The organism is Nocardioides lentus (assembly GCF_039529515.1).
Lineage (GTDB): Bacteria > Actinomycetota > Actinomycetes > Propionibacteriales > Nocardioidaceae > Nocardioides > Nocardioides lentus.
In genome coordinates this window covers 93568-151238 of sequence record NZ_BAAAMY010000001.1, presented here as the reverse complement: position 1 = coordinate 151238, position 57671 = coordinate 93568, and the positions used below count along the sequence as shown (strand labels likewise).

Sequence of the window (57671 nt, the reverse complement as noted above, 5' to 3'; positions counted from 1 at the left end):
GGCGCCTGGCTGGTGGTCGCCCCCCTGGCCGGGCCCGCCCAGGCCGCGGCTCGCGTCGTCCCGCTCGGCACCGCCGCGGACTTCTCGGTGCTGGCCGGCTCGACCGTCACCAACACCGGCACCTCCCGCGTCGACCGCGGCGTCGGGGTCCACCCCGGCACGGCCATCACCGGCGCCGGGACGCTGTCGGTCGGCGGCGAGACCCACGCCGGCGACGCCGTGGCCCGCACCGCCAAGACCGACCTGACGGCGGCCTACAACGACGCCGCGGGGCAGACCCCGCCCATCGCGACCGACGACGAGCTCGGCGGGGAGACGCTGCCGGGCGGTGTCTACAACCGCGGCGCGGCCATGCAGCTCACCGGGCGGCTCACCCTCGACGGGCAGAACGACCCCGACTCGGTCTGGGTCTTCCAGACCGGCTCCACCCTGACCACCGGCTCGGGCAGCTCGGTGGTGCTGATCAACGGCGCGAACCCCTGCAACGTCTTCTGGCAGGTCGGCAGCTCCGCCACCCTCGGCACCGGCACCACCTTCGTCGGCACCGTCATGGCCGACCAGAGCATCGCCCTGCAGACCGGCGCCCGCCTCGCGGGCCGGGCCCTCGCCCGCGTCGGCGCCGTCACCCTCGACACCAACGTGATCACCTCCCCGCGCTGCGTCGGCGCCCCTGGTGGTGACGACGGCGACGGCGGTGACGACGGCGATGGCGGTGACGACGGCGACGGCGGCACCGGGAACGGCGACGGCGGCAGCGGGGACGGCGGCGACGGTCCCGGGACCCCCGGCGGGCCCGACGGCCCCGGCACGCCCGGCACGCCCGGCACGCCCGACGCCCCCGGCACGCCCGACGGCCCCGGCACGCCCGGGACGCCCGGCACGCCCGGCAGCCCCGGCAGCCCCGGCAGCCCCGGCAGCCCCGGGGACGGCGGTGGCGCCCAGGTCCCCGCTCCGCCGGTCGGCGGGGTCGACACCGGCGTCGTCGCGCCGGCCGTGGGCCGACGATGAGCGACGTCGCCGTCTGGACCCCGGAGGACCCGCGGCCGCCCGTCCGGTGGCGCCGCGCGTCCGTCCTGGCCGCGCTGTCCGCCGTCCTGGTCGGCTGCGCGGTCGTCGGGTCCGACACCTCGACGGGCCCCGAGCCGGGTGAGGGCACCACGGCGAGCCCCTCGGGCAGCCCCCGGGCCGGCCCCGCGGGCACCGACGCGACCGATCCCCTCGACGCGTCCGACCCCGCGCGCCTGACGGTGCCCGCGATCGGTGTGGACGTCGAGGTGATGGACCTCGGCCTCCAGCCCGACGGCACCCTCGAGGTGCCGCCGGGCGCCTTCCCCGCCGGCTGGTACGACGGGTCGCCGACGCCGGGCGAGCTGGGCCCGGCGGTCCTGGCGGGCCACGTCGGCTACAACGGCACCCCCGGCGTCTTCGCCGACCTCGAGGACGTCGTCGTCGGTGACGCGGTCCGGGTGCGGCGCGACGACGACAGCGTCGCGAGGTTCACCGTCACCTCCACCGAGGAGTACGCCAAGGACGCGTTCCCGACCGACGAGGTCTACGGCGACGTCGACCACGCCGGGCTGCGCCTGATCACCTGCGCCGGGCTCGACCGCGCGAGCGGCGCCTACGGCACCAACGTCGTCGTCTACGCCGAGCTCACCGACAGCCGCCCGGCCCGCTGAGCCGGCCCCGGCCCACCCGGACCGGGGGAGGCGTGCCCGCGGCGCCCGGGGGGCACCTGGACAGGTCGGGCGCCTGTCCGTCACGGGGGAAGAGGCTCGATGATCAGCGTGCGCCGCGTGACCCGGATCCTCGTCGAGGTGGCCGCCCTGCGCGGCGGCGCCTTCGACCTGGTGCCGTTCCTGGCGGTCGTGGCCGGCCACGCGGCCGACGCCTCCGGCGCGGCGGTGGTCGGCCTGGCGCTGACCGACCGCGACGGGACCCTGCGCCCGCTCGCCGCCTCGGGCGGCACGGCCGCGCCCGGCCGCGTCGACGGTGTCCTGGCCCTGCTCGCCGAGCGCGGCCCCCACTCCGACTGCGCCGAGGGCGGGCGACCGGTCGTCCGCGGCGACCTCGGCGGCCCCGGTGGTCACTGGGCGGCGTTCGCGGCGGGCGCGCGCGGCCTCGGCCTGACCCGGGTGCACGCCCTGCCGCTGCGGGTCGGCGAGGAGACCATCGGCGCGCTGGTGCTGCTCGCCGGGCCCGGCGCGCCGTACGCCGTGGCCGAGGTCGACACCGTCCGCGCCCTCGCGGAGCTGACGACGGTGACCGTGCTGCGCGAGCGGCGCCTGGCGCTCGCCGAGGAGACGGCCCGCCAGCTGCGGGAGGCGCTCGAGAGCCGGGTCGTCGTGGAGCAGGCCAAGGGCGTGCTCGCCGAGCGCGAGCGGATCACGGTCGACGTGGCCTTCGCGCGCCTGCGGGGCACGGCCCGCTCGTCCAACCGGCGTCTCGTCGACGTCGCCCGCGACGTGATCGCCGGGGTCGCCGGGTCCTGACCGGAGGGCGAACTCCCGGTGACGACTCGGCAGGGGGTGAGTGCGAGGGGGTCCGGGGGGTACCCGGCCGGGACCACTCCCCGATCCCCACTCCCGATCTCCGCGAGGACCCACGATGACCTCCCTGCTCTTCGGCTCCATCAGCTCGCTCGCCGACACCTCCGAGCTCCAGCGCTGGGCCTTCAACAAGGCCTTCGCCGACCACGGCCTCGACTGGTCCTGGGACCGCGAGGACTACCGCGCGATGCTCGAGGGCAACGGCGGCGCCGACCGCGTCCGCGCCTACGCCGAGCAGCGCGGCGAGCAGGTCGACGCCGAGGCCGTGCACGCCGCCAAGTCCGTCGCCTTCCGCGAGTCCCTGCGCACCGACGGTGTCGAGCCGCGCCCGGGGGTGCTGGAGACCATCACCGCCGCCAAGTCGCTGGGCATGCGCGTCGGCCTGGTCACCACGACGTCGCCCGACAACGTCGCCGCCCTGCTCGAGGCGCTCTCGCCCGCGCTGGGCCGCGACGACTTCGACGTCGTCCTCGACACCACCTCCGTCGAGACCACCAAGCCCGACCCGGCCGTCTACGCGAAGGCCCTCGCCGAGCTCGGCGAGGAGGCCGGCGCGTGCGTCGCCGTCGAGGACAACGTCGGCGGCGTCGCGGCCGCCAAGGGCGCCGGCATCGCCTGCATCGCGTTCCCCAACGCCAACACCGCCGCGCACGACTTCGCCGAGGCCGACACCCGGGTCGACACGCTCGACCCGGCCGCGGTGACCGCACTCCTCGAGGCCTGAGGCCCGAGCCCGAACCTGAGCCCGAGACCCCACAGGAGAACCCATGGCCATCGTCGAGAGCACCCTGACCGCGGACGTCACCACGTTCCGCGTCGAGGCCTACGAGAAGATCGACTACACGCTGCAGTACGTCGACGGCGTGTTCGACCCCGCCAACACCCAGCTCGCCGACGTCTACCGGCCCTGGGGCCGGTGCCTGATGGTCATCGACGACGTCGTCGACGACCTGTACGGCGAGCGCGCCCGCGCCTACTTCGCGGCCCACGACATCGAGCTGACGGTCTACCGGCTCGTCGTCGACGAGACCACCAAGGCGTGGACGACCGTCGAGGGCATCATCGACGCCTTCACCGAGTTCGGGCTGGTCCGCAAGGAGCAGCCGCTGATCGTCGGCGGCGGCCTCGCCACCGACGTCGCGGGCTTCGCGTGCGCGTCGTTCCGCCGCGCCACGCCGTACGTGCGGATCCCGACGACCCTGATCGGGCTCATCGACGCGTCGGTGTCGATCAAGGTCGGCGTCAACCACCGCAAGTACAAGAACCGCCTCGGCGCCTACCACGCCTCCTCGACGGTGCTGCTCGACTTCGGCTTCCTGGCCACGCTGCCCGTCGACCAGGTCCGCAACGGCATGGCCGAGATCATCAAGATCACCACCGTCGGCGACCGCCACACCTTCGACCTCATGGACGCCCACGGCGAGGCGCTGCTGGAGACCCACTTCGGCCACGTCGACGGCGAGCAGCACGCCGCGAGCGCGGAGCTGCGGGCCGCCGCCCACGAGATCACCTACCGCTCGATCCAGCGGATGCTCGAGCTCGAGGTGCCCAACCTCCACGAGCTCGACCTCGACCGGGTGATCGCGTTCGGCCACACCTGGAGCCCGACGCTGGAGCTGGCGCCCGAGGTGCCGTTCTTCCACGGCCACGCCATCAACATCGACATGGCGCTGTCGACGACGCTCGCCGAGCAGCGGGGCCACATCGACGCCACCGAGCGCGACCGCGTGCTGTCGCTGATGAGCCGGCTGGGCCTGTCGCTGGACAGCCCGCACCTCACGCCGGAGCTGCTGGAGCGCGCCACCGCCGCGATCCTGCAGACCCGCGACGGCCGGCTGCGCGCCGCCGTGCCGGCGCCGATCGGCACCTGCGTGTTCCTCGACGACGTGTCCACCGACGAGCTCGTCAGCGCCCTCGACAAGCACCGCACGCTGGTCGCGGAGCTGCCGCGCGGCGGCGCGGGCGTGCAGGCGTTCGTCGACGAGGGCCTGCCCGCGTGAGTGCCCCCGCCTCCGGCGCCGACGTGCTGGGCCCCGTCGACGGGCCCGAGACGACGCTGCGGCCGGTGACGCCGGCCGGGATCCTCGCCGAGCGTCTCGGCGACCTCGTCGGGCGCGCGGAGGCGGGGGAGGACGCGGCGTCGCTGCTGGCCGACCTGACCCGCGCCCACGAGCTCGCCGCCGGCCTCGAGCCGTACGTCGCGGCGTCGACCAGCCCGGAGTCCGACGCGCTGGCGGCCCTCGCGGCCCGCACGCGCGAGGCCCGCTGGGCGGACGACTCCCCGCTCGAGGCCGAGATGCTCTCGGGCCACGTCGAGGGTCGGCTGCTGCGCGCGCTGGTGCGCGCGACCGGCGCCACCCGGGTGCTGGAGGTCGGCATGTTCACCGGCTACTCCGCGCTCGCGATGGCCGAGGCCCTCGACGAGGGCGGCACGGTCGTGGCCTGCGAGCTCGACCCCGGCGTCGCGTCCTTCGCGCAGGAGTGCTTCGACGCCTCGCCCGCCGGGGCCCGCATCGACGTCCGCGTGGGCCCGGCCGCGGAGACCCTGGCGGGGCTCGCGGCGGAGGGCGCGTCGTACGACCTGGTCTTCGTGGACGCCGACAAGACCGGGTACGCCGACTACGTGCGGCTGGTGCTCGACACGCCGCTGCTCGCGCCCGGCGGGCTGCTCGCGCTCGACAACACGCTGCTCCAGGGCGAGCCGTACGGCGTGGGCCCGCTGTCCGACAACGGCCGCGCGATCGCGGACGTCAACCGGTCGCTCGCCGACGACGACCGCGTCGAGCAGGTGCTGCTGCCACTGCGCGACGGCGTCACCCTGGTGCAGTGGGCCCGCCCCGGGGCCGCCGGCACGGGCAGCGTCGACACGACCGACAGCACCGACGGCCGGGAGGGCTGATGGACACGCAGGTGATGGAGCCGCTCGGCGTCCGGGTGACCGGGCTGTCGCTGACGACCCCGCCCGACGAGGGGACCGTCGAGACGCTCGTGGGGCTGCTCGCCGACCACGGCGTCGTCGTCGTGCCCGGCCAGGACGACGTCGACGACACGGCGTTCGCGGCGTTCCTGCGCTGCTTCGGCGACCCCGTCTTCACCGTCGGGGAGACCCCGGTGCCCGGCTTCGACGACCTCAACGTCATCAGCAACGTCGGGCGCACGACGCCGCCGCGGTCGACCTTCCACGTCGACACCAGCTATGTGTCGTCCCCGCCGGCCTACACCGCGCTGCGGGCGGTGACGATCCCCGAGCAGGGCGGGCAGACGCAGTTCTCCAACCAGTACCGCGCGCTGGACACGCTGCCGGCCGACCTCCGCGAGCGCATCGAGGGCCGTCGGCTGCGCCACGTCGTCACCGGCGTCGACCCCGGCGAGGACCAGGAGAAGGAGGCGTGGCACCCGCTGGTGCGCGCCCACCCCGTCTCCGGGCGCGACACGCTCTACCTGACCACGCCCGCCCGCTGCGCCGAGGTCAGCGGTCTCGACGGGGACGAGACGGCCGCGCTCGTCGCCGCGCTGCACGCGCACTCGACCGCACCGGACAACCTGCTGCGCCACGCCTGGGCGCCCGGCGACGTGGTGATGTGGGACAACGGGACCGTGCTGCACGCCGCCGACCACTCCGGCGTCGTCGGCGACCGCGTGATGCACCGGGGGATGGCCACGGGGTACGCGAGCGCGTGACCCCCCGGCCCACCACCCCCCGGCTCAGGACGCCCCGGCTCAAGACGCTCGGCGCGCTCGTCCTGCTCGGCACGGCGTTCCCGGCGAACCTCGCGGTGACGACGGGCGCGGCCGTGGTGGGCGCGCTGTCACCGGCGCCGGCCCGGCCGACCCCGGTGGGCGGTCGGCGCACGGTGATGCTGTCGGGCGGCAAGATGACCAAGGCGCTCCAGCTCGCGCGGTCCTTCCACGAGGCCGGGCACCGCGTCGTCCTCGTCGAGTCCGGCCGCTACCGCTTCTCCGGCCACCGCTTCTCGCGGGCCGTCGACGCCTTCCACGTCGTGCCGCCCTCCGGCGACCCGTCGTACGCCGAGGCGCTGGTCGAGGTGGTCCGCCGCGAGGGCGTCGACGTCTACGTGCCGGTCTGCAGCCCGGCCTCCAGCCGTCACGACGCGCTGGCGAAGGCACGGCTGGAGGAGCACTGCGAGGTCGTGCACCTCGACCCGGACGACCTCGAGGCCCTCGACGACAAGGCGGCGTTCGCGGAGCTCGCCACTGGCCACGGGCTGCCGGTGCCGCTGACCCACCGCCTGACCGACCCCGCGCAGGTCGCGGACTTCGACTTCGCGGCCCACCCGGGCGTGCGGTGGGTGCTCAAGTCGATCGCCTACGACCCGGTCAACCGGCTCGACCTCACCCCGCTGCCCCTCGCGACCCCCGAGGCCACCGCCGACTTCGCGGCGTCCAAGCCCATCTCGGCCGCCAACCCGTGGCTGCTGCAGGAGCTGGTGGAGGGCCGCGAGTACTGCACCCACGGCACCGCCCGCGACGGCGAGCTGCGGGTGTGGGCCTGCTGCGAGTCCTCGGCGTTCCAGGTCAACTACACGATGGTCGACCACCCCGCGATCGAGGAGTGGGTGACGCGGCTGGTGAAGGCGATGGGGCTGACCGGTCAGGCGTCGTTCGACTTCCTCGAGCGCGCCGACGGCAGCATCGTCGCGATCGAGTGCAACCCGCGCACGCACTCCGCGATCACGATGTTCCACCGCCACCCCGGCCTCGCCGCGGCGTACCTGACCGACGCGCCCGTCGCCGACGGAACCGGCGCCGGCCGGGTCGTGCCGCTGCCGGGCTACCGGCCGACGTACTGGGCCTACCACGAGGCGTGGCGCCTGCTCACGGCTCCGGGGTCGTGGCGGGAGCGCTGGGCGACCGTCCGCGGCGGTCGGGACGCCATCCTCGACCCCCGCGACCCGCTGCCGTTCCTGCTGGTGCACCACCTGCAGGTGCCGTCGCTGCTGCTGCGGGCGCTGGTGAGCGGGCGGGACTGGATCAAGATCGACTTCAACATCGGCAAGCTCGTGGAGGTCGGCGGTGACTGAGCGCACCCCGTCCCCGTCCTCCTCCTCCGCGCCCCCGCGCGACCCGGGCCGGCGGCTGACGGTGCTGCACCTCGCCGGCTCCGCGGTCGACGACTTCCACGCCGACCTGTCGCGGCTGTACGCCGCGGGCGCCCTCGACGCGGCCGCCGGCGGCCCCCACGACCACGTCGTCGCGTGGGTCGAGCCGGGGGGCGGCTGGCGCTTCCCGGCGGACCTGACGCGCGAGGCGATCGCCGCCGCGCCGGTGGTCTCCCGCGCCAAGGGTCTCGCCGTCCTCGCCTCGCTCGAGGTGGACGTCGCGTTGCCGCAGATGTTCTGCCGGCCCGGGATGACGGCGTACCGGTCGCTGCTGGAGGTCCTCGGCATCCCGATGGTCGGCAACACCGGCGAGGTGATGGCCCTCGGCGCCCACAAGGGCCGGGCCCGCGCGGTGGTCGCGGCCGCCGGCGTGCGCGTGCCCGCCGGGGAGGTGCTGCGCCGCGGCGAGCGGCCGACCCTGCCGCTGCCGGTCGTGGTCAAGCCCGCCGACGCCGACAACTCCCACGGGATCTCGCTGGTCCGGTCCGCGGACGAGGTGGACGCGGCCCTCACCGGGGCCTTCGACCACGCCGACGAGGTGGTCGTGGAGGCCTACGTGCCGCTGGGGCGCGAGGTCCGCTGCGGCGTGCTCGAGCGCGACGGCGGGCTGGTCTGCCTGCCGCTGGAGGAGTACGCCGTCGACGAGGCCACCAAGCCCGTCCGCGACGCCGCCGACAAGATCACCCGATCCGGCGCCGAGGACGGCGGGGACCTGCGGCTGATGGCCAAGGACGCGCAGCACGCCTGGATGGTCCCGCTCGACGACCCCGTCACCGCCGCCGTCCACGACCTGGCCCGCGCCGCCCACCGCGCCCTCGGCTGCCGCCACCACAGCCTCGTCGACGTGCGCGTCGACCCCGACGGCACGCCGTACTTCCTGGAGGCGAGCCTCTACTGCTCCTTCGCCCCCACCAGCGTCGTCGTCATGATGGCCGCCGCCGCCGGCACGCCCCTCGACCACCTCCTCGCGGAGCAGCTCGCCGAGGCCCTCCGCGCCTGATCCGGCGGTGCTCGACCTGCGGTGCTCGGGCACGACGAACCACCCCGGGGTGGTGCGCGTCCTGTTCTGATGACAGCGCACTGACCTGAGGGGAGACCAGCCATGGAGGTGCCGTCGAGGTGGGGGCGACGCCGGGACAGCGCGGCGTTCGCCGCCTACGTGCACGAGCGATCGCGTGCGCTGCACCGCACGGCGTACCTGCTGGTGGGGCGGCGCGGGCTCGCCGAGGACCTGGTGCAGGAGACCCTGGTCAAGACGTACGTCGCGTGGCCGCGGCTGCGCGAGCCCGCCGCGCTCGATGCCTACGTGAGGCGGACGATGACGACCACCGCGATCTCGTGGTCGCGACGCCGGTCGTGGTCCGAGACCCCGACCGACGACCTGCCCGACCGTGGGGAGGACGGCCACGCCGAGCTGCTCGGCGAGCGTGACCTGGTGTGGGCCGCGGTCCTCGACCTGCCCGCACGGCAGCGGGCCACGCTGGTCCTCCGCTTCTACGAGGAGCTGAGCGTCGCGCGCACCGCCGAGGTCCTGGGCTGCGCGCCCGGGACCGTCAAGAGCCAGCTGTCCGCCGCTCTCGCGGCGCTGCGCGAGCGGCTCACCGCCCACTACCCCGAGCTCGTCGAGCAGCTGGTCGACGAGCTCACGCACGGCGCCGGCACCGGCGCGGAGACGACCGGAGGCACCCGATGAACGCCCTGCTCAAGCAGACCCTGGAGGACCGCGCGGCCGACGGGCCGGCGCCGTTCGTCGACGTCGCGGCCCTGGAGGCCGCCGGCCGTGCGCGCGTCCGCCGCCGGCGACTCGCCCGCGGCGTGGGGGCGCTGGCCGTCCTCGCGGCGCTGGGGGCCGCGGCGCCGTACGCGCTCGACGCGGCGGACGGCCGGGACCGCGACCCCGGGCAGGTCGCGGTCGACCCGGGCGCGCCGGCAGCGGTGTCCTGGGCCGCCGGTGACGTCGTGCGGATCGGCGATATCGACGTCACGCTCCCCGAGGCCCCGTCGGCGTACGTCGTGGTGGGCGACGCGGTCGTCTGGGCCGGGTCGCAGAACGGCGTCTACCTGACCCGCGCCGACGGCAGCACCGGCCGGATCGGCGCCACGGCGCAGCCCTACGGCCGTGTGCTGGTGGCCGAGGGGTCGCTCGCCGGCTGGTACGACACCCGCGCCGAGGAGTTCGTGGTCTACGACGTCGACGCCGACGAGGTGGCCCTCCGGGTGCCGACGAGGCGGACCGGAGGGGCCACCGACGAGTTCGGGATCCCCGCGGTGCGGGCGCTCGACGAGGGCGTGCTGTGGGTCTTCTCCCGCGGGGAGATCGGGCCGTCGGGGATCCCCTTGGACGAGGGCGGCGTCGCGGCCGTCGAGGTCTCGTCGGGAGACGTCGTCCAGTGGGAGAGCTCGGGCGGCAACGACGACCTCGGCGACGTGCAGGACGGGCGCCTGGCCCTTGCGCTGCGCAGCCTGGAGGAGGTCAGCCAGGGCCTGTCCGGCGACGAGGTCCTCGTGAGGACCGCCGGCGGCGGCGAGGTGGGCAGGGTGCCGGGCGACAACCGCGCCCTGCTGTCGCCCGACGCGACGTACGTGGTCACCGACCCGAACGACTCCGAGCAGGTCTGGGACGTCGCCACCGGCGCGGACGTGACACCGGACCTCGGGCCGTACGGCTTCATGGCGGTCGCCCAGTGGCTCGACGCCGACCGCTTCCAGGCGACCGCGTTCACCCGGGACGAGCTGCGCAGCGGCGACGACGCCGACCTGGCCGCCGACGTGCTCGTCTGCTCGGTCGACGCCGGCAGCTGCGAGACGGTGGCCACCGACGTCGCGGCACCCGGCGACCTCCAGCTCCCGGTCGGCGAGAACCTGGGGGAGTGAGGCGGCCGCGATCGGTGCCTACGGCTGAGACCGCTCCAGCAGCGCCCGCAGCACCGTGACCACGCCGTGGTCGCGGTGCGACGGCGCGCGGTGGGCGGCGCGGGCGGCGACGTCGTCGTGGGCGCCCTCCATCGCGAAGGACAGGGTGGCGGCGTCGAGCATCTCGACGTCGTTGAAGTTGTCGCCGAAGGCGACGGTCTGCGCGGCGCTCACGCCGAGCGTCTCCTGCAGGCGCCGCACGGCGACGCCCTTGTCGGTCGTGGTGGGCTGCACGTCGACCCAGTGGCCACCAGAGACGACGACCTTCAGCGGCCCGCCGTGCTGCTCGGCGTACGGCGCGAGCACGGGGGCGGTCGTGGCGTGCGGGTCGCCGGGGGTGAAGACGGCCAGCTTGACCGGCGCGACGTCGAGGCCGAGGAGGTCGTCGACCTCGGCCAGCGAGGCGTAGTAGGGGTCGACGTGGTCGAGGAACGCCCGGTCGGTGCGCTCGACGTAGGCCTTCTCGGGGCCGCACCACACCACTCCGAGGTCGAGGTCGTCGCGCTCGGTGACCGCGTCGCGCACGTGCTGGACGACCTCGCGGGCGAGGTCCACCGACAGCGGCGTCGAGCTGATCTCCTCGCCGTCGCGCACGACGTACCCGCCGTTCTCGGCGATGAAGACCATCCCGGCGAGGTCGCCGTCGGGGTGGTCGCCGAGGTGGGCGAAGGTGCGGCGCAGGGTGGCGTACTGCCGTCCGCTCGCCGGGGAGAAGACGATCCCGCGCTCGCGCAGCACCGGCAGCAGCTCCCAGAACGCGTCGGGCACCTCGCCGTCGGCGTCGAGCAGCGTGCCGTCCATGTCCGACACGACCAGTCGCACGTCCACGTCGGCGGGCAGGTCGAGCGCGTCCAGGACGTCGTCGGCGGACGGGGTGGCGGAGGAGGTCGTCACGCCCCCAGGGTCCCAGCACCGCCGTACCGGGGAGGAATCGCCGAGTCGGCCCGGGTGCGCATCGAAACGGCCCCGAGTCGGCCCGGGTGCGCGGCGCTGCGGTGCGGTGCGGTGCGGTGCGGTTTCACCAGGTATGTCGTCACGCTGTCACTTCTCGCGCATGGCACGGTGCGAGGAGTGACAGTCGCGTGACATACCTGGTGAAACCGCAGGTCGCCACCGCACGTCGCCACCGCAGCTCGAGGCCCGCCGACGCTCCGCCGCCAGGACCGCGGCCCGGCGAGGCGCACAAGATTCGCGCAATCACCGCGCCCGCCCGTACGCCGCGGCGCGGGCCGTCACGGGATCCGTGAGAGCGCCCCGGCATCTTCACGCGTCGCGCCAGTGCCGGGCCCGCGCCGCCGGGACTGTACTGGCGCTCACACGTGGCACCCGTCACACAGGCGAAAGAGGTGGGCATGAGCCGGGACGCACTCCGAGGAGCAGCACGACGCACGGCGACGAGCAGGGTCGACGGTGCGCGGACGCGACGCGTCGGCGCCGCGCTGGCGATCACGGTCCTGGTCGGCACGACGGCCGCGTGCGGCAGCGACGCCGGCGCCGACACCGCCGACGGGGAGGTCGAGGGCAAGACCGTCGCGCTCGTCGCGTGCGGCGACGTCAACCCCTGGTGCGCCGTCTACAACAAGACGATCGTCGAGGGCCTCGAGGCCGAGGGCGTCACCGTCGAGTACCTGCAGGACCCCTTCGACGTGGCCCTGCAGATCCAGAACCTCAACTCCGCGATCGCGTCCCGCCCGGACCTGATCCTCAACTTCCCCACCGACGACCAGTCGGTCGTGCCCTCGCTGCAGCAGGCGAAGTCGCAGGGCGTGCCGGTCATCATCGCCGGCTCGACCCCCGCTCCGGAGGCCGAGGACCTCGTCGCCTCGACGATCAACGCCGACCAGGCCGCGCTGGGGACCTACGCCGCCCAGAACATCGTCGAGGGCCTGCAGGCGCGTGGCCTCGATGAGGGCAAGGTCATCGCCATCGCGGGGTCCGACACCACCGCCACCAGCGGTGAGCGCATGGAGGCCTTCGAGGAGGAGCTCGCCAAGACCCCGGAGTACGAGCTCGTCGAGGTCCGCAACGGCAACTGGGACCCGGCCCTGACCGGCCGCATCGCCTCCCAGCTCTTCGCGCAGTACGAGAGCCAGGGCGGCATCCAGGCCGCCTACGGCATGGCCGACTACCAGGCCAACGCCATCATCCAGAGCGCCCAGCAGGCCGGGCTGCCGCTCGGCGTCGAGGACGACGGCCTGATCGTGACCGGCAGCAACTGCTTCAAGGTCGGCGTCGACAACATCCGCTCCGGCGCGCAGTACGGGACCGCGACGCAGACCCCCACCGCCGAGGGCGAGTACGTCGTGGAGCACACGCTGGCGTTCCTGCGCGGCGAGGAGATCGACGAGGTCAACCTCAACTCCGAGGACCGCGTGACCGCCGACAACCTCGACGAGTTCGCCGACGTCTGCAGCGAGGCCTGACCCGCACCCGACCGCCGGGGCGGGGGCTCCCCGTCGCCCCGCCCCGGCGCCCGCGCACGCACCGCACGACAGGAGAGCCATGTCCACCACGCCCCGCCTCGAGGTCCGCGGCGTCAGCAAGACCTACGGCGCCGTCACCGCCCTCGACCGGGTCGCCCTCGACGTGCGACCCGGCGAGGTGCACGCCCTGCTGGGCCACAACGGCGCCGGCAAGTCGACGATGGTCAAGGTGCTGGCGGGGGTGGTGCGGCCCGACGCGGGCACGGTCCTCGTCGACGGCGAGGAGGTCGCCCCCCGCAACCCACGGCAGGCCCGCGCGGCCGGGATCGCCCTGGTCGACCAGGAGCTCAGCCTCGTCGGGTCGCTGACGGTCGAGGAGAACCTCGCCCTCGGCGCCCCGCGGGGCTCCGTGCCCGACGCCGCCCGGCTGCGGGACGTCCTGGACCGGCTCGGCCTGGCCCACGTCGGCCTGCGGGCCCCGGTGGCGCGGCTGACGCTCGGCGAGCAGCAGCTGGTCGAGATCGCCCGCGCCCTGAGCCGCGACGCCCGCGTGCTGATCCTCGACGAGCCGACCGCGACGCTCAGCGACGCCGAGATCGCCATGGTCTTCACCGCCGTGCGGGGCATGGCCGCGGAGGGCCGCTCGGTGATCTACGTGTCCCACCGGCTCGGCGAGGTGCTCGAGCTGTGCCAGCGGGCGACCGTCTTCCGCGACGGCCGTGCGGTCGGGACCCGCGACGTCGCCGAGCTCGACCGCGACTCGATCGTCGAGATGATGCTCGGCCACGTGCCCGCCGGGACCGAACGGCCGGCCCGGGCCGACGACGGCGCCGCGCCGGCGCTGCGGGTCACCGGACTCTCCGTCCCGCCGCGGCTGGCCGGGCTCGACCTCGAGGTGCGGCCCGGGGAGATCGTCGGCCTCGCCGGGCAGATCGGCTGCGGCGCCAGCGAGGTGCTGCGCGCCCTCGCCGGCCTCGAGCCCGAGGCCGAGGGCCGGGTCGAGGTCGCCGGCCGCACCCTGCGACCCGGGCGTCCGCTGCGCTCGGCCGCGGGCGGCGTGCGCTACACGACCGCCGACCGGAAGTCCGACGGGCTGTTCCTGGGCCACTCGATCGCCCGCAACATCGTGGCGACCCGCCTGCCCGGCTGCGGCACGGCCGGCGTGCTGCGGCCCGCCGCGGAGCGCCGTCAGCTCGCCGCCCTGCTCGAGCTGACCGGCATCCCCGCCGCCCGCCGACGCCTGCCGGTGGGCTCGCTCAGCGGCGGCAACCAGCAGAAGGTCCTCGTCGCGCGCTCGCTGCAGCTCGAGCCGTGCCACCTGCTGCTGCTCGACGAGCCCACCCGCGGGGTCGACGTCGGCGGTCGCGCCGACATCCACGCCCTCGTACGACGGGCGGCCGACGCGGGCGCGGCCGTCGTGTTCGCCTCCACCGAGCTCGACGAGGTGCTCGAGCTCAGCGACACCGTCGTGACCATGTTCGGCGGTCGCGTCGTGGCCCGCCACCCGCGCGCCGGGCTCTCCGCGGCCCGGGTCCTGGCCGACACCACCCACGGCGCCCCCGGCGCCGCCCCGACCCCGCGAGAGGCGGTGACGGTCGCGTGAGCGTCCAGACCCCCGCGCCGGCGACCGCCGGCACCCGTCCCGAGTCCGACCCCGAGGGCCGCGGGGCGTCGCGCCGCCGTCGGCCGGGCCCGGCCCAGGTCGCGACCGCGCTGTTCCTGCTGCTGCTCCTCGCCGGGTCGCTGACCACGGAGGGCTTCTACTCGCTGTCCAACATGACCGCCATCGCCAACGCGGCCGCGGTGGTCGGCATCATCGCGGTGGGTGCGACCGCGATCGTCCTCGGCGGCCACCTCTTCTCGCTGTCGATCGGCACGACCGTCGCCGTCTGCGCGATGTTCTTCCTGCACGTCCTGCGGTTCGGGATGGTGCCCGCGCTCGCCCTGACGCTGCTGTTCGGGGCCGCGCTGCTCGGCGTCCAGGGCTGGCTCGTGGGTCGCTTCGGGGCCAACCCGATCATCGTGACCATCGGCGCGGGCGCGCTGCAGGAGGGGGCCGCCACCTGGATCTCGGGCGGCACCTCGGTCTACCCGCCGCCCGACGCGCCGGACTTCTCGTGGCTGGCGAGCCCCCTGCTCGGGGTCCCCTTCCCGGTCTACGTCTTCGTGGTCGTCACCGTGGTCGGCGAGGTCGTGCTGCGGCGCACGGTGTTCGGGCGCCAGCTGATCCTCATGGGCGAGAGCCCGCAGGCCGCGCGCTCCGCCGCCCTGCCGACCTCGCGGCTCACCGTCACCGCCTTCGTCTGCGCCGGCCTCACCGCCGCCGTCGCCGGCGTGCTCCTCGGGGCGTTCAACCAGAGCGGGACCCTCACCACCACCGGCACGCTGACCTACGACTCCATCGCTGCGATCCTCGTCGGCGGCGCCGCCGTCACGGGCGGTCGCGGGTCGGTGCTGCGCACCGCCGTCGGTGCCCTGGTGCTGGCCGCCCTCGCCGACATGCTCCTGCTGCGCGGCTACTCCACGCCCGTCCAGCTGCTCGCCCTCGGCGTGATCGTCGTCGCCGTGATCCTGCTCAACCACCTCACCTCCCACGACAAGGAGACGCGATGAGCGTCGAGGCGCCCACCCGCCCGTCCCCGGCCCGGCGCACCGCCCGTCGTACGCACACCTCGCGGTGGTCCGGCCTCGCCGCGCTCGCGCCGTTCGGCTTCGCGGCGCTGATGCTGGTGGCGCTGTTCGTGGTGCCGGCGATCGCGGGCCGCGAGCCCACCGTCTTCAGCGTCTACAACGCGCTGCAGAGCTTCTCGGGGATGGCCCTCGTGGCCCTCGCCCTGGGACTGACGATGATCATCGGCGAGTTCGACCTCTCGGTCGTCGGCACCTACGCGCTCGGCGGGATGCTCGCCGTCGAGCTCGGCGTCGAGCAGCCGGTCCTCGGGGTGGTGGCGGCGGTCGTCGCGTGCGCCGTCCTCGGCGCCGCGCAGGGCTGGGTCGTGGCCCGCTGGGGCGTGAACTCCATGGCCATCACCCTCGGCGGCTACCTGGTGGCGCTGGGCCTGACCGGCACCATCGGCGACAACCGCAGCCAGGCCTACGAGAACTACGACGTCAGCGGTGCCCTCAACACCCCGATCGCCCAGGTGCTCTCGCTGCGCAGCCTCGTGGCCCTCGCGGTCGTGGCCCTCGTCGTCGCCGTGGTCATGCTGACCTGGGTGGGCCGGGACCTGCGCGCGACCGGCGGCGGCAGGCGCGCCAGCCGGGTCACCGGGGTCCGCGTCGACGCCCTCGTGATCGGCACCTTCACCGTCTCGGCGGTGCTCGCCGCCCTGGGCGGCGCGCTCCAGTCGTACGGCGTGGCCACCGCGACCTCCAACCCCGGGCTCTCGCCCCTGATCTTCGCCGTGACGGCCAGCCTGCTCGGCGGGGTCGCGCTGAGCGGCGGTCGCGGCACCCCGCTCGGCATCGCGGCCGGCGCGCTGGGCCTGTGCTTCTTCGCCGAGCTGTTCACGACCCTCGTGACCCCGCAGTACGTCGTCAGCCTGCTCACCGGCGGCCTCCTCGTCGCGGTCACGCTCCTCACCACCCCGACCGCCAGCCGCGGCTGGGCCGCGCTGCGCCGCCGCACGGGTGCGAGGAGCCGGGGCGGGGCCGAGGCGTGACGACCACGACCACCCCGGGGCTCCTCGCCGGCCTGCGCGTGCTCGTGGTCGGCGCCGTGCCGGGCGCCGTGTCACGCCGCCTCGAGCTCGAGGGCGCGGTCCTCCCCGAGGTCGGCGACGAGCCCACCCCGGACGCCGTCCTGGTGGGTCGCGGGGTCGCGGCGGAGGCCGAGGCCGGGCTCGTCGCGCACCTGGCGGGCCTCCCCGGCACCGCGGGCCGGCGGGTCGTCCTGACCGCCACGGCGGACCCGGCCCTGCACGCGCGTCTCGACCGTCGCCTCGACGGCACCGGGGTGGCGCTGCTGCGGGCGGGCACGCCGGGCGTCGGCAGCGGCGGGACCGGTTTCGGCTCCATCGAGAACGCCTGGGAGACGGTGCTGTTGCTCGCCCTCCCCGTGCGCCATGATCGGGTCTCGTCCAGCTCGGCTGCTCGGGGGCTGCCGGGACCAACCATGTCCGCCGTCGGGCCCCCGACCGACGGCGACGCCCCGGCGTCGCCGTCCGCTCGTCGTCCCCACGGACGGGGATCGAGCGTGTCGAGGTGATGACGGTGGCAGGACCGACGGACGAGCTGCTGGAGCCGGCGGGGTTCTCGTTCGACGAGGAGTACCCCCTGGTGCTCCCCGACTGGGCGGCCCACGCGGTCGCCGAGCACGACTGGCGTCCCCTCGCGGCCCGGGTGGTGCGTCGCTGCGCCCACGAGGTGTTCCGCGAGAACGCGCGGGAGGAGATGTTCGTCGAGGCGCTGACCGCCAGCGTCGAGGAGAACGTCGCCGCCCTGCGCGACGTGGTCTCGGGCCTGCTGCGCATCGAGGAGGTGCCGCTGGTGCGCCGCCTCGACTTCGCGGCGCTGGAGGCTGAGCTGCGGGTCTCCCACGCCGCCCTCCAGCGGTCCTACCGGATCAGCTTCTTCCTGCAGTGGCAGGAGTGGGCGGGCGTGATCGCGACCGCGGCGACCGACGCCGACGTCTCCCGCGCGGAGGCGCTGCGCACCCAGGGCTCGCTCACCGCCCTGGTCAACGCCTACACGGACGCCGTCGTGTCCCGGGTCGCCGCGAGCTTCTCCCGCTCCCAGGACGCCTTCAACCGGTCCCGGGCCCACGTGAGGCAGCGGCTCGTCCGCGAGGTGCTCGACGGCCGGGAGGAGGGGCTCTCGCCCGCGGACCTGCTGACCCTGGAGTACCCGCTCGAGGCCCACCACCTCGGGATCCTGCTGCCCCGCACCTCCCAGGGCGCCGCGACCCAGCTGATGGTCGGGCTGCGGCAGGCCGTGCGCCCCAGCCACCACCTCGTCCACCCCACCGGCCTCGGCAGCTGCGTGGTCTGGCTCGCCCAGACCCGGCCGTGGGGCGAGGAGCGCGTCGCCCGCGCGGTCGCCGTGCTCGAGACGACCGGCGTGCAGGCCTGCGTCAGCGAGGCCACCATCGGCCTCAGCGGCTTCCGGCTCGCCTACGAGCAGGCCCTGGCGGTCGAGCGGATCCTCGCCGGCGGCCTGCACGTCGACTCCTCCGCCGTGATCCGGCACTCGGCGCTGCGGCTCGAGATCCTGCTGCTCCAGGACCCCGTGCTGGCGCAGTCGTTCCTGCGCCAGGAGCTCGGTCCCCTCGCGGAGGAGACCGCGGAGGCCGCCAAGCTGCGGGCGACCCTCGAGGCGTCGTTCCGCCTCGGCAGCCACGTCGCGACCGCCGAGCACCTGGCGCTGCACGAGCACACGGTGCGCAACCGGCTGCAGAAGGCGACCGAGCTGCTCGGCCCGCTCCACGAGCGCCGCACCGAGCTGCAGGTCGCCCTGCGGCTGTGGCGCATCCTCGCCGGACCCCAGGGCTGACGTGGACCCCGGACGCGCCGGCCCCGCGGGCCCCCACGCCGGTCGGCCCGAGGGGCCCGCGGCCCGGCTCGGTGCGGACGACGTGGTGACCCGGCTCGGGCCCGGGTGCCGGCTCGACCTCGTCCTCGAGCCCGACCGGGCCGCGCGCTGGCCCGACCTGGCGGTGGTGCCGCTGCGAGGGGACCCGCCGCTCGTGCTCGTGGCGGCCCGCGCCGAGGAGGGTCCGGGCGCGTTCCTGCGGACCCGCGGCACCTTCCGGCTCGAGGGCACCGACGCCGCCGGTCGGGCCGTGGCGGCCCGGTGCGAGGCCGCCGGCTCCACCGTCACGGGCGGCGCGGCCGTCGTCGTGGCCCGGGTCCTCGAGGGCACCGGCCCCCCGGAGCCCGCGGACGCCCGGTCCGGCGTGGGCGTCCCGGCGTGGATCACCACGGGCGAGGAGGCCCACCGCCGCGCCCGCGAGCTCGTGCTCCTGCGTCACTACCTGCCCGACACCACCGTCGAGCCCGACGAGCTGGCCCACGACCTGCGCTCCGACCCCGGCACCACGGCGTACGCGATGACGCGGCTGAGCGCCGACGGCCTCGTGCGCCGCGACCCGCTGCGGGGCTACGTCGTGGTCCCGCTCGACGTCCGCGAGTCCGACGCGACCTTCGACGCGCGCTGCGCCATCGAGGTCGGCGTCCTGGAGACGTCGCTGCACCGCGTCGCCGACCACCACCTGACCGCCCTGCGCGGCTCGTACGACGGGATGGCCCGCGAGCTCGTCGGCGACCGGTTCGTCGACTTCGAGCGCTACCTCGAGGCCAACGTCGCCTTCCACCGCGAGGTCGTGGGCCTCGGCGGCAGCGCCCCGCTCGTGGACGCCTTCGGCCACCTCGGCATCAAGGAGGTGATGACCCGCAGCTTCGGGTGGACCACCCGCAGCTCGCAGTCGTTCCTCGAGGTCCAGGGCCGGATGCTCGCCGGCATCGAGCGCCGCGACCTGCCCGCGGCCCGCGAGGCCACCGTCGCCTACCGCGACCTCGCCAAGCAGCGGGTCCGCACGATCCTCGGCCTCACCGGCGGCCGCCTGTGAGCGCGCCGCGCGGACTCACGGGTCCCGACACCCGCCCCGCGCGCAACTCACGCCCGGGGCCACTGCGGCGACCCCGCGCCCTCGCTTGACTTCGTGTCACACGTCACACCGCACCAGGAGGACCCATGACCGCCCAGCGGACGCTCTTCACCAACGCCACCCTGATCACCGTCGACCCGACCCTCGGGCAGATCGAGGGCGGCGACGTCCTGGTCGAGGGCCGCACGATCCTCGAGGTCGGCGTCGGCATCGAGGCGGACGACTGCGAGGTGATCGACGCGACCGGGTGCGTGGTCATGCCCGGCTTCGTCGACTCCCACCGCCACCTGTGGCAGGCCGTGATCCGTCACATCGGCTCCGACTGGACCCACGGCCAGTACCTCACCGGCGTCCACCTCGGCCTCTCCGGCGACTTCCGGCCCGAGGACACCTACGCCGGCAACCTGCTCGGCGCCGTCGAGGCGCTCGACAGCGGCATCACCACCCTGCTCGACTGGTCCCACAACATCGACACCCCCGACCACGCCGACGCGGCGGTCGAGGGCCTGATGGCCTCCGGCATGCGGGCGGTCTTCGCGCACGGCGGCGGGGCGACGATGTGGAACCTGCCCAGCGTCGTGCCCCACACCCGCGACGCCCTGCGCATCCGCGACCAGTACTTCTCCTCCGACGACGCCCTGGTCACGATGGCCTTCGCGCTGCGCGGCCCGCAGTTCTCCGTGCCCGAGGTCGCCCTCGAGGACTGGAAGCTCGTCGAGGAGCTCGGCACCCGCGTGACCGTGCACAACGGCGACGGCGAGTGGGGCAAGAGCCGCCCCGTCGCGTGGATGCGCGACCACGGCATGCTCGACGAGCGCGTGACCCACGTGCACTGCAGCTCGCTGGCCGCCGACGAGCTGAAGATGATGGCCGACGCCGGCTGCACCGCGTCGGTCTCCGCCGACGTCGAGGCCCAGATGGGCCTCGGCTGGCCGGCCACGGGCAAGCTGCTCGACGCCGGCATCCGCCCCAGCCTCAGCGTCGACGTCTGCGTCTCCAACGGCGGCGACATGTTCAACGCGATGAAGAGCACGATCGCCATCCAGCGGGCGCTCGACAACGCCGCCGAGGCCACCCCGGGCGAGCAGGACGGCCTGCGCCTGTCGTGCCAGGACGTCATCGAGTTCGCGACCATCGAGGGCGCCCGCGCGCTCGGACTGGACCACCTGATCGGCAGCCTCACCCCCGGCAAGGAGGCGGACATCGTCATGATCCGCGCCGACACGCTCGGCATGGCACCGCTGAACAACCCCACCGGCGCCCTGGTGTACTCCGGCCACCCGGGCCTCGTCGACACCGTCATGGTCCGCGGCGAGGTGGTCAAGCGCGCCGGCCGGCTGGTGCGGGGCGACGTGGCCGACATCCAGCGGCGCGCCGTGGAGTCCCGCGACTACCTGTTCAAGGCCGCGCTGGCGCGGCCGACGACCGCCGACGCGGTGACCGGCGGCAGCTGGATCCCGGGCATCCTCAAGGTCAAGCGGTGAGCCGGGCCGACCCCGGTCCGCTCGCGCCGGTCGGGTTCGTCGGCCTCGGCGCGATGGGCACGCCGATGTCCGGCCACCTGCTCGCCGCCGGGCGCCGGGTGCTCGGGCACGACCCCTCGGAGCCCGCCGTACGACGGCTCGCGGAGCGGGGCGGCACGCCGGCCCCGCTCGCCGAGATCGCGACGGCGAGCGACGTCGTGATCACCTCGCTGCCCTCGACCGCGGCGGTGCGCGACGTGCTCGGCGCGCTCGCCGCGGGCGCCCGGGACCGCGAGCGGCCGCTGGTGGTCCTCGAGACCAGCACGCTCGCGCTGAGCGACCGGTTCGCGTTGCGCGAGGAGGTCGCCGACGCGCGGCTGGCCCTCGTCGACTGCCCCCTGAGCGGGACCAGCGCGCAGGCCGAGCTCGGCGACCTCGTCGCCTACCTCGGCGGCTGCCCCGACTGGGCCGCCGACCTGGTCGGGCCCGTGCTGGGGGCCGTGTGCCGCGACACCCACGACGTCGGCGACTTCGGCGACGGCACCCGGATGAAGCTCGTCGCCAACCTCCTCGTCGCCGTGCACAACGTCGCCGCCGCCGAGGCGCTCCAGCTCGCCCGCCGGGCCGGGCTCGACCCGGGCCTCGTGCTCGAGGCGGTCGGCGACGGGGCCGGCGCGTCGCGGATGCTCGCCGTCCGGGGCCCGTTGATGGTCGCCGGCGCCTACGAGCCCGCGACGGCCAAGGTCTCGATCTTCGACAAGGACCTCCGGGCGATCCGCGAGCTCGCGGCCGACCTCGGGGCCGCCACGCCCCTGCTCGGCGCCGTCTCCGCGGTGTACGCCGAGGCGATGGCGCAGGGCCGCGCCGACCAGGACGCGGCCGCCGTCCACGAGGTGCTCGGTCACCTCGCCGCCGCCGACTGACCCCTCCCGGGAACCGCCACCGCCCGGTGCCGGAATTCGTGATTCCCGCCAGTGCCCGGCGGGCCCCCGGTGCCGAGACTCGGTGGCACCCCTCGCACCCGCACCCGAACCCGAAGGACCACCATGCGACTCGGCTACTTCGCCATGCCCCTCCACCCCCTGGGCAAGACCTGGCAGACCACGCTCGCGGAGGACCGCGCCGCCGTGATCCTGGCCGACCGGCTCGGCTTCCACGACGCGTTCATCGGCGAGCACCTCACCGACGCCCACGAGAACGTGACCAACAGCCTCGTCTTCCTGGCCACGCTGATCGCCGAGACCACGAGCATCAGGCTCGGCACCGGCACGACCAACCTGTCGCACATGCACCCGGCGCTGGTGGCCGCGAACTCGTCGATGTTCGACCACCTCAGCGACGGCCGCTTCATCCTCGGGGTCAGCCCGGGGGCGCTGAAGTCGGACGCCGAGGCGCTCGGGATCCTCGACGAGGACCGCAACCGGATGTTCGGCGAGGCGATCGACGTGATCACCGCGATCTGGGAGCGCGACGCGCCGTACGACATCGACCTGCCGGACAACCGGTTCAAGGTCTCCACCCGCCGCACGATGGACCCCGACATGGGCGTCGGCTCGCTCCACAAGCCGCTGCAGCAGCCCCGGCCGGAGATCGTCGGCACCGTCGTCGCCCCCTTCTCGAAGGGCGTCGTCGCGATGGGCGCCAAGGACTTCCACCCGCTGTCCGCCAACTTCCTGCTCCCGCAGTGGGTGGCCACCCACTGGCCCAACTACGTGCAGGGCAAGGAGTCCGTCGGCGCCGTCGCCGACCCCGCCGACTGGCGGATCGCGCGCACCGTGTTCGTCGCCGACACCCACGAGGAGGCCGTCGCCTACGGTCGTGACTCCGAGCAGAGCCCGTACCGCTTCTACTACCGCCAGATGCTCACCAAGATGCGCAAGCTGGGCCGCGTCGAGCTCTTCAAGCACGACCGCGCCGAGCCCGACGACGCGGTCACCCTCGAGCGCGTGCTCCAGGACATGGTCATCGTCGGCACCCCCGACGAGGTCGCCGAGCAGCTCGTCGCCTTCCGCGACACCGTCGGCGACTTCGGCGAGCTCGTCTACGCCGGCCTGGACTGGGTGGACGAGGGCCTGGCCCGCCGTTCGATGGAGCTGATGGCCGAGAAGGTCATGCCCGCGGTCGACGCGGTGCCCGCCGCCGGGGCGCCGGCGTGAGTCCCGCGGACCGCGAGGTCCCCGTGCGTCTCGGTCCGCTCGCCGACGCGGACCTCGACGCCGACCAGCGGGCCGCCGTCGAGCGCATCACCAGCGGGCCGCGCGGGGCCCTGGTCGGGCCGTTCGTCCCGCTGCTGCGCAGCCCCGCGCTGATGGACCGCCTCCAGCTCGTCGGCGCCTACCTGCGCTACGAGAGCGCGCCCGACGACGACCTCGTCGAGCTCGCGATCCTGGTCGTGGCCCGCCACTGGGACCAGCAGTTCGAGTGGGGTCACCACCAGCCGCTGGCGCTGGCCGCGGGCGTGCCGCCCGAGGTCGTCCACGCCGTCGAGGCCGACCGTCGCCCGGAGCACGGCCGCCCGGAGCACGCGCTGGTGTGGGACGCGGTCACCCAGCTGCTGCGCCTGGGGGTCCTGCGCGACGACACCTACGCCGCGCTGCTCGCGGCGCTCGGGGAGCAGGCGCTGGTCGACCTCGTGGTGACCGTCGGCTACTACACGACCCTGGCCCTCACGATGAACGCCGCGGGCACCCCCTCGCCGCCGGACGCGCCGCGGATGCGGGACCTGTGATGCGGCCGCTGCTGCTCCTGCACCCGCTCGGCTCGGCGGGCTCCTTCTGGGACGACCTCGCCGCCGGGTGGACGGGCGGCCCGGTGGTCGCACCCGACCTGCCCGGCCACGGGTCGGCCCCCCTCCCGGACCCCGACGCCGGCGTCGCGGGGATCGCCGAGCACGTCCTGTCCGCCCTGGACGCCGCCGGCACGGGTCCCGTGGACGTCGTCGGGGTGTCCCTCGGCGGCCTGGTCGCCCAGCACCTCGCCGCCCACGCCGCCCACCGGGTGGCCCGGGTGGTGCTGGTGGACACCGTCGACGTCTACCCGGCCCCGATGCGGGAGATGTGGGCGGAGCGGGCGCACCTCGCGCGGACCGAGGGGATGGCCCCCCTCGTGGAGCCCACCCTCGAGGTCTGGTTCACGCCCGGCTTCCGCGCGGAGCGACCCGACGTCGTCGCCGCGACCACCGACACGCTGCTCGCGACCGACCCCGAGGGCTACGCCCGCGCCTGCGAGCTGCTCGCCGGGGCCGACCTGACCGCGGGTCCGACCGCGGGGGGCGACCCGGTGGCGCCGCCGACGCTCGTCGTCTGCGGGGACGGCGACGGGGAGCCCTTCCGGCGCGCCGCCGCCGACCGGCTCGGACCGGCGTCCGGCCGGGACGTCGTCTGGCTCCCCGGGCGCCACGCCGTCGTCCTCGAGCAGCCCGCGGCGTTCGCCGACCTCCTCCGACGCTTCCTCATCGACCCGGCCGCGACCCCGAGGTGACCATGACCGACCAGACCACCGGGGCGGACCCCGCCGCCGTCGACGCCCGCGCCTTCCGCCACGTCGTGGGCCACCTCGCCAGCGGCGTCACCGTGATCACCACCGTCGACGGCGACGAGCGCTACGGCATGACCGCCAGCTCGGTGACCTCGCTGTCCGCGGACCCGCCGCTGATGCTCGCGTGCCTCAACAACGCGGTGCCGACCGCCGACGCGGTCACCCGCTCGGGGCGGTACGCCGTCAACGTCCTCGGGCGCGACCACGGCCAGCTCGCCCACCAGTTCGCCGTGCCGAGCGACGACAAGTTCGCCGGAGTGCCGACCGCCACCGGGACCACCGGCGTGCCGCTGGTCGAGGACGCGATCGCCCACCTCGAGTGCGAGGTCGTCGAGCGCGTCGTGGGCGGCACCCACACCATCTTCGTCGGACGCGTCGTCCGGGCCGTCGCCCAGGAGGGTGAGCCCCTGACCTACTTCCGGGGCGGCTTCGGGCGCTTCGAGTTCGCCCGCGACGACGTCGTCTACCGCCGTGCCCGCCAGCAGGTCCTCGACCGCCTCCACGCTCCCGGCGACGTGATCGAGGTCGAGCGGCTGGCCGAGGACCTCGAGGTCGACCAGGCGGCCGCCTTCTACGCCCTGACCCGGCTGGCGGGCGACGGGCTGGTGCGCCGCGACCCCGGTCGCGGCCACGTCGTCACGCCGTTCGACACCCGCACCAGCGACGACGCCTTCGACGCCCGCCTCGCGATCGAGGTCGGTGTGCTCGAGCAGGTGCTCGGCCGACTGTCGGAGGAGGACGTCGCCGTCGTACGACGGCGCTTCGAGGACATGGCCGCGCTGCTGGTCGACGACCGGTTCGTGGACTTCGACGCCTACCTCGACGCCAACCACCGCTTCCACGAGACCCTCGTCGGCCTGGCCCGCAACCCGGTCCTCACCGCGATGTTCGGCTCCCTGGCGACCCGGCAGGTGATGACCCGCAGCTTCGGCTCGACGACCGTGACCTCGCAGCGCTTCGTCGACGCCCAGCGCCGCCTCACCGAGGCCGTCGAGGCCGCCGACCGCGATGCCGCCCTCGACGCCGCCCGCCGCTACACCGAGCTCGCCAAGGAGCGGGTGCGCGAGATCCTCGCCGAGGTGGGCGGCGAGCTCTAGCGCGACCCGGCCCGGATGCGCAGCTCCCGGGCCCCGAGTCGGCCCGGCTGCGCAGCGCTGCAGTGCGGTTTCACCAGGTATGTCGTTACGCTGTCACTTCTCGCGCACAGCACGGTGCGAGGAGTGACAGTCGCATGACATACCTGGTGAAACCGCAGGTCGCCACCGCGCCCCGCACCCCGACGCCCACGCGCTCAGCCGTACGACGGGCTCAGAGCGCGCGGAGGCGCTCCTCGAGCGAGGAGGCGACCTTGTCGCCGAGGACCTTGAGCGCGGCCGGCATGAGGGGGGTGGCGAGCTTGGCCGCGGTCGAGTCGGGGATGAACTCGGCGTGGTAGGTCACCGACGTGCGGCCGGGGGCGTCCTCGACGAAGGTGATGGTGTCGCGCAGCGTGATCGAGCCGGCGTCGCCGGTCATCACGAAACGGCCCGGGGAGCCGGTGGCCGGCGGGGAGTGCTCGACCACCCGGTAGTCGACCTCCTGCTCGCTGCCGAGGAACGACGAGACGTTGTGGTACGTCGTGCCCACCCCGCCGTCGCCGCTCGTGCGGTCGGTGCGGACGGTCGGCGGGTCCCACTCCTCGCTGCTGCGGAAGTCGGTGACGTAGTCCCAGACCTTGGTGACGGGCTGGTCGACGGTGACGGTGCGTTCGACGTCGGGCACGGGCGGATCCGTTCGTAGGGGTCGGGACTCGCCCGGTGCCCACCCGTGGCCGGGTCAGTCGCCCGGCATACTGGCGCGCGTGCCGCCCAACCGAGTCCCGTTCACCTTCTCGATCGTCGGCGTCCAGAAGGCCGCGACCAGCACCCTCTACGACCTGCTGATCCAGCACCGCTCGATCGTGTCCGCGAAGAAGAAGGAGCGGCACTTCTTCGACAAGAACGCCTTCGACTGGGACGACCCGGACTACTCGGGCTACAAGATCCGGCGTCACTCGCCGGAGGAGACCGTCGCGGGCGACGCGACCCCGTCGTACATCTTCTGGCCCTACGCGCTGCCGCGGATGCGCGCCTACCGCGCCGACATGTCGCTCGTCGCGTGCTTCCGCGACCCGGTCGAGCGGGCGTTCTCGCACTGGAACATGGACTACGTGCGCCGCCAGGGCGTCAAGCAGTTCGGGGAGGCCGTCCGCATCGGCCGCGCCAGCGAGATCCCCCCGCAGGAGGAGTGGGCGTTCCCCGCGATGCGGCGCCGCAGCACCGTCGCCCGCGGCCTGTACGGCGCCCAGCTGCAGCGCGGCCTCAAGTCGTTCCCGCGTGAGCAGTGGCTGCTGCTGGAGTTCCGCGCGACCGTCAAGGACCTCCCCGGCGCCTGCGCCGCGATCACCGACCACCTCGGCCTCGAGAGGTTCACGCCCGAGCAGACCGAGGCCGTGCGCAACGCCTCCAGCACCTCCGTCGACGCCGACCCCGTGACGGCCGAGGACGTCGAGATCCTCGTCTCCGAGTACGCCGACGACCTGCCGCTGTTCACCCGGCTGTCCGGTCTCGACGTCTCGGCGTGGCCGACCGCCCGCGTCCTGGCCGGCGACCTCGCGCCGGGCGACCTCGCCGCCACCCTCAACGCCAAGGCGGGGCTGACCGGTCGCTGAGCCGGGCCCGCGGTTCTCGGCCTCCTCGGAACCGGTTCTGAGTACGCTGTTCTCGGCCGGCTCGGGCCGCGTCGGATCAGGTCGGTGGTGGGCGGACCAGGAGGTCATGGGGTGCGACGAGGGCGCGTGACGGAGGCCGGGGTGGCGCCCGTGAGCGCCGGCTCGTTCGCCTGGTTCGCCCTGGCCTTCACGGTCGTCGCCGTGCTCGGCCGACTCACCGCCGCGGCCGACCGCGGGCCCGCGCTCGTCTGGCCCGCCGCCGGCGTGGGCCTCCTCTGGCTGCTGCTGCGCCCCGGACGGGCGTGGGCCGTGGCGACACTGACGACGATGTCGGTGCTGCTCGTCGCCGCCAACGGGCTCACCGGCGCCTCCGCCGGCCTGGTCGTCGGCGCGGTCGGCGCCGGGCTGACGCAGACCTCGCTCACCGTCCTCGGCGTCCGCCGGTGGTGCCCGGACCTGCTCGGCGCCGGCGGCTGCCGCACCCTGACGCGGCCCCGCGCCCTGCTGCGCTTCCTCGCGGCCGCCGGGCTCGGCACCCTCGCGGGGGCCACGGTCGGCACGGCGCTGTCGGCCCTGGTCGAGGGCGGCGTCGCATGGAGCACCCTGCCCCTGTGGTGGGGTCGCAACCTCGGCGGAATGCTCCTGGTCGGCACCGCCGGCCACCTGCTGCTCCACGCCGTGCTCACCGGCCGACGGCTGCGCCCGGAGCCGGGCCGGGCCGTGGAGCTGGGCCTGATCGTGGTGGCGAGCGTCGTGTCGTTCGTCCTCATCGACCTCGAGCAGGGCCAGCCCGTCGCGTTCCTGCTGATCGGCACCAGCGTGTGGTGCGCCCTGCGCTTCCCCACCGTGGTGGCCGCGCTGCAGGTGGTCTCGACGGGGGCGGTGGCGCTGCTGCTCGCGATCCTCGACCACGGCCCCGCCGCGTCGATCGCGGACCCGCTCCAGGCCCTCACCATGCAGGTCTTCGTCGTCATGCTGCTCGTGGTCGCGCTGGCGATCGGCAGCACGCGCGAGGAGCGCAACGACCTCCTCGACGAGCTGCGCGCCACGCAGCGCGAGGCCGCCGAGCGGGCCGAGTTCCTCGAGACCGTCACCGAGGAGATGACCGAGGGCCTCGTCGTCATGAACGTCGACGGCTCCGTGCGGCGCATGAACTCCGCCGCCCGCTCCCTGCTGGGCCGCACCGCCACCGGCGTCCAGCCCGGCACCCGCACGGGCGACTACGCCGCGCTGCGGCCCGACGGCTCGCTGCTGCCGCCCGAGGACTACCCCGCCGTGCGCGCGCTCGCCGAGGGCCGGGTGCCCCCGGTCGACGTCGTCCTGCCGCTCGGTGACGGCACCTCGCGGACGCTCTCGGTCTCCTCCGCCGCCCTGTACGGCGAGGCCGAGGCCGGCGGGGCCGCCCCGGTCGGGTCGGTCGCGGTCTACCGCGACGTCACCGACGAGCGGCGCCACGCCGACCAGCTCGCGGAGTTCGCCGCGACCGCCGCCCACGACCTGCGCAGCCCCCTCACGGCGCTGCGCGGCTGGCTCGAGCTGGCCGCGGACTCCGGCGACCCCGTGGTGCAGCAGGCGTTGGGGCGGGCCCGTGAGGCGGCGCTGCGGATGCAGGACCTGATCACCGACCTGCTGGCCCAGGCCTCCGCCGAGGGCGGGCTGCTGACGCCCGACGAGCTGGAGTCGGTGCCGCTGGAGACCGCCGTCGACGACGCCGCGTCGTACCTCGACCGCGACGCCGACCTCACCCGCGCCGACGAGCTGCCGGTCGTCGCGGCCCACCCGGAGCTGCTGCGCCAGCTGCTGGCGAACCTGCTCGGCAACGCGGTGAAGTACGTCGACCCGGGGGTCCGTCCCCAGGTCGTCGTCACCGCGGGCCGGGTCGGCGACCGGGTCGCGGTCGAGGTGCGTGACAACGGCATCGGCGTGCCGGAGGAGGAGCGGGAGCGGGTCTTCGACCGCCTGCACCGCGCCCACGTCGGCGACACCCGCTTCGAGGGCACCGGCCTCGGGCTCGCGATCTGCCGCACGATCGTGGCGCGCCACGGCGGTCACATCGCCTGCCGCCCGGCGCCCGGTGGAGGCACCGCGTTCTGCTTCGACCTGCCCGCCGCGGTCCCCGACGTCGCGACCATCGCCCCGGGGACCGCCAGCGGGCGCGCTCCCGACGCCGTGCCGGAGGCCGCCCCCGGGCTCGCCCCGCCGGAGGCCCCCACCGTCGAGGGCTGAGTCCGCGACTGCACCGGCGCCCCGCGGGGTACGACTCCAGTCGGCCCGACGACGGGTCGCGGCGTGACCGCGACCCCCGTACGGTCGACGGCAGGCCGCGACGCGAGGACCCCTCCCGGCGGTGCAGCATCGGAAACGGAGCGATCGAGCGGTGGATCCGCAGTACTGGCAGGCGTTGGTCGACGGCGACCGGCGGACGGCGCTGGCCGTCGTGAAGCGGCTGCGCGCCGAGGGCGCGTCGACCGCCCGGATCGTCGAGGAGCAGCTGCTCGTCGCGCAGCGCCGGGTCGGCGACCTGTGGGCCGCGGGGGAGTGGACCGTCGCCCAGGAGAACGCCGCCACCTCGGTCAACGAGGGCCTGCTGCTGTGGCTGGGATCGTTCACCGAGGCCCCCGACCCGGACGGGCCGCTCGTCGTCGTCGGCTGCGTCGAGGACGAGCGCCACGCCCTGGCCGCGCTGGTCGTCGCCGAGGTCCTGATGTCGGAGGGTGTGCGCGTCGACTACGTCGGTCCCGCCCCCGACGGTGACGAGATGGTCCGTCACGTCGCCGCCCAGCGGCCCCGCGCGGTCCTGCTGAGCGCCTCGCTGACCTCGTCGCTGGGCCGGGCGACCGACGTCGTCCGCCGGCTGCGGGCCCAGGAGGTGCCGGTCGTGGTGGGGGGCCAGGCGTTCGGCGACGACGAGCGCCGCGCCCGGGCGATCGGCGCGAGCGCGTGGGCGGCCGGGCCGCGTCAGGTCCTCGAGATGCTGCTGGGCCTGCCGGAGGCGATGGGCGACGCGCCCGTGCCGGAGCCGACCGAGGCCGACGCCGAGTCCGCGTGGATCGAGCAGCACCGCGAGCAGATCACCCAGTACGTCGTGGAGGGCCTGCGCCGCACCCGCGACCTCGGCGGCGTCGAGGTGACCGCCTGGCGCGAGGACCTCGAGGGCTGGGTCGACCACGTCGTCGGCTGCCTCTCGGCCACGCTCGCCACCGGCGACGAGACGATCATGCTGGAGGCCCGCGACTGGCTGGTGCACGTGCTGTCGTCGCGCGGCCTCGACTCGGGCCTGGTCTCCGAGGTGCTGGACCTGCTCGGCGATCCGGTGCGCAGCAAGCCCCTGGCCACGGCGATCCTCGCGACCAGCGTCGAGCTGCTCGCCTCCAGCGAGGAGCCGACCGGTCCCCTCGCCATGCCGGGCACGGGCTCGGGCACGGGTGCGGGCGTCGGGTCGGACGCACAGCCGGCGCGGCTACCCTCGAGGACATGGCCGCCCCGGACCCCCTCGACCTGATCGGCATCGACGACCAGCTGAGCGCGGAGGAGCGCGACATCCGCGCCGCCGTACGTCGGCTCTGCGACGACGTCGTCGCGCCCCACGTGGCGGAGTGGTTCGAGTCCGGTGAGCTGCCGGACGTGCGCGGGCTCGCCAAGGAGTTCGGCGCGATGGGCCTGCTCGGGATGCACCTCGAGGGCTACGGCTGCCCGGGCATGAGCGCCGTCGACTACGGCCTGGCGTGCCTCGAGCTCGAGGCCGCCGACTCCGGGATCCGCTCGCTGGTCTCGGTGCAGGGCTCGCTGGCGATGTTCGCGATCCACCGCTGGGGCAGCGAGGAGCACAAGCAGCAGTGGCTGCCCGCCATGGCCGCCGGCGAGGCGATCGGCTGCTTCGGCCTCACCGAGCCCGACCACGGCTCCGACCCCGACTCGATGCGCACCCGCGCCCGCCGCGACGGCTCCGGCGACGGCGCCGACTGGGTCCTCGACGGCCGCAAGATGTGGATCACCAACGGCTCGGTCGCCGACGTCGCCGTGGTCTGGGCGCAGACCGAGGAGGGTGTGCGCGGCTTCGTGGTCCCCACCGACACCCCCGGCTTCTCGGCCCCGCGGATCCACCACAAGATGTCGCTGCGCGCGTCGGTCACCTCCGAGCTGGTGCTCGACGGCGTCCGTCTGCCCGCCGACGCCGTCCTGCCCGAGGTCACCGGTCTCAAGGGTCCGCTCTCGTGCCTCAACGAGGCCCGCTACGGGATCATCTGGGGCGCCATGGGCGCGGCCCGCTCCTGCTTCGCGGCCGCGCTGGACTACAGCAAGGACCGCCAGCAGTTCGGCAAGCCCATCGCCGGCTTCCAGCTCACCCAGCAGAAGCTCGCCGACATGAGCCTCGAGCTGAGCAAGGGCACCCTCCTCGCGCTGCACCTCGGCCGCCGCAAGGACGCCGGCACCCTGCACCCCGCGCAGGTGTCCGTCGGCAAGCTCAACAACGTCCGCGAGGCCCTCGACGTCTGCCGCACCGCCCGCACCATCCTCGGCGCCAACGGCATCTCGCTCGAGTACCCCGTCATCCGCCACATGAACAACCTCGAGTCCGTCCTCACCTACGAGGGCACCGTCGAGATGCACACCCTCGTCGTCGGCCAGACCCTCACCGGTCACGCCGCCTTCCGCTGAGGCCCCGCGCCCGCCGCGCCCGCGTGAGAGCACTCTCACGAGGGCCTCACGCGCACCTCACGCGAGCGCGGGAGCGTCGGGGACGTGCCGGGGTGGTCCCGGTCCGTCCCCCGAGGAGCCCCCCATGCACCGTCTCGTCGCCTCCGGCCTGGGCGCGCTCGCGCTCGCCGCCTCCACGCTCGCCGTCGCCGCGCCCGCCCACGCCGACGAGCGCGTCTGCCGCGGCTCGATCGGCGCCGCCACCCTGGACGACGTCCGGGTGCCGCAGGGGGCGACCTGCACGCTCACCGGCACCGAGGTGGAGGGCAACGTCACCGTCGGCAACGGCGCCACGCTGGTCGCCCGTCAGGTCACCGTCGAGGGCAACGTGCAGGCCGAGGGCCACGCCCGGGTGGTCGTCCGCGGCTCCCGCGTCGACGGCAGCATCCAGCTGAAGCAGGGCCGTGCCGCGGTGGTGGTCAACAACCGGGTCGGCTCCGACGTGCAGTCGTTCTCCAACACCCGCGCGCAGGAGTTCTCCACCAACCGCATCGACGGCAACCTGCAGTGCAAGGAGAACCGTCCCGCCCCGACCGGCAGCGGCAACGTCGTCGAGGGCAACAAGGAGGACCAGTGCCGGCGTCTGTGAGCCGCTGACGACACCCGCGTGACGACACCGGAGGACCCCGGCGCCCCATGGGCCGGGGTCCTCCGCTGTCGTGGACGTCGGCGCTCAGTCGACGAGCGGACGCGCCTTCCAGGTGCTGGAGAACTCCAGCCCGCTGCGGCGGAACAGCTGGGTCACCGGGCAGCGACGGTCGACCTCGGCGACGAGCCGGTCGAAGGTGTCGGGGTCGGCGTCGGTCTCGACGGAGGCGTCGACGGTGACCGCGTCGAAGTTGGCGTCACCCTCGGCGCCCCCGACGAACACGCTCGGGTCGAGGTCGCCGCGCGCGCTGAACGACAGCTCGCCCAGCCGTACGCCGAGGTCCTTCGCGACCAGCTGCGCGGTGATCTGGTTGCACGAGGTGAGCGCGCCGAGGGTGTACGCCAGGGGGCTCGGGGCGGCGTCCGCGCCACCGAACGCCGGGTAGGTGTCCGCCGCGAAGACGTGCTGGTTGTCGCCCTGGACCGTGATCTCCTGGGCGACACCGCTGCCGTTGCCGGTGACGGTGAACGGGACCGTGCTGGCCATGAGGGCCTCCAATCAGACGTAACTGTAGTGACTCGATCGAGTATACGGGTCGGTCCGACGACCTCGGTAGCGTCACCGTCGTGACCAGCCGCCGCGACGTCCGCAACCCGGTCCAGGACTACCTCGAGCGGATCGTCGCCGCGTGCGGCGGCACCGCGGGGGAGGTCGCGGCGTACATCCCGGAGCTGGCGGCGGCCGACCCGGACGTCTTCGCGCTGGCGCTCGCGACCGTCGACGGTCACGTCTACTCCGTCGGCGACGCCGACCTGCGCTACTCGATCCAGTCGATCAGCAAGCCCTTCACCTACGCCCTCGCGCTCGACGACCTCGGGGTCGCCGAGGTCGACGCCCACATCGACGTCGAGCCGTCGGGGGAGGGCTTCAACCAGATCAGCCTCGCCGCCGACACCGGCCGCCCGCGCAACCCGATGATCAACGCCGGCGCGATCACGGCCGCCTCGCTGGTCGCGGGCGAGGGGCCCGACGAGCAGTTCGAGCGGATCCGGCGCTGGTACTCGTCGTACGCCGACCACGACCTCGCCCTCGACGAGGACATCCACCGCTCCGAGCTCGCCACCGCCCACCGCAACCGGGCGATCGCCCACATGCTGCGCGAGTTCGACATGCTCGGCGACGACCCCGAGGCGGCGCTCGACCTCTACGTCCGGCAGTGCTCGCTCAGCGTCGACACCCGCGACCTCGCGCTCATGGCCGCCACCCTCGCCAACGGCGGGGTCAACCCGCGCTCGGGCCGGCGGGTCTCGCAGGTCGAGTGCGTCGAGCGGGTCCTGAGCGTGATGGCCACCTGCGGCATGTACGACGCCGCGGGCGACTGGATCTCCGCGGTCGGGATGCCCGCCAAGAGCGGCGTCAGCGGCGGGATCATCGCGGTCCTGCCCGGCCAGGTGGGCCTCGCGGTCTTCTCGCCGCGGCTCGACGTGCACGGCAACAGCGCCCGCGGCGTGACGGTGATGGAGCGGATGAGCCGCGACATGGAGATGCACCTGATGCACGTCGGGCGCAGCTCGCGCACGGCGCTGCGGGCGTCGTACCCGATCTCCCGGCTGGCCTCGCGCCGCCGCCGCACCGACGCCGACCAGGAGGTCCTCGACTCCCTCGAGGGTCGCGCACGGGTCTACGAGCTGCACGGCGACCTGCTCTTCGCCGAGACCGAGCACGTCGTGCGCACGATCGTCGACGACGGCCCCGAGCTCGTCGTCCTCGACGTACGCCGGGTCGACGACGTCGCCGACATCGCGCGGGTGACGCTGTGGGGCCTGCGGGCGTTCCTGCGGCAGGCCGGCGGCGAGCTGGTGCGCGTCGACCCGTCGGGGGTGCTGCCCGACCCCGACGACGCCGACGACTTCGAGCCCGGTCCGGACTCGCCCGGCCCCAGCCCGTCCGTGGAGGACCTGGAGGCCGCGGCCCGGTGGTGCGAGAGCGAGCTGCTGCGCCGCCACGGCGGCGGGGAGCAGCCCGGCGAGCAGGAGCTGGTCGCCGACCACCCGCTGCTGCGGGACCTCTCGCCCGAGGCGCGGTCGGTGGTCGAGGCGGCGCTGGAGCGGGCGTCGTACGCGGCGGGGGAGACGGTGCTCGAGGCCGGCGGGCCCTTCGCCGGGGTGCACGTGATCGTGCGCGGCGGCGCGGTGGCGGTGCTCGACGAGCCCGGCCGCGAGCGCGTCCGCCTGGTCACGCTCGGCCCGGGCACGTCGTTCGGCGAGCTGGCCCTCGGCACCGACGACGTCCAGGAGACCGCCGTCCGCGCCACCGCCGACCTCGAGCTGCTGCGCCTGTCGGCCGCCTCGCTCGAGCGCATCACCACCGAGCACCCCGCCGTCGCCCTCGAGGTCTGGCGAGCGATGTGCCGCGACGGCTACCGCGTCGCCGACCGCGCCCTGCGCGCGGGCGTCACCCGCGGCTGAGGCCGCTCCCGGCTGCTCGGGGTCTCGTGGCTCCACGGCTCGTGCCTCGCCTCCTCGCGCCTCGACCTCCGGCGGCCCCGCCCCGCCTCCTCGCGCCTCGACCTCCGGGTGATCGGAGGTCGAGGTGCGAGGTCGCTCAGCGACCGAGCCACGAGACCCGGTGGGCTGCTCGGGGTCTCGTGGCTCCTCGGCTCGTGCCTCGCCTCCTCGCGCCTCGACCTCCGGCGGCCCCGCCTCGCCTCCTCGCGCCTCGACCTCCGGCGGCCCCGCCTCGCCTCTTCGCGCCCCGACCTCCGGGTGATCGGAGGTCGAGGTGTGAGGTCGCTCAGCGACCGAGCCACGAGACCCGGTGGGCTGCCGGGGGTCTCGTGGCTCCTCGGCTCGTGCCTCGCCTCCTCGCGCCTCGACCTCCGGCGGCCCCGCCTCGCCTCCTCGCGCCTCGACCTCCGGCGGCCCCGCCCCGCCTCTTCGCGCCTCGACCTCCGGGTGATCGGAGGTCGAGGTGTGAGGTCGCTCAGCGACCGAGCCACGAGACCCGGTGGGCTGCCGGGGGTCTCGTGGCTCCTCGGCTCGTGCCTCGCCCGCTCGCGCCTCGACCTCCGGCGGCCCCGCCTCGCCTCTTCGCGCCTCGACCTCCGGGTGATCGGAGGTCGAGGTGTGAGGTCGCTCAGCGACCGAGCCACGAGACCCGGTGGGCTGCTCGGGGGGTCTCGTGGCTCCTCGGCTCGTGCCTCGCCTCCTCGCGCCTCGACCTCCGGCGGCCCCGCCCCGCCTCTTCGCGCCTCGACCTCCGGGTGATCGGAGGTCGAGGTGTGAGGTCGCTCAGCGACCGAGCCACGAGACCCGGTGGGCTGCTCGGGGTCTCGTGGCTCCTCGGCTCGTGCCTCGCCTCCTCGCGCCTCGACCTCCGGCGGCCCCGCCCCGCCTCTTCGCGCCCCGACCTCCGGGTGATCGGAGGTCGAGGTGCGAGGTCGCTCAGCGACCGAGCCACGAGACCCGGTGGGCTGCTCGGGGTCTCGTGGCTCCTCGGCTCGTGCCTCGCCTCCTCGCGCCTCGACCTCCGGCGGCCCCGCCTCGCCTCCTCGCGCCTCGACCTCCGGGCGACCGAGCCACGAGACCCGGTGGGTCGAGGCTCAGTCGTGCTGCAGGGCGGTGAGGCGGCGCTGCACCTGGTCGCCGAGCTCGACCTGGGTGTCCAGGTCGAAGCGGACGCCGTGGATCGTGCCGGTGAAGCGGTTGTGCACCGGGGCGTAGTCGTCGGTGACGGGTGAGCCGCGGTCGACGCCGACGTTGGTGGTCTCGTCGAAGGCGAAGTAGTACGCCGTGGTCTGCGGCACGCGCCCCTGCGCGACCTCGACGCCGTCGACCTCGAGGCACACGTCGGCGGCGTCGCCGGGCGGACCCCCGGCGTACGCGAACCGCATCGCCACCTCGTGGGCGCCCGGGGCCAGCGGCTGCTCGGCGCGCACGGTGGTCAGCTCGCGGCCGTAGCAGTTGTAGGCGTAGGACAGGCGCCCGTCGACGACGTACAGCGACCAGCCGCCGAAGCGTCCGCCCTGCGCGACCAGCACGCCCGCGTCGGAGCCCGACGCGGCGTCGAGGCGCACGGTGATCACGTGGGAGCGGTTCTTGACGTTGGGTGCGGCCTCCTCGGTGAGCCGGCCGGTGCGCGGGCCGAGCTCGATGGAGGTGCGGCCGTGGTGGAGGTCGAGGCGGCCGGCGATGGCCGGGTTCTCGCGCTCGGTGACGCGGTCGTCGAGCGGGAACACCTGGTGGCGGCTGGCCTCGATCAGGAAGATGTCGCGCAGCGCGCGCAGCTGGTCGGGGCCCTCCGCGGCGACGTCGAAGGCCTGCGACCAGTCGACGTCGGTGTGGTACAGCTCCCAGACGTCCTCCTCGAAGGGCCGGTCGCCGCCGTCGACCATCAGCCACGGCGTGCCGTGACGGGTGACCGCCATCCAGCCCGCGTGGTAGATCCCGCGGTTGCCGACCATCTCGAAGTACTGCGTCACCCGCCGGTCGGCGGCCTCGGCGTCGTCGAAGGTGTAGGCCATCGACACGCCCTCGATCACCTGCTGGGTGACGCCGTTGACGGTCGTGGGGTGCGGCAGCCCGGTGACCTCGAGGATCGTCGGCAGCACGTCGATCACGTGGTGCCACTGGTGGCGCACCTCGCCGCGCGCGGCGATCCCCTGGGGCCAGTGCACGATCAGCCCGTCGCGGGTGCCTCCGAGGTGGGAGGCGACCTGCTTGGTCCAGGGGTAGGGCGTGTTCATCGCGCACGCCCAGCCCGCCGGGTAGATCCCGTACGTCGTGGGGTCGCCGAAGGCCTCCAGCTCGGCGTGCATCGCGGCGGTGTCGTCGGCGATGCCGTGGCCGACGAGGTGCTCGCGCAGCGTGCCCTCCGGGCCGCCCTCGCCGGACGCGCCGTTGTCGCCGAGCATGTAGACGAAGATCGTCTCGTCCAGCACCCCGAGTCGCTCGAGCTCCTCGACGACCCGCCCGACCTGGGTGTCGGCGTGCTCGGCGAACCCGGCGTACGTCTCCATGAAGCGCGCGGCGACCTCGCGCTCCATCTCGTTCATCTCCCACCAGTGCGGCAGGCCGTCGGCCCACGGCGCGAGCACGGTGTCGCGGGGGACCAGGCCGAGCTCCTTCTGGCGGGCGAGGATCTCGGTGCGCATGTCGTCCCAGCCCTCGTCGAAGCGGCCGGCGTACTTGTCGCGCCACTCCTTCGCGACGTGGAAGGGCGCGTGCGTGGCGCCGAGCGCGAGGTAGGTGAAGAACGGCTGGTCGGGGGTGATCGCGCGGTGGTCGCGGATCCAGTCGATGGTGTGGTCGACCAGGTCCTCGGTGAGGTGGTAGCCGTCCTCGGGCAGGCGGTCGGGCTCGACCGGGGTGGTCCCGGAGTAGAGCTGGGGGTACCAGTGGTTCATCTCCGCGCCCATGAACCCGTAGAAGCTGCCGAAGCCCTCGCCCGTCGGCCAGCGGTGGAACGGCCCGCTCCGCGTCACCTCGACCGGCGGGGTCTGGTGCCACTTGCCGAACGCCGCGGTGGCGTAGCCGTTGCCCGAGAGGATCTGCGCCATCGTCGCGGCCGAGGAGGGGCGGAAGCCGGTGTAGCCGGGCTCGAGCGTCGACATCTCGGAGGTCACGCCCATGCCGACGGAGTGGTGGTTGCGCCCGGTCATCAGCGCCTGCCGGGTCGGGGAGCACAGCGCGGTGACGTGGAAGCGGCTGTAGCGCAGCCCGCCGTCCGCGAGCCGCTCGGCGGTCGGCATCTCGCACGGCCCGCCGTACGGGCTGGAGGCGCCGAAGCCCATGTCGTCGACCAGCACGAGCACCACGTTGGGCGCGCCCGCGGGCGGGCGCACCGGCTGGATCGGCTCGTGGTGCGTGCCCTTCGCGCCCGGGAACCCGGACAGGTGCGCGGCGGCACGGGCGCTCGCGTCGTCGGTGGCCGTGCGGATGCCGATCGGCAGGTTGCGGCGGCCGGGGTTGGGCCAGGAGGGGTACGACGGGCGCGAGCCGTCGACGGGGGTCTCGTCGGTCACGGGGCCAGACCACCACACCCGCCCCCGGACGCGCGCAGGGACTCTCCGAGGGGGGCTCAGGTGGTACGTCGCGCGGCGGGTCGGCTCAGTCGACGACGACCGCGGACCCGTCACCATGCGGCCGTCGGTGACGTCGAGCGTGCTCTTCGACAGGTCGGCGAGCTGGTGCCGGCAGCGGCGCGAGGTCGCGAACGGCTCGCCGTCGCGGTTGCCGACCGCCCACGGCCCGGTGCGGCGGGAGCGATCCGGCGCGGACCTTGTGGCCGGTGAGCCCCGGCTGGGAGGGTCCGTCCCATGGGAGGAGGGCAGGACCGCACCCGCTTCCGCGGCCTGCGCAGGCCCGCGGAGGCGCAGCTCGCGACGGTGCTCGCCGAGGCCCTGTCCCGGCGGGGCCTGACCCTCTCGGAGACGCGGGAGGCCCTCGCCCACCGCGGTCAGTCGGTCAGCCTGGCGACGCTGAGCTACTGGCGCTCCGGCCAGCGCACCCCGGAGGGCGCGGTGTCCTTCGACGTCCTGGACTGCCTCGACGAGATCCTGCACCTGGAGCCCGGCACCTTGCGCGCGAGCGTGGGGCCGGGCCGCCGGCTCAGCCCGGGCGCGGACGACTACGTCGAGCTGACCGACCTCGTGCGGACCGGTGACGCCGCGGGTCGCGCGCTCGCCGCGATGGGCCTCGAGGACGTCGAGGAGGCGGTGGCGAAGGAGTACGTGATGGTGGCCGTGGACGTCGACCGTCGCGGCCAGGAGACACGCTGCGTCGTGCGCAGCCGCATCAGGGCCCTCCGCGACGGGGTCGACCGCCGACCGCTGGTGATCGACGCCGGGGAGCCGCTGCGCGAGGTCGTCACCCTCACCGGCACCCGCGGGTGCCGGACCGGTCGGACCCACGTGGACCTGCAGGCCGGCCTGCTGGTCTTCGAGATGCTGCTCGAGCGGCCGCTCCTGGTCGGCGAGACCGCGACGTTCGAGTACGAGGTGGGCCTGGCCGACACCAGCGAGCCCGAGACCGAGTTCGTCTGGCACTGCGCCCACCGGGTCGGCGAGGTCGAGGTCTGGGTCCGGTTCGACCCGGCGCGGCTGCCCGCGACGGCCGAGGTCTTCACCGTGCAGGCCGACGGCGAGCGCCGCGCCACGTCGGTGGACATGGACCGGAGCACCTCGCTGGTCTCCGCCGTCCGCCACTTCGGCCCCGGCACGGTGGGGGCCGCGTGGACCTGGCCGACCCCTTCACTCGGGACCCCGGGTATGTGAATCCCGGTCTCCTACGGTGGGCGAGCCACGTCGGTGATCCGCCCGGTGCCCGGGGGGGAGGGGCGGATCCCGACGTGTCGCGTGCGGGGTCAGTCCTCCGAGACCTGCACCCGGAAGGTGTCGCGCTTCGTGTGGAGGTCCCACAGCTTCTCGGCGAGCACGGCCGGGTCCTTCTCGTCGTCGCCCTCGACGATGGCGCCGCCGATGATGAGCTGGCCGACGTAGATGCCCTCCTCGCCGAGCACCTCGTGCAGCAGCTCGGCGTAGGCCGCCTGCCCGGCGAAGGCGATGGAGGTGCCGGTGACGTTGCGGCCCGGCTTCACCGCGGAGCCGCCGTTGACGAAGAGGATCGAGCCCGTGTCCTCGCCGAGGAAGCGCATGCCCGGCACGACCTGGTGGACGGCGGCCACGGGGCCGTAGATGGAGAACTCGACCGGGCCGACGAGGTCGGCCGGGGTGGTCTCCAGCACCGGGCGCATGAAGTCCTTCTGCGGCAGCGGGGAGTACTGGAGCACCTCGATGGGGCCGAGGGTCTCGGTCACCTGCTCGAGGGCCGTGGCGATGGACGCGGGGTCGCGCACGTCGGCCGCGAAGCCCTGGGCGCGCACCCCCTCCTCCGCCAGCTCGGCGGCCAGGGCGTCGAGCCGGCCCTGGTGCCGGGAGATCAGCCCCACGGCGTACCCCTCGGCGGCGAAGCGGCGGGCCACCGCCGCTCCCAGTCCTCGTCCGGCTCCGATGATCGCGATCGTCGTCATGGCCGTCCTAATGCGCGTGGAGCCTGAACCCTTCCGTGGCGTCCGGTTCGTGGACACCCTGCTCGCCCCGGGCGTCGGGCGTCGGACCCCTTGACGGTGTGTGGTCGGACCGCTTGGGTTGTCCCACCGTCCGCACGGTGGGCTCGGCCACCGCGACGGCGCCGCCCACCGTCGTCCGGCGTCGAGGAGTCCAGGTCGAGCTCTCGCTCCGACCTGTGAGGAACCAATGACCTGGTCCCGTCCCACCCGATCGCTCGCCGCGCTGGCCGGCGCCGGGGTCGTGCTCGCCACGCTCCCCGCACTCGCCGGCCCGGCCCTGACCGCCTCCGCCGCCCCCGGCGACAACGGCCAGTGGTCCGGCACGAAGCCCTACGCCCTGTCCGGCGGCGTCACGAAGCCCGTCCACTCCTACGCCGACGCCATCCGCGAGACCGTCTACGTGCTCGCCCCCGACTTCGACGGCGACGGCGAGCAGGACCGCGTCGCCGCCGACATCGTGCGACCGGTCGAGCTCGACCGCGCGGGCGTCGACGTGCCGGTCGTCATGGACGCCAGCCCCTACTACCTCTCCATCGGCCGCGGCAACGAGGCCGAGAAGAAGACGTACGACGAGGCCGGCAACCCGGCGCTCACCCCGCTGTTCTACGACAACTACTTCGTGCCGCGCGGCTACGGCTACGTCGCCGTCGACGCGGCCGGCACCGGTCGCTCCACCGGCTGCGTCGACGAGGGCGGCAAGTCCGACGTCGGGTCCGTCAAGGCCGTCGTCGAGTGGCTCAACGGCAACGCCGAGGCGGTGGACGCCGACGGCGAGCCCGTCGAGGCCGACTGGACCAACGGCAAGACCGGCATGATCGGCAAGTCCTACGACGGGACGCTGGCCAACGGCGTCGCCGCCACGGGCGTCGAGGGCCTCGAGACGATCGTCCCGATCTCGGCGATCAGCTCCTGGTACGACTACTCCCGCAGCCAGGACCTGCCCTTCTCCTGGAACTACGCCCGCGGCCTGTCCGAGCGCGTCGCCGCGGACCGCACCGAGGACGTCGACTGCACCGCGACGTACGACCGGCTCTCGGCCGAGGACGACGACGAGACCGGGCAGTACAACGCCTTCTGGGCCGAGCGCGACCACCGCGACGGCCCGGTCACCAACGCCGACAACGTGACGGCGAGCGTCTTCGTCTTCCACGGCCTGCAGGACCTCAATGTGAAGACCGACCACTTCTCGAAGTGGTGGGACCGGCTCGGCGAGAACGGCGTGGAGCGCAAGCTGTGGCTCTCCCGTCTGGGTCACGTCGACCCGTTCGACTCCGACCGCGAGCGCTGGGTGAGCGTGCTGCACCGCTGGTTCGACAACCAGCTGCAGGGCGTCGCCAACGGCATCCGCCGGGAGGCCCCGGTCGACGTCGAGGTCGCGCCCGACACGTGGATCACGCAGCAGCAGTGGCCCGCCGGCAAGCGCACGATCCTGCGGCCCACCGGCCAGGGCACCCTGGTCGAGGGCAAGGCCGGCACCGGCACCCGGTCCTGGCTCAACGCCCCGCAGCAGACCGAGGCCGCCGCCCTGTCGGCCGGCACCGAGGCCAACCGCCTGCTCTTCGCCTCCGCCCCGCTCAAGCGCACCGTCCGCATGTCCGGCGCCGCCGAGGCGCGCCTGCGGATCACCAGCACGGCCCCCGTCGGCCAGGTCGGCGTGATGCTCGTCGACTACGGCCTCGGCGAGCGCGTGCTCGCCACCGGTGACGGCGCCCGCACCACGCAGGAGCAGAGCTGCGTCGGGTCGTCGGTCTCCTACGACGACGCCTGCTACTACCGGATGACCCGCAACCTCGGCACCACCCCGCTGCAGGTGCTGGGTCGCGGCTGGGCCCGTCTCGACGGCGCCGGCACCCGCACGGTCACGGTCGAGCTCGACGCGGACGACGCCCGCGTCCAGGCGGGCCACCGCCTCGGCGTCGTGCTCGTCGGCGCCGCCCCGAGCCGCCTGCGCAACGTGGACACCTCCGCCACGTCGCGCTACACGGTCGACCTGTCGCGGTCGCGCATCGAGGTGCCGGGGGTCGTCCCGGTCGTGACGCAGCGCCAGAGCGCCCGCCCGGCGCAGGGCTGGCTGCCCACCCTCGACGAGGTCGTGCCCGGCACGGTCGCGCCGCGGACCCAGGGCTTCCAGCTGCCCCGCTGACGCCCGCCGCACCACCGGCCCCGGCCCGTCGTCCCCACGGACGGCGGGCCGGTGCCGCGCCCGGCCCCGTCGTACGCGCGTGGGCGGGTGTCGCTGCTCCGTCTGGTCGGGGCCGGGTGGGGTACCGGCGGCCATGAACTCCTCCAGCCCCGAGGCCGGCACCACCGCGCGCCTGGCCGAGCTCGCCGACGGCGAGCGCATCTGCATGCTGACGACCCTGGACGCCGACGGCCGCCTGGTGTCGCGCCCGATGGCCCACCAGCAGGTCACCGACGTGGCCGAGCTGTGGTTCTTCGCCGAGCGCGACTCCCGCAAGGTCGCCCACGTCCGCGGCAACTCCCACGTCGGCCTGACCATCGCGTCGGCGGACACGTGGATCTCGATCGACGGCACCGCCGAGGTCGTGGACGACACCGCCAAGGCCAAGGAGCTGTGGAACCCCTGGGTCGAGGCCTGGCTCCCGCAGGGCCCCGAGGACCACAGCGTCGTGCTGCTGAAGGTCACCGGCGACACCGGCGAGTACTGGGACACCCCCGGTGGTCGCGTCTCGTCGGCCGTCAGCCTGGTGAAGGCCAAGCTCACCGGCGAGCGCTACGAGGGTGGCGAGAACGAGCGCGTCGACCTGTGAGCCCCTGGGCACACTGGTGAGGTGAGCCCACTCCCCGCCGGTCCAGGTCCCGCCCCCGTCGTCGTGATCGGAGCGGGCCTGGCCGGCGCCGCGTGTGCCGGCGAGCTCGTCGGAGCCGGCGTGCCCGTGCGCGTGCTCGACCGCGGCCGCCGACCCGGCGGGCGGATGAGCGGCAAGCGGCTACCCGGTCTCGCGGAGCGCGAGGCCGACGTCGGTGCGTCGTACTTCACCGTGACCGACGACGGCTTCGCCGAGGTCGCCGAGGACTGGCGCCGCCGCGGCCTGGCGCGGCCCTGGACCGACACCTTCAGCGTGCTGGCCCCCGGCGAGCCCGCCTCCGACAAGGACGGCCCGACCCGCTGGGGCGGCACCGAGGGCCTCCGCGCGCTGGTCGACGACGTGCTCGAGCCCGTCATCGCGGGCGGTGCGCTGGAGCAGCACGAGGTCGTCTCGGTCTCGCGCGGCGACGACGGCGGTCTGCTCGTCGACGGCGAGCCCGCGAGCGCGGTCGTGCTCGCGATGCCCGACCCGCAGGCGGTGCGCCTGCTCGGACCCGGCCTCGACGACGTCGCCGCCGTGCTCACCCGCGAGTGGGAGCCCGTGCTGGCGCTCGCCGCCCGCTGGGAGCGCCGCACCTGGGACACCGTCTCGCCGTCCGGCACCTTCCACGGCGCCTTCGTCAACGACGACCACGTGCTCGCCTGGATCGCCGACGACGGCCGCCGCCGCGGCGACGACGCCCCGGTGGTGGTGGCGCACTCGACCCCCGAGCTCGCCCGGCAGCACCTCGACGACCCCGCCGGCGCCGCCCCCGTGATGACGATGGCCCTCGCCTCGCTCCTCGACGCGCCCGACCCGACCGAGGCCCGGGTGCAGCGCTGGACCTTCGCGAAGCCCACCGGCGAGCGACCCGAGCCCTTCCACCTCAGCGCTGTGGGCGACGGCTGGGTCGGCGTCTGCGGCGACGGCTGGGGCGAGACCTCCAAGGTCGAGACCGCCTGGCGCTCCGGCGTCGACCTCGCGCACGCGCTCGTCGCCGAGCTGGGCTGACCACCGCCCTCCGCCTTCCGCCGGTCGAGCAGCTCGCGAGCTCTAGGAGCGGGCGGCGTCGAGACCGCCGAGGGGCTCGGGGGTCGGCGCCCGACTCGCCGGGTCTCGTGGCTCCTCGTCTCGTTCCTCGACTCGGAGCACCTCGACCTCCGGGGTGGGAGGTGGTCGAGCAGCTCGGGAGTCTGGGAGCGGGCGGCGTCGAGACCGCCGAGGGGCTCGGGGGTCGGCGCCCGGTTCGCCGGGTCTCGTGGCTCTTCGTCTCGTTCCTCGACTCGGAGCACCTCGACCTCCGGGGTGGGAGGTGGTCGGGCAGCTCGCGAGCTCGGCGAGCGGGCGGCGTCGAGGCCGCCGGTGGGCTCGGGTGGGTGTCCGGCTCGCCGGGTCTCGTGGCTCCTCGTCTCGTTCCTCGACTCGGAGCACCTCGACCTCCGGGGTGGGAGGTGGTCGAGCAGCTCGCGAGCTCGGCGAGCGCGCGGCGTCGAGACCGCCGAGGGGCTCGGGGGTCGGCGCCCGACTCGCCGGGTCTCGTGGCTCCTCGTCTCGTTCCTCGACTCGGAGCACCTCGACCTCCGGGGTGGGAGGTGGTCGAGCAGCTCGCGAGCTCGGCGAGCGCGCGTCGTCGAGACCGCTGCCACTCGTCCGTCGGGGTCGCGGACGCACTGCCGACCGCGGGCCGGAGATCAGCGGTCGAGGAGGACCCCGGCCTGCGAGCAGGCCCCACCCAGGAGGGTCCAGTCGCTCATCGGGTTCCCCAGGGCGACCCCCTGCTGGGAGTCCGGCAAGTCGACGATCGTCTGCACCTCCGGCTCCATCTCCTCGACGGTCACCTGGTCCTGCAGCTCGGCCACCCGGTCGCGGGAGCGGTTGAAGACCGGCGCCATCGTGCCGACCCCCGGCCCGTCCATGGCCTCCTGGTAGGCGGACGACACCTCCCCGACCGTCTCGCAGATCTCGATGTCGGCTGCGCTGGGCTCCGGCTCGTCCTCGCCGCAGGCGACGGTCGTGGACAGCAGGACGGAGAGCAGCACCGGGACTCCGAGACGCATGCTGCCGAGCGTAGGCGCCCGGGACCGGAGAAGGGGGTGCGGTGGACCGTCCCCGGATGCTCGTGATCCGGACCGGGTTCCACGGCTGCTCAGCTCGTCTCCCGCCTCGTCGCACCTCGACCGCCGGTGGGGGACCGTCGGTGGGTCCTACCCCGCGCCCGGCCTCAGTCCCGGGGGAGGATCCCCGCGAACCGCACGAGGAAGTCCCTCACCCGCGCCAGCTCGTCGGCGTCGTAGGAGGCGAGCGCGGCCTCGAGGGCCTCGCCCTGCGGACCGTAGAACGCGTTCGCCCGCTCGTGGGCGGCCGCGGTCGGGCGCAGGGTGACGATCCGGCGGTCGTCGTGCTCGCGGGAGCGGGTCACCAGGCCGCGGGCCTCGAGGCGGTTGACCAGGGCGTTGGTCGCCCCGGACGTCATGGACATCCGGCGCGACAGCCCGGCCGGGGACAAGGGGGCGCCGCACCTCTGGGCGTAGAGCAGCTCGCCGAGGGCCAGGCCGTCGGTGGCCGGGAGCTCCATCGCGCGGGCGAAGGCGTGGCCGGCGTCCTGGTAGGCCACGGCGTAGCCCCGCAGTGCCTCCAGCACCTCGGACCTCACGTCGACCACGCGGTGATCCTGCCAGCCGGGGCGGCGCCCCTCACACGGCCCGCGTGGCGACTCCGCGGGCGAACTGGTAGTCGGGGAGCGCGGGCTCGTGCTTCTCGCTCGTGAGCAGGTGGCGCTGGGCGAACCCGCGCACCGGACCCCACGCGGCGACCCGGTGGAACGCCCGAACGCCCCGCACCCCGGCCCGCGTCGAGGGGTGGATGATCCGGGCGCCGCCGGGCGGCAGCCCCTGGGCGCTGTCGGCGTAGCGGCGCAGGAGGTCCTCGTAGCGGCGGAAGGCGCCCGCGGGGGAGTCGCCGCCGGTGGTGACGTCGCGGGCGAGCTCGCCGGTCAGCACGTGCGCGCCGACGAGCGCGAGGGTGGTGCCCATGCCGGTCGGTCCGGAGCCCCACGCGGCGTCGCCGACCAGGGCGACGCGGCCGGTGCTCCACGGGGAGACGACGACCTGCTCCATGCGCTGGGCGTAGAACTCCTCGGGCCGCGCCGCGAAGCCCTCGAGGATCCGGTCCGTCTGCCAGCCCGCGCCGCGGAAGCGCTCGCGCAGGATCGTCAGCTGCGACTCGACCGGCAGCGACTCGAAGCCCATCGGCTCGGACTCGAAGGACAGGCTCGCGCGGACGCTGCCGACGTTGTCGGGCCGGATGGAGGCGACGCGGCCGCCGAGGGCGGTGAACCAGTCCCAGTAGTCGGTGTCGGCGTCGGTCCGGTCGAGGGTGCCGTAGGTGATGGTGACCCCGCGGTCGCGGTACTCGGTGTGGTCGGCGAGCAGCAGGCGTCGGGTCCTCGAGCTGCGGCCCTCGGCGACGAGCAGCAGGTCGTAGCGCTCCTCGCGGCCGCTGTCGAAGGTCACGTCGACGCCGGCTGCGTCCTGCGCGACGGCGGTGACGTAGTCGCCCTGGCGGACCTCGACGCCGTTCGGGACCCGGTCGAGCAGGAGGCCCGCGAGCGTGCCGCGGAGGATCTCGACCTCGGCGGTGGGCCCGTCCTGGCCCTCGACGCGGGGGAACTCGGCATAGGGCCGTCCGGAGCCGTCGACGAAGCGGGTGCCCTCCTCGCCGGTGAGGTTCGCCATCACGACGTCCTCGAGATCCATCCGGCGCAGGACCTCGCGCCCCAGGCCGCGGACGTCGATGTTCTGGCCCGCCTGCCGGCGCTCGGGCGAGCGCTCGAGGAGGGTCACGTCGAAGCCGGCGCGGTCCAGGCCCCACGCCAGGGTCGGGCCGGCGATGCTGGCGCCGGTCACGAGCACGCGCGGGGCGGTGCGGGGGCGAGCGGTCATGGCTGCTCCTCTGTTTGCTTCACGAGTAGGTCGCTTCACTGTGAAGTTACCAGGTGGTTGGTCAGGGGAGGCTCTCCCCGACGCAGGCGACGGTGAGCCGGCCGAACGCGTCGGTGCCGGCGGGCTCGGCGATCGGACCCTCCTCCGCGAGCGCGAGGACGTCCTCGACCGCCGGGCGGAGGGCGGCGACGGTCACGTCGTCGGCGACGGCGGCCACGTCGTCGCGGGCCCCGGCGTACACCCGGCCCATGCGCACGGACCCGTCCGTCTTCGACCGGTCGAACAGGTCGACGACCCGGGTGCCGATCTCGCAGACCTCGGTGTCGGCGGAGGCGGGGGCGGGCTCCTCCCCACCTCCGCCGCAGGCCGTGGCCGCGACTAGGAGGAGACCGAGCAGGGCGGCGGTGGGGCGCATGGGGCGAGGGTAGGCGGGTCTAGGGGAGGCCCTCCGCGTTGCAGGCCGCGGACAGCCGGAGCCAGGCGTCGGTCGGCGGCTCGTCGCGCGGGCCGGTGTCGGGCAGCTCGACGACGTCGCGGGTCGCGGCTCGCAGCGCACCCAGCGTGATGCCGCCCTCGACCTCGGCCAGGTCCGCGCGGCCGGCGTCCCACAGGCCCGACGCCGCGGCGGGGTCGTCGGTCTCGAGGGCGGCGGCGTAGTCGCTGAGCACCCGCACGGTGGTCTCGCAGACGGCCACGTCGTCCTCGGAGTACGCCGGGTCCTCGGCGCCGCAGCCGGCCGCCAGCAGCAGGGCCGCGAGCAGCGCCGGTGCGGCGGACCATCCGATCTGCCGGGGCCGCCCGCAGCGAGCCGGGACCGGGGCGTGGATCGGGGTCGACGTCACGGGAGCAGGCCGGCGTCGTCGCAGCCGAGCAGCAGCGCCCGCCACGCCGCGGGGGGCGTCGAGCCGTTGCGGACGTCGGGCAGGCCGGCGACCTCCCGGACCGGGGCCGTGAGGCGGGCGTAGGTGACCTGGTCGGCGACACGGTCGACCCGGTCCCGTTGCGCGTCCTGGTCGAGCACCTCCTCCTCGACCACCGCGACGGCGGCCGCGCAGACCTCGACGTCCGCGGCGGCGGGTCGCGACTGGTCACCGCACGCGCTCGCGGCCGTCGCGAGCAGGCCGAGCGCGAGCAGGGTCAGGCGGGGCACGCATCGAGCGTAGGCAGGTCGGAACACCCCCGGTGACGACGCCGTTGCGACTTTCATGACCCACAACACGTACGACGTCGCCGGCCGCTCCGTCCTCGTCACCGGGGGCGGCTCCGGGATCGGGCGCGCGATCGCCCGCGCCTTCGCCGACAACGGCGCCCGCGTCGCGGTCGCGGGCCGCCGCCGCGAGCCGCTGGCCGAGACCCTCGCCGACGTGCCGGAGGACCGCGCGCTGATCGTCGAGGCCGACGTCGCCGACGACGACTCCGCGGCCGCGATGGTCCGCACGGTCGTCGACACGTTCGGGTCGCTCGACGTCGTGGTCAACAACGCCGCCGACTACGTCAACGGCCCCTTCGCCGACCTGTCGCTCGAGCGCTGGCAGCAGATCCGCTCGGTCAACGTGGACGGGTTCGTCCACGTCGCCCGCCACGCGCTGCCCGAGCTGGAGCGCTCGGGCGGCAACCTCGTCGTCGTCGGGTCCGTCTCGGGCATGGCCGGCGACTGGGGCCAGGCGGCCTACAACGCGACGAAGGCCGCGATCATGAACTTCGTGCAGTCCCTCGCCCTCGACTACGGCGAGCGCGGCGTGCGCGTCAACGCCGTCGCCCCGGCGCTCACCATCACCGCGCTGACCCAGGCCGTCGAGGACGACCCCGAGGCGCTGGCCGCGGCCAACAACCGCGTCGCCCTCGGCCGTCCCGGCCGGCCCGACGACATCGCCCCGGCGGTGCTGTGGCTGGCCAGCGACGACGCGGCGTACGTGACCGGCGCGTGGCTGCCCGTCGACGGCGGCACCACCGCCAGCACCGGCCAGGCGCACTGACGCGGCAGCCGCCGCGCCTCCTCAGACCCCGAGGTCGTCCAGGCGGCCGACCACCGCGGAGGCGGCCTCGCGCAGGGCGGTCTGCTCGGCGACGGTGAGGGCCTCGAGGAGCACCCGTCGGACGCGGGCGACGTGGGCGGGGGCGGCCGCGACGAGGTGGGCGTGGCCGGCCTCGGTGAGGACGGCGCGGGTGTAGCGCCGGTCCTCCCGGTCGGGCTCGCGTCGCGCCCACCCACGGCGCTCGAGGCGCTTCACGAGGTGGGACAGGCGTGAGAGTTCGCAGTGGGCCAGCTCGGCGAGGCGGCTCATCCTCACGCTGTGGCCGGGCTGGTCGGCGAGGCCGGCGAGCACGTAGTACTCGGTGAGGCTGAGGCCCGAGTCCCGCGTCAGCTGGGTCTCCAGGGCGGCCGGCAGCCGGCGTACGAGGGCGTCGACGGCGCGCCAGGTCGCTATCTCCTCGGTGCTCAGCCACCCGTCGTCCGCCACGCCGCGAGCGTAGGCGCGAGGGAGGGGTTGAACATTCATGTGCTCCGTGCGAGTCTTCACGTGAACGTTCACGTCATGCCCCGCGAGCCGAGGAGTGCCGATGTCCGCCGAGGTCACCGTGACCAAGGACCCCGCCCGCCGCCGCTACGAGGCGCACCTCGACGGCGACACGGTCGCGGGGTTCGTCGACTACCAGGAGACCGCCGAGCTGGTGCTCCTGCAGCACACCGAGGTCGACCCGTCGTACGAGGGACGCGGGGTCGGCAGCGCGCTGGCCCGCGCCTCGCTCGACGACGTGCGGGCCTCGGGGCTGAAGGCGCTGGTGATCTGCCCGTTCATCAGCGGCTGGGTCCGCCACCATCCCGAGTACGGCGACCTGCTCTACAACGCGCCGCCGTCGCGGGTCACGGACTGAGGGCGGGAGCGTCGTGGTGAGGAGCATCGGCGCGGCCTGGGACTGGCCGCGGCTGCGGGTCGCGGACTGGACCGAGACCCGCGACACGCTGCACATGTGGACGCAGGTCCTCGGCAAGATCCGGCTCTCGCAGTCGCCCCTGCTCAACCACTGGTGGCAGGTGACCCTGTACGTCGGGCCCCGCGGCCTGACGACCGGCCCGATCCCGCACGCCGGCGGCCTGTTCGACATGGAGCTCGACGTCGTCGGGCGGCGGCTGCTGGTGCGCAGCAGCGCCGGCGAGGAGCGGACGGTGCCGCTGTCGTCGCGGCCGGTCGCGGACTTCTACGCCGAGACGATGGCGGCGCTCGACGCGCTGGGCATCGACGTGGTCATCGACGTGCGGCCCAACGAGGTCGACCCGGCCATCCCGTTCCCCGACGACCGCGTGCACACGACGTACGACGCGGAGGCGGCGCAGCTGTTCTGGGGGCAGCTGGTGCAGGCGCACCGCGGGCTGGAGGTGTTCCGGTCCCACTTCGTCGGCAAGGTCAGCCCGGTCCACTTCTTCTGGGGCGCGATGGACCTCGCCTGCACCCGCTTCTCGGGTCGCGACGCCCCCGAGCACCCCGGCGGTGCGCCCAACTGCGGCGACTGGGTGATGGTGGAGGGCTACTCGCGCGAGCTGAGCAGCGCGGGCTTCTGGCCGGGCGGGGGCGAGGAGGGGGCGTTCTACGCCTACGCCTACCCCGAGCCCGAGGGCTTCGCCGAGCACGCGGTGGGCCCGGCGGCGGCGTACTACAGCCGGGAGAACGGCCAGTTCCTGCTGCCCTACGAGGCGGTGGCCGACGCCGCGGACCCGGACCGGACGCTGCAGGAGTTCCTCCACACCACCTACCGGGCGGCCGCCGATCACGGCGGCTGGGACCCGGCCCTGGAGGACGACCCGGGCCGCTGGCCCCAGCACCGGCCCGGCCGCGCCTGACCGTCAGGCGCGCTCGAGCAGGAACAGCGGGATGAGCCGGTCGGTCTTCTGCTGGTACTCGCCGTACGTCGGCCAGGTGGCGACAGCGTGGGCCCACCAGTCGTCGCGCTCGGGGCCGGCGGGCAGCTCGCGCGCGGTGTAGGAGTGCACCTCGGGCCCGTCCTGGAGGTCGACGACGGGGTGGGCGCGGAAGTTGTCGGCCCAGGCGGGGTCGTCCTCGGCACCGCCCTTGGAGGCGACGGCGAGGTAGGCGCCGTCGCGCTCGACGCGCATGGTCGGGTTCTTGCGCAGGTTGCCCGACTTCACGCCGACCGAGGTGATGACCACGATGAGGTCGTCGGTGCCGGGCAGCGTGTTGGCGCGCTCGCCGCCCGACGCCTCGTACTCCGCGACCTGGTCGCGGACCCACTCGGCCGGGCTGGGGACGTAGGTACCGGTGAGAGTCATGTCACGTCCAACCCGGCTCGCTCGCCCGACATTCCGGGGCGCGCCGGATCGGCGTGTCGCGTCCCGGGGCCGCCGAGTCGGCCCGGATGCGCACGTTCCGTACGCCGAGTCGGCCCGGATGCGCACCCGTCCCGTCCGGGCTCGTCCCCACCTGAATCGGTTTACACAGCCGACTCACACGCGACACGCGCGGTGTCGGTCGCGCTGTTGGAGTGAGCCTCGCCCGCGGACCCGCCGCGGGCGGGGAGGACAGACCACACATGACACGCACGAGGGTGGTGCGCGGCGTCAGCGCCGCGGCGGTCGCGGCACTGGTGAGCGGCGGCCTGTACGCCGGCGCGCCGGCGCAGGCGATCAGCACCGTCACCACCGACAACGGGGCGACGTGGAACGTCAACGACGCCCGCCGCCCGGGCCTCGACACCGGGAGCATCCGCAACGTCACGCAGTCGCGGATGGAGGCCTTCGGCAGCCTGTTCCTCAACACCTCAGACGGCGCCGACGAGCCGCGGATGGACGACCAGATGCTGCGCGGCTTCGGCCTGACGCCGACCGGGGGCGGGGGCTACACCTCGACCCGCGCCGTACGCCTCGGCGACGTCGCCGTCACCCGCCGCCTCGAGATCGACGCCGCCTCGGGCGCGGCGATGTTCTTCGACACCTTCACCTCGACCGCCACCGAGCCGCAGCGGGTGGAGGTCTCCTTCGGCGGCAGCCTCGGGTACGGCGTGGCACCGGGCACCCAGGGCGCCGTGCGCGCCTCCGGCGACGGCGACACCGAGCTCGACACCGACGACGAGTGGGCCGTCGCGGCCCCCGACGGCGCCAACCTCCGCGCCACCGGGGTGGTGCTGGGCTCGCCCGGCGGGCAGCCGCTGGACCGCCTCGGCGACCAGCAGAACGACCCGTTCGCCACGGCGTACGAGACCACCGGCAGCGACGCCAACGACCCCGGGTTCGTGCGGGCGCTCGACCTCGAGCCGGGGGAGACCGAGTCGCTGGCCCACTTCGTGGTGGTCGGAGCGACGGGCGCGACCGCGGCGACGATCACCGCGACCGAGGCGCTCGCGGCGACGCCGGACTTCGGCGACCTGTCGGTCGACGAGACCTGCACGCTGGTCAACTGGGACCTCGCGGAGGTGCCCGGGTTCGACCCGGCGTCGTGCGCGGGCGCGCAGCCGATCCAGCTGCCCGACGCGCAGACCGACCCCGAGGCGGGCACCGACGTCGCTTACGACGTGGTCGGCCGGACCATCGACGAGCTGTCCGCGGACCTCGCCGACGGCACGGTGACCTCCGTGGAGCTGACGCAGGCCTACCTCGACCGCATCGCGGCGTACGACGGGGGCGCGCTGGGGTTCAACGCGTTCATCACTGTCGCCGAGGACGCGCTGGCGCAGGCCCGCGAGGCCGACGCGGCGCGGGCGGCGGGCGAGGACGGGGCGCTGCTCGGCATCCCGCTGTCGATCAAGGACAACTACGACACGTTCGACATGCCGACGACCAACGGCACCCGGGCGCTGGCCGACTGGCGGCCCGACACCGACGCGTTCCAGGTCGCGGCGCTGCGCCGGGCCGGCGCGGTGATCATCGGCAAGACGACGCTGTCGGAGTTCGCCAACTCGGGCTCGTTCAGCGAGAGCGGCTTCAAGCAGGCGTGGAACGGGCTCTACCCGTCGAAGACGTCGTTCGGCTCCAGCGGCGGGTCGGCGACCTCGGTCGCGACGAGCATGGCGGCGGCGACGATGGGCTCGCAGACGGGCGTCTCGCTCTACGCGCCGACGACCGGCGCCGGGCTGACCACCTTCCGCGGCACCGACGGCCTCACCTCCACCGGCGGGATCCTGCCGCTGACGTGGGCCTCGGACTTCGGCGGCCCGATCGCACGCACGGTCACCGACCTCGCCCACCTGCTCGACGCCACGGCGACCCGGACGACGGGCAACAACCCCGACGACCTGCTGACCTCGCGCGTCGACAACTCCCTGCGCCCCGAGGCCTTCTCGCCGGCGCTCGACGCCGACGCACTGGCGGGCAAGACGATCGGCTTCCTGCCGTCGTCGTTCCAGTCGACCTCGGTGGCCGACGACACCGCGGGCCCGGTGGCGCTGGCGCAGGCGCGGCAGGCGCTGACCGCCGCGGGCGCGACGGTGACGGAGATGACGGGCTCGGCGACCAACCCGCCGAGCACCACGACCGGCAGCGCGTCGGTCGAGGGCTGGGAGCGTTACATCGCCGAGCACCCGGACTTCCCGTTCGCCGACCGCAACGGGATCCTCGGCTCCCCGCAGAACCTGCCCTACAACGTGTCGAACCCGTCGTCCGCGACCGGGCTCGACGACGCCAACACCGAGGCGTTCCTGGCGCGGCGCGACACCTACAAGGCCAACGTCGCGGCCTGGATGGACGCCAACGACGTCGACGCCGTCATCTACCCGGGCTTCCTGACCAGCGCGGGCAACAACGACGCCTCCTCGGCCGTGCTCAGCTCGGACCGCGCGTCCGGCGTGCTGACCTCGGCGGCCGGCGTGCCGACCGTGGTCGTGCCGATCGGCGCCAACGACGACGGACAGTCCAACGCGATCCAGATCGTGGGCCGCGCGTGGAGCGACGCGGAGGTCTTGGGCATGGGCTACGCGCTCGAGCAGGAGGCCCAGGCCGACCCGCTGAGCGACTACGCCCCGGCGCTGCCCTTCAGCGGCCCGGCGGAGTCGGTGACCACCGTGAGCCTGGACCGGACGGCCGCGCCCTTCGGCGCGACCGTGCCTGCGACGGTGACCGTGGACAGCGACCCCGCCGCCACCGGCCCGGTCTCCGTCGAGGTCGCCGGTCGCACCGTGGTCGGCACGCTCGACGGCGGTGTCGCCGAGGTCGAGCTGCCCGACGACATCCCCGTCGGCACCCACGTGGTGACGGCGTCGTACGCCGGCACCGAGACCGTCGCGGCCAGCGAGGCCACCGCGCAGCTGCGGGTCAACCGCGCCCGGCCCGTCGTACGGGGGAACCTGCCGCGGCAGAGCGTGAACGCGTCGGTCCGGGCGCCGTTCGTGATCGTGCTGCGCGCCCCGGCTGCGGCCGAGGTCGCCGTACAGAACGGTGGGCGGGTGCTGCTGACCCGCGAGGTGCCGTCCGACGGTCGTGTGCGGGTGACCCTGCCGCGGCTCGGGGCCGGGACGTACGACCTCCGGGCGCGCGTGCTGCCGAACGAGAGCCTGACCGGCGCTCGGAGCGAGCCGGTGCGGTTGCGGGTACGGCGCTGAGCGCCTGAGGTGATGGATCGGGGCCGGGCGCGGGAGCGCCCGGCCCCGGTCGCGTCATAGGCGGCGGACTGACGGACTGATCGCGGCAGATCCGGACACCGCGCTGAACCGTTCTTGCGGGCGCACCAACCTTGGGTCCCGCTCCGGCAGGTCAAGTCTGGGCAGAGCGGTGGGACTGGCTACCCCGGCCTCGGAGTAAGAACAGTCCGGATGGCTACGGGCTAGCCGCTCCTACCAAGCGCCATCTCCATCAGAATGGTCACCGCACTGCACGCTGATGTGGTTGCCGCGGCTAGGCCGACCTTACCTACGGTCGCGCGCAGACGTCTCAGCCCGGCGCAGAACTCCCCCGGGCGTCGGGTGCGCGCTGCTCCCAACTCTCGCGCACGTTCTGTACCGCCAGATCTTCCTCGAGGCGCTCGCCGGCCGAGACGTCGGTGACAGCGCTTTGAACCTCGCCCAATAGCCGGAGGACGTCCTCAAGACTGAGACCGTCTGCTGCCGTGACAGTGGCTCTCAGCCCCACTTCCGTCGGTCCGGTCGGTTGACTGACGTCACTTGGCGGGTCCGTCGATCCGACTAGTTCGTGCCCGTTATGGGTAGACGGCTGGTCTAGAGAGAATCTGAGCGCACGCGCGGAAGCGCTTGTCCGTAGTGCGATGGTGGGAGGACGTTCGGGTGATCTCGGGACTCTGGAGGTACCAAAACGGAAGGCGAGAACGACGCCCGCCGAAGTGGCCGGCTTCGCTCAGCAATGAGGGCGAGAGGACGCGACAGGTGTCTGCGTGTGTGCCCTGGCGAGGTCCGGGACAGGTTCCAGGAGTAGGCCACGCCCAGGGTAAACTGCTCAGCGTGGTCGTAAGTGACGCATTTCCTTTCGACATGAAGTCATCCAGCGTCGGAGCCGGGTGAGAGGCTGTCGGCTCCTCCCCACTGGAAAGGGCTGACGCGTGACCGACAGCTTCCGCCCGATCCACTACCTCGGGAACAAGTCGCGGATCCTCGACCAGATCGAGGATGCGGTCGCCCGTCTAGTGGGCGAGCGCACCGGGTCGGTAGTGGATCTGTTTGCCGGCAGCGGGGTCGTCTCGCGGCGCCTGGCCCGGCACCGGCCAGTCCACAGCGTTGACGTCCAGGAGTACTCCAGCGTTCTGGCCCGGGCCCAGTCCCGACCGCATGCCTTCACGCCAGGGGCGCGTGAGGCTCTCCTGACCGACGCCGCCAAGTTCGCCGCGGAGATCCTCGACGGTGCCGTGGGCGACCTCGCCGACCTGGAGGACGCGGCCGGTGAGTTCGACCCCGCCCTCGCAGCGGCGGTGATGGAACGTGGGTCGATCGCCGCTTGGTCTGCCTCCGGTGGTCACCAGCGGGAGCCCGTTGACGAGTTGGACAGGCTGCTGTCCGAGGCCGCGAAAGCGCTAACCGACCACCCCGCCGCCGCGATGTCGCGCTACTACGGCGGTGTTTACTTCGGCTACCGGCAGGCAGCGTGGCTCGACGCCCTGATGCGGGCCCGCACGTCGCTCCCGTCGGCCGCTCGCGACACCGCCACCGCGGCCGTCCTTGGCACCGCCAGCGAGCTGACTAACAGCGTCGGCAATCACTTCGCCCAACCGCTCCGCGTCACGGCCTCCGACGGGACGCTCAAGACCGGACCGTTGCGCGCGGCGGTGAAGCGGCGGCGCCGGGACGCAATGACGACGTTCAACGAGCTGCTCCTGCGGTGGTCGGGCCTCGAGCCGACGCCCTTCGCGGTGCGTACGGTCCGCAGCGACTTCCGCGACGTCGTCGCCGAGCTGCCGGCCGACGTCCGGGTCGTGTACGCCGACCCGCCGTACACCCGGGATCACTACAGCCGCTTCTACCACGTGCTTGAGACCCTCGCCCTGGGCGACGACCCGGGGCTGTCGACGTCGACCATCGGCGGCGTGACGCTGCCCAGCCGCGGGCTCTACCGCGAGCGCCGCCACCAGTCGCCATTCAGCATCATCAGCGAGGCGCCCGGCGCGCTGGACCTGATCTGCACGGCGCTGGCTGAGCGTGACGTCGCCCTGCTGCTCAGTTACTCCCCGGTCCCGGACTCCTCCAAGCCGCGCGACCGGGTGATGACCATGGACACGGTCCTGGAGGTCGTGGGCGCGTCGTTCGCGCAGGTTGAGGTGAGCACCCCCGACCAGATCAGCCACTCGAAGTTCAATGCCGCACACCTCAACGCCGAGGTGACCCAGGGCGCCGAGGTGCTGATCTCCGCCTGGAGCTAGAGAGGCGGCTCGGGTGCCGAGAGCAGCGGGCAGCCCGGCCACGCGTCCTGGAGGGTGGCGAGGTCGAGGGTCTCCCGCCGCAGCCGGTTGCCGCCCGGAGCGGGGTAGCTGGCCAGGAGCGCATCGAGCTCGTCGAATCCGACCTGACCCGGGAGGCGGAACAGGTACAGGTACGCGCCGCTGTCGAGCTCGAGGAACACGGCGATCGGCGCCTGTTCACCGGGGTGCGGGAGGCCGGTGGCCGCCGCGAGCTCGAAGTAGTAGTTCGTGCTTCTGGGCTTGAACCTGCCCAACCTCGTCTCGAGCTCGCCCAGCGTCCCGTCCGGCTCGACCGGGGTGAGCATGAGCTCGGTCTTGCCGTTCTCAACACCGAAGTACGTCTCGAACAGCTCCTTGGTGAAGTTGGCCTGGCTGAACATCGATGCGCCGTAGTGGGTCGAGTCCGGGTTGGTGAATTTC

Annotated in this window: 53 protein-coding genes (1 of these 53 running past the window's edge); 39 read left to right on the top strand and 14 right to left on the bottom strand. The window is 74.3% G+C overall.

Annotated features, from left to right (window positions below; genetic code table 11):
• From ABD158_RS00715 to ABD158_RS00665, 11 genes are all read left to right on the top strand, one after another.
• Window positions 1–1008 carry the 3' portion of an ice-binding family protein gene (locus ABD158_RS00715; protein WP_344002281.1) on the top strand. It extends 63 nt beyond the left edge of the window, so only the last 1008 of its 1071 coding nucleotides appear in the window; its start codon lies beyond the left edge, outside the window; it ends in the stop codon at window positions 1006–1008.
• Window positions 1005–1679 (top strand): class F sortase, encoded by a 675-nt coding sequence (locus tag ABD158_RS00710; protein ID WP_344002278.1) that lies wholly within the window; start codon window positions 1005–1007, stop codon window positions 1677–1679. Before ABD158_RS00715 ends, ABD158_RS00710 begins: the two co-directional genes overlap by 4 nt.
• 99 nt (window positions 1680–1778) lie before the next feature.
• The gene (locus tag ABD158_RS00705; protein WP_344002275.1) at window positions 1779–2492 is read left to right on the top strand and encodes an ANTAR domain-containing protein; all 714 of its coding nucleotides are present in this window, start codon (window positions 1779–1781) and stop codon (window positions 2490–2492) included.
• 115 nt (window positions 2493–2607) lie between these two features.
• Entirely contained in the window at window positions 2608–3273 is a 666-nt protein-coding gene (locus ABD158_RS00700; protein ID WP_344002272.1) for an HAD family hydrolase, read from the top strand.
• A gap of 43 nt (window positions 3274–3316) precedes the next feature.
• Window positions 3317–4549 carry a sedoheptulose 7-phosphate cyclase gene (locus ABD158_RS00695; protein ID WP_344002269.1) on the top strand — a complete coding sequence of 411 codons (1233 nt, stop codon included), beginning with the start codon at window positions 3317–3319 and terminating at the stop codon, window positions 4547–4549.
• Window positions 4546–5448, top strand: a complete 903-nt coding sequence (locus tag ABD158_RS00690; RefSeq protein WP_344002267.1) for an O-methyltransferase — start codon at window positions 4546–4548, stop codon at window positions 5446–5448. Before ABD158_RS00695 ends, ABD158_RS00690 begins: the two co-directional genes overlap by 4 nt.
• Entirely contained in the window at window positions 5448–6230 is a 783-nt protein-coding gene (locus ABD158_RS00685; protein WP_344002264.1) for a TauD/TfdA dioxygenase family protein, read from the top strand. The genes ABD158_RS00690 and ABD158_RS00685 overlap by 1 nt, the downstream gene beginning before the upstream one ends.
• Window positions 6227–7591: an ATP-grasp domain-containing protein gene (locus tag ABD158_RS00680; protein ID WP_344002261.1), complete on the top strand. Its 1365-nt coding sequence runs from the start codon at window positions 6227–6229 to the stop codon at window positions 7589–7591. The genes ABD158_RS00685 and ABD158_RS00680 overlap by 4 nt, the downstream gene beginning before the upstream one ends.
• The gene (locus tag ABD158_RS00675; protein ID WP_344002258.1) at window positions 7584–8669 is read left to right on the top strand and encodes a D-alanine--D-alanine ligase family protein; all 1086 of its coding nucleotides are present in this window, start codon (window positions 7584–7586) and stop codon (window positions 8667–8669) included. The genes ABD158_RS00680 and ABD158_RS00675 overlap by 8 nt, the downstream gene beginning before the upstream one ends.
• A gap of 102 nt (window positions 8670–8771) precedes the next feature.
• The gene (locus ABD158_RS00670; RefSeq protein ID WP_344002255.1) at window positions 8772–9362 is read left to right on the top strand and encodes a SigE family RNA polymerase sigma factor; all 591 of its coding nucleotides are present in this window, start codon (window positions 8772–8774) and stop codon (window positions 9360–9362) included.
• Window positions 9359–10543, top strand: coding sequence for a hypothetical protein (locus tag ABD158_RS00665; protein ID WP_344002252.1), 1185 nt, complete (start codon window positions 9359–9361; stop codon window positions 10541–10543). Before ABD158_RS00670 ends, ABD158_RS00665 begins: the two co-directional genes overlap by 4 nt.
• Before the next feature lie 18 nt (window positions 10544–10561).
• On the opposite strand, the gene ABD158_RS00660 is transcribed toward ABD158_RS00665, so the two are convergent.
• On the bottom strand, window positions 10562–11476 hold the full coding sequence (locus ABD158_RS00660; protein ID WP_344002249.1) for a Cof-type HAD-IIB family hydrolase: 915 nt from the start codon (window positions 11474–11476) through the stop codon (window positions 10562–10564).
• A 458-nt stretch (window positions 11477–11934) separates the two neighbouring features.
• On the opposite strand from ABD158_RS00660, the gene ABD158_RS00655 reads away from it, so the two are divergent.
• The 13 genes from ABD158_RS00655 to ABD158_RS00595 all read left to right on the top strand — a co-directional run bounded on the left by ABD158_RS00655 (window position 11935) and on the right by ABD158_RS00595 (window position 25706).
• Complete coding sequence (locus ABD158_RS00655; protein ID WP_344002246.1) at window positions 11935–13005, top strand: sugar ABC transporter substrate-binding protein; 1071 nt, start codon at window positions 11935–11937, stop codon at window positions 13003–13005.
• Window positions 13006–13084: 79 nt separating this feature from the next.
• On the top strand, window positions 13085–14608 hold the full coding sequence (locus ABD158_RS00650; protein ID WP_344002243.1) for a sugar ABC transporter ATP-binding protein: 1524 nt from the start codon (window positions 13085–13087) through the stop codon (window positions 14606–14608).
• The gene (locus ABD158_RS00645) at window positions 14605–15618 is read left to right on the top strand and encodes an ABC transporter permease (protein WP_344002240.1); all 1014 of its coding nucleotides are present in this window, start codon (window positions 14605–14607) and stop codon (window positions 15616–15618) included. Before ABD158_RS00650 ends, ABD158_RS00645 begins: the two co-directional genes overlap by 4 nt.
• Window positions 15615–16667, top strand: a complete 1053-nt coding sequence (locus ABD158_RS00640; protein ID WP_344002237.1) for an ABC transporter permease subunit — start codon at window positions 15615–15617, stop codon at window positions 16665–16667. The genes ABD158_RS00645 and ABD158_RS00640 overlap by 4 nt, the downstream gene beginning before the upstream one ends.
• Entirely contained in the window at window positions 16664–17212 is a 549-nt protein-coding gene (locus ABD158_RS00635) for a hypothetical protein (protein WP_344002235.1), read from the top strand. Before ABD158_RS00640 ends, ABD158_RS00635 begins: the two co-directional genes overlap by 4 nt.
• A 5-nt stretch (window positions 17213–17217) precedes the next feature.
• Window positions 17218–18495 (top strand): PucR family transcriptional regulator, encoded by a 1278-nt coding sequence (locus ABD158_RS00630; RefSeq protein ID WP_344002232.1) that lies wholly within the window; start codon window positions 17218–17220, stop codon window positions 18493–18495.
• A gap of 1 nt (window position 18496) precedes the next feature.
• Window positions 18497–19570: a GntR family transcriptional regulator gene (locus ABD158_RS00625; RefSeq protein WP_344002229.1), complete on the top strand. Its 1074-nt coding sequence runs from the start codon at window positions 18497–18499 to the stop codon at window positions 19568–19570.
• A gap of 125 nt (window positions 19571–19695) precedes the next feature.
• Entirely contained in the window at window positions 19696–21093 is a 1398-nt protein-coding gene (locus ABD158_RS00620; RefSeq protein ID WP_344002226.1) for an amidohydrolase family protein, read from the top strand.
• On the top strand, window positions 21090–21995 hold the full coding sequence (locus ABD158_RS00615) for an NAD(P)-dependent oxidoreductase (protein WP_344002224.1): 906 nt from the start codon (window positions 21090–21092) through the stop codon (window positions 21993–21995). Before ABD158_RS00620 ends, ABD158_RS00615 begins: the two co-directional genes overlap by 4 nt.
• Before the next feature lie 123 nt (window positions 21996–22118).
• Window positions 22119–23228 (top strand): LLM class flavin-dependent oxidoreductase, encoded by a 1110-nt coding sequence (locus ABD158_RS00610; protein ID WP_344002221.1) that lies wholly within the window; start codon window positions 22119–22121, stop codon window positions 23226–23228.
• Entirely contained in the window at window positions 23225–23800 is a 576-nt protein-coding gene (locus ABD158_RS00605) for a carboxymuconolactone decarboxylase family protein (RefSeq protein WP_344002218.1), read from the top strand. The genes ABD158_RS00610 and ABD158_RS00605 overlap by 4 nt, the downstream gene beginning before the upstream one ends.
• A complete protein-coding gene (locus tag ABD158_RS00600) occupies window positions 23800–24552 on the top strand; it encodes an alpha/beta fold hydrolase (RefSeq protein WP_344003710.1) in 753 nt (250 codons plus the stop codon). Before ABD158_RS00605 ends, ABD158_RS00600 begins: the two co-directional genes overlap by 1 nt.
• 2 nt (window positions 24553–24554) lie before the next feature.
• Complete coding sequence (locus tag ABD158_RS00595) at window positions 24555–25706, top strand: flavin reductase (protein WP_344002215.1); 1152 nt, start codon at window positions 24555–24557, stop codon at window positions 25704–25706.
• Window positions 25707–25917: 211 nt separating this feature from the next.
• Here ABD158_RS00595 and ABD158_RS00590 read toward each other — a convergent pair whose 3' ends face one another.
• A complete protein-coding gene (locus tag ABD158_RS00590) occupies window positions 25918–26370 on the bottom strand; it encodes an SRPBCC family protein (protein WP_344002212.1) in 453 nt (150 codons plus the stop codon).
• Window positions 26371–26449: 79 nt separating this feature from the next.
• Here ABD158_RS00590 and ABD158_RS00585 point away from each other — a divergent pair, with 79 nt between their 5' ends.
• From ABD158_RS00585 to ABD158_RS00565, 5 genes are all read left to right on the top strand, one after another.
• Entirely contained in the window at window positions 26450–27298 is an 849-nt protein-coding gene (locus tag ABD158_RS00585; RefSeq protein WP_344002209.1) for a sulfotransferase domain-containing protein, read from the top strand.
• 126 nt (window positions 27299–27424) lie between these two features.
• Complete coding sequence (locus tag ABD158_RS00580) at window positions 27425–29524, top strand: ATP-binding protein (protein WP_344002206.1); 2100 nt, start codon at window positions 27425–27427, stop codon at window positions 29522–29524.
• Between the two features lie 151 nt (window positions 29525–29675).
• Window positions 29676–30800 carry a cobalamin B12-binding domain-containing protein gene (locus ABD158_RS00575; protein ID WP_344002203.1) on the top strand — a complete coding sequence of 375 codons (1125 nt, stop codon included), beginning with the start codon at window positions 29676–29678 and terminating at the stop codon, window positions 30798–30800.
• Window positions 30773–31957 (top strand): acyl-CoA dehydrogenase family protein, encoded by a 1185-nt coding sequence (locus ABD158_RS00570; RefSeq protein ID WP_344002200.1) that lies wholly within the window; start codon window positions 30773–30775, stop codon window positions 31955–31957. The genes ABD158_RS00575 and ABD158_RS00570 overlap by 28 nt, the downstream gene beginning before the upstream one ends.
• A gap of 124 nt (window positions 31958–32081) precedes the next feature.
• Complete coding sequence (locus ABD158_RS00565; protein ID WP_344002197.1) at window positions 32082–32585, top strand: hypothetical protein; 504 nt, start codon at window positions 32082–32084, stop codon at window positions 32583–32585.
• Between the two features lie 84 nt (window positions 32586–32669).
• On the opposite strand, the gene ABD158_RS00560 is transcribed toward ABD158_RS00565, so the two are convergent.
• Window positions 32670–33131: an OsmC family protein gene (locus tag ABD158_RS00560; protein WP_344002194.1), complete on the bottom strand. Its 462-nt coding sequence runs from the start codon at window positions 33129–33131 to the stop codon at window positions 32670–32672.
• Window positions 33132–33211: 80 nt separating this feature from the next.
• On the opposite strand from ABD158_RS00560, the gene glsA reads away from it, so the two are divergent.
• Window positions 33212–35053 carry a glutaminase A gene (gene glsA, locus ABD158_RS00555; RefSeq protein WP_344002191.1) on the top strand — a complete coding sequence of 614 codons (1842 nt, stop codon included), beginning with the start codon at window positions 33212–33214 and terminating at the stop codon, window positions 35051–35053.
• Between the two features lie 1133 nt (window positions 35054–36186).
• Here glsA and ABD158_RS00550 read toward each other — a convergent pair.
• Window positions 36187–38607, bottom strand: a complete 2421-nt coding sequence (locus ABD158_RS00550; RefSeq protein ID WP_344002188.1) for a sulfatase-like hydrolase/transferase — start codon at window positions 38605–38607, stop codon at window positions 36187–36189.
• A 294-nt stretch (window positions 38608–38901) separates the two neighbouring features.
• Here ABD158_RS00550 and ABD158_RS00545 point away from each other — a divergent pair, with 294 nt between their 5' ends.
• Window positions 38902–39858, top strand: coding sequence for a hypothetical protein (locus ABD158_RS00545; protein ID WP_344002185.1), 957 nt, complete (start codon window positions 38902–38904; stop codon window positions 39856–39858).
• A gap of 89 nt (window positions 39859–39947) precedes the next feature.
• Here ABD158_RS00545 and ABD158_RS00540 read toward each other — a convergent pair whose 3' ends face one another.
• Window positions 39948–40613: an SDR family NAD(P)-dependent oxidoreductase gene (locus ABD158_RS00540; protein ID WP_344002182.1), complete on the bottom strand. Its 666-nt coding sequence runs from the start codon at window positions 40611–40613 to the stop codon at window positions 39948–39950.
• A 226-nt stretch (window positions 40614–40839) separates the two neighbouring features.
• Here ABD158_RS00540 and ABD158_RS00535 point away from each other — a divergent pair, with 226 nt between their 5' ends.
• From ABD158_RS00535 to ABD158_RS00525, 3 genes are all read left to right on the top strand, one after another.
• Window positions 40840–42795 carry a CocE/NonD family hydrolase gene (locus tag ABD158_RS00535; RefSeq protein WP_344002179.1) on the top strand — a complete coding sequence of 652 codons (1956 nt, stop codon included), beginning with the start codon at window positions 40840–40842 and terminating at the stop codon, window positions 42793–42795.
• A 133-nt stretch (window positions 42796–42928) separates the two neighbouring features.
• Window positions 42929–43423, top strand: coding sequence for a pyridoxamine 5'-phosphate oxidase family protein (locus ABD158_RS00530; protein ID WP_344002177.1), 495 nt, complete (start codon window positions 42929–42931; stop codon window positions 43421–43423).
• A gap of 21 nt (window positions 43424–43444) precedes the next feature.
• On the top strand, window positions 43445–44473 hold the full coding sequence (locus tag ABD158_RS00525) for an NAD(P)/FAD-dependent oxidoreductase (protein ID WP_344002174.1): 1029 nt from the start codon (window positions 43445–43447) through the stop codon (window positions 44471–44473).
• Between the two features lie 680 nt (window positions 44474–45153).
• Here the strand turns inward: ABD158_RS00525 and ABD158_RS00520 are convergent.
• From ABD158_RS00520 to ABD158_RS00495, 6 genes are all read right to left on the bottom strand, one after another.
• Entirely contained in the window at window positions 45154–45519 is a 366-nt protein-coding gene (locus ABD158_RS00520; RefSeq protein ID WP_344002171.1) for a hypothetical protein, read from the bottom strand.
• A 164-nt stretch (window positions 45520–45683) separates the two neighbouring features.
• Window positions 45684–46124, bottom strand: coding sequence for a MarR family winged helix-turn-helix transcriptional regulator (locus ABD158_RS00515; protein WP_344002168.1), 441 nt, complete (start codon window positions 46122–46124; stop codon window positions 45684–45686).
• A gap of 31 nt (window positions 46125–46155) precedes the next feature.
• The gene (locus ABD158_RS00510; protein WP_344002165.1) at window positions 46156–47403 is read right to left on the bottom strand and encodes an FAD-dependent monooxygenase; all 1248 of its coding nucleotides are present in this window, start codon (window positions 47401–47403) and stop codon (window positions 46156–46158) included.
• Between the two features lie 61 nt (window positions 47404–47464).
• Window positions 47465–47818, bottom strand: a complete 354-nt coding sequence (locus ABD158_RS00505; RefSeq protein WP_344002162.1) for a hypothetical protein — start codon at window positions 47816–47818, stop codon at window positions 47465–47467.
• Between the two features lie 19 nt (window positions 47819–47837).
• A complete protein-coding gene (locus ABD158_RS00500; RefSeq protein WP_344002159.1) occupies window positions 47838–48245 on the bottom strand; it encodes a hypothetical protein in 408 nt (135 codons plus the stop codon).
• On the bottom strand, window positions 48242–48553 hold the full coding sequence (locus ABD158_RS00495; protein WP_344002156.1) for a hypothetical protein: 312 nt from the start codon (window positions 48551–48553) through the stop codon (window positions 48242–48244). The genes ABD158_RS00500 and ABD158_RS00495 overlap by 4 nt, the downstream gene beginning before the upstream one ends.
• 55 nt (window positions 48554–48608) lie before the next feature.
• On the opposite strand from ABD158_RS00495, the gene budC reads away from it, so the two are divergent.
• Window positions 48609–49379, top strand: a complete 771-nt coding sequence (budC, locus tag ABD158_RS00490; RefSeq protein WP_344002153.1) for a meso-2,3-butanediol dehydrogenase — start codon at window positions 48609–48611, stop codon at window positions 49377–49379.
• Between the two features lie 21 nt (window positions 49380–49400).
• Here budC and ABD158_RS00485 read toward each other — a convergent pair whose 3' ends face one another.
• Window positions 49401–49865 (bottom strand): MarR family winged helix-turn-helix transcriptional regulator, encoded by a 465-nt coding sequence (locus ABD158_RS00485; protein WP_344002150.1) that lies wholly within the window; start codon window positions 49863–49865, stop codon window positions 49401–49403.
• A 100-nt stretch (window positions 49866–49965) separates the two neighbouring features.
• Here ABD158_RS00485 and ABD158_RS00480 point away from each other — a divergent pair, with 100 nt between their 5' ends.
• Together ABD158_RS00480 and ABD158_RS00475 are read left to right on the top strand one after the other, a co-directional pair.
• Window positions 49966–50280 (top strand): GNAT family N-acetyltransferase, encoded by a 315-nt coding sequence (locus tag ABD158_RS00480; protein ID WP_344002147.1) that lies wholly within the window; start codon window positions 49966–49968, stop codon window positions 50278–50280.
• A 16-nt stretch (window positions 50281–50296) separates the two neighbouring features.
• Complete coding sequence (locus ABD158_RS00475; RefSeq protein WP_344002144.1) at window positions 50297–51244, top strand: DUF5996 family protein; 948 nt, start codon at window positions 50297–50299, stop codon at window positions 51242–51244.
• Window positions 51245–51247: 3 nt separating this feature from the next.
• Here the strand turns inward: ABD158_RS00475 and ABD158_RS00470 are convergent, their stop codons facing one another.
• Window positions 51248–51691, bottom strand: a complete 444-nt coding sequence (locus ABD158_RS00470; protein WP_344002141.1) for a nitroreductase family deazaflavin-dependent oxidoreductase — start codon at window positions 51689–51691, stop codon at window positions 51248–51250.
• A 260-nt stretch (window positions 51692–51951) separates the two neighbouring features.
• Between ABD158_RS00470 and ABD158_RS00465 the strand changes: the two genes are divergently transcribed.
• Window positions 51952–54951: an amidase family protein gene (locus tag ABD158_RS00465; RefSeq protein ID WP_344002139.1), complete on the top strand. Its 3000-nt coding sequence runs from the start codon at window positions 51952–51954 to the stop codon at window positions 54949–54951.
• A gap of 950 nt (window positions 54952–55901) precedes the next feature.
• The gene (locus ABD158_RS00460; RefSeq protein WP_344002137.1) at window positions 55902–57212 is read left to right on the top strand and encodes a DNA adenine methylase; all 1311 of its coding nucleotides are present in this window, start codon (window positions 55902–55904) and stop codon (window positions 57210–57212) included.
• On the opposite strand, the gene ABD158_RS00455 is transcribed toward ABD158_RS00460, so the two are convergent.
• Window positions 57209–57671: hypothetical protein (locus ABD158_RS00455; protein ID WP_344002134.1), on the bottom strand; the 463-nt coding region annotated here is incomplete at its 5' end. The genes ABD158_RS00460 and ABD158_RS00455 overlap by 4 nt on opposite strands.

Bases quoted from the DNA above. Each gene is read 5' to 3' on its own strand.
- ABD158_RS00710 (WP_344002278.1), top strand. From the start codon at position 1,005: ATGAGCGACGTCGCCGTCTGGACCCCGGAGGACCCGCGGCCGCCCGTC.
- ABD158_RS00705 (WP_344002275.1), top strand. From the start codon at position 1,779: ATGATCAGCGTGCGCCGCGTGACCCGGATCCTCGTCGAGGTGGCCGCC.
- ABD158_RS00700 (WP_344002272.1), top strand. From the start codon at position 2,608: ATGACCTCCCTGCTCTTCGGCTCCATCAGCTCGCTCGCCGACACCTCC.
- ABD158_RS00695 (WP_344002269.1), top strand. From the start codon at position 3,317: ATGGCCATCGTCGAGAGCACCCTGACCGCGGACGTCACCACGTTCCGC.
- ABD158_RS00685 (WP_344002264.1), top strand. From the start codon at position 5,448: ATGGACACGCAGGTGATGGAGCCGCTCGGCGTCCGGGTGACCGGGCTG.
- ABD158_RS00670 (WP_344002255.1), top strand. From the start codon at position 8,772: ATGGAGGTGCCGTCGAGGTGGGGGCGACGCCGGGACAGCGCGGCGTTC.
- ABD158_RS00665 (WP_344002252.1), top strand. From the start codon at position 9,359: ATGAACGCCCTGCTCAAGCAGACCCTGGAGGACCGCGCGGCCGACGGG.
- ABD158_RS00655 (WP_344002246.1), top strand. From the start codon at position 11,935: ATGAGCCGGGACGCACTCCGAGGAGCAGCACGACGCACGGCGACGAGC.
- ABD158_RS00650 (WP_344002243.1), top strand. From the start codon at position 13,085: ATGTCCACCACGCCCCGCCTCGAGGTCCGCGGCGTCAGCAAGACCTAC.
- ABD158_RS00640 (WP_344002237.1), top strand. From the start codon at position 15,615: ATGAGCGTCGAGGCGCCCACCCGCCCGTCCCCGGCCCGGCGCACCGCC.
- ABD158_RS00620 (WP_344002226.1), top strand. From the start codon at position 19,696: ATGACCGCCCAGCGGACGCTCTTCACCAACGCCACCCTGATCACCGTC.
- ABD158_RS00610 (WP_344002221.1), top strand. From the start codon at position 22,119: ATGCGACTCGGCTACTTCGCCATGCCCCTCCACCCCCTGGGCAAGACC.
- ABD158_RS00600 (WP_344003710.1), top strand. From the start codon at position 23,800: ATGCGGCCGCTGCTGCTCCTGCACCCGCTCGGCTCGGCGGGCTCCTTC.
- ABD158_RS00595 (WP_344002215.1), top strand. From the start codon at position 24,555: ATGACCGACCAGACCACCGGGGCGGACCCCGCCGCCGTCGACGCCCGC.
- ABD158_RS00570 (WP_344002200.1), top strand. From the start codon at position 30,773: ATGGCCGCCCCGGACCCCCTCGACCTGATCGGCATCGACGACCAGCTG.
- ABD158_RS00565 (WP_344002197.1), top strand. From the start codon at position 32,082: ATGCACCGTCTCGTCGCCTCCGGCCTGGGCGCGCTCGCGCTCGCCGCC.
- ABD158_RS00560 (WP_344002194.1), bottom strand. From the start codon at position 33,131: ATGGCCAGCACGGTCCCGTTCACCGTCACCGGCAACGGCAGCGGTGTC.
- ABD158_RS00545 (WP_344002185.1), top strand. From the start codon at position 38,902: ATGGGAGGAGGGCAGGACCGCACCCGCTTCCGCGGCCTGCGCAGGCCC.
- ABD158_RS00540 (WP_344002182.1), bottom strand. From the start codon at position 40,613: ATGACGACGATCGCGATCATCGGAGCCGGACGAGGACTGGGAGCGGCG.
- ABD158_RS00535 (WP_344002179.1), top strand. From the start codon at position 40,840: ATGACCTGGTCCCGTCCCACCCGATCGCTCGCCGCGCTGGCCGGCGCC.
- ABD158_RS00530 (WP_344002177.1), top strand. From the start codon at position 42,929: ATGAACTCCTCCAGCCCCGAGGCCGGCACCACCGCGCGCCTGGCCGAG.
- ABD158_RS00520 (WP_344002171.1), bottom strand. From the start codon at position 45,519: ATGCGTCTCGGAGTCCCGGTGCTGCTCTCCGTCCTGCTGTCCACGACC.
- ABD158_RS00510 (WP_344002165.1), bottom strand. From the start codon at position 47,403: ATGACCGCTCGCCCCCGCACCGCCCCGCGCGTGCTCGTGACCGGCGCC.
- ABD158_RS00505 (WP_344002162.1), bottom strand. From the start codon at position 47,818: ATGCGCCCCACCGCCGCCCTGCTCGGTCTCCTCCTAGTCGCGGCCACG.
- budC (WP_344002153.1), top strand. From the start codon at position 48,609: ATGACCCACAACACGTACGACGTCGCCGGCCGCTCCGTCCTCGTCACC.
- ABD158_RS00480 (WP_344002147.1), top strand. From the start codon at position 49,966: ATGTCCGCCGAGGTCACCGTGACCAAGGACCCCGCCCGCCGCCGCTAC.
- ABD158_RS00470 (WP_344002141.1), bottom strand. From the start codon at position 51,691: ATGACTCTCACCGGTACCTACGTCCCCAGCCCGGCCGAGTGGGTCCGC.
- ABD158_RS00465 (WP_344002139.1), top strand. From the start codon at position 51,952: ATGACACGCACGAGGGTGGTGCGCGGCGTCAGCGCCGCGGCGGTCGCG.